Raw genomic sequence first — 57,167 nt, 5'->3', positions numbered from 1 at the left:
GTGGTCAAGACCTTGCTGCCTGGCAAGATCGGCTTTTTCCGAGGTGCTGACAGTGCCAATCGTGGTTGCGCCCGACAGTTTCGCCCAGCGGGTCAGGATTTGTCCCAGCCCGCCCGCTGCAGCATGGATAAGGATGCTTTGCCCGGGTTGAACATGACAGACACGGGCCAATAAAAAATAGGCCGTTAATCCGCGTAACAAAGACCCTGCTATCTGTTCGTCGGTCAGATCGTTGGGGAGTTTTATCAAACGGTTCGCTGCGATATTGCGTTCCGTCCTGTAACTTCCAACGGGAAAACCGGCATAGGCGACCCGCTCCCCGATGTCAAAGCCGCTGACATCCTTGCCGGTTGCACAAACCCTGCCGACGGCTTCAACACCGGGAACGCCCGGCATGACGGGGAATGGATACAGGCCCTTGCGAAAATAGATATCGACGAAATTAACACCAATCAGGCTTTGCCTGATCCGAACCTCATCGGCCTTTGGTGCCGGTAAGTCCATGTCGGTGGTGTATAATGCCGATGGGTCTCCGGTCTGGTCCATTTGAATGACGCGGGTCATGTCTGTCTCCTGAATGTTGTGACAAATTCAGGATTAAGGGTTATTCATCATGTGGGGAATTGCATATATTTGCATGGTAAATGGGTGATAATGCGCAAATGAACTGGGAAGATTTTCGTTATTTTCTGGCGCTTGCCGATGAAGGCAGTTTTTCGGGGGCTGCACGCAAACTGGGGGTGGATCACAGTACCGTTGCCCGGCGTGTGGCCGCACTTGAAACGGCATTCGGTGTGCGCCTGATCGACCGTTTGCCCAAGGCGGTGATGCTGACAGTGGAAGGTCAGGTACTTGCCGAACGGGGGCAGGGGGCACTTGATGCCATGTTTGCCGTTGAACGTGCGGCAGCGGGGGCGGTCGCAGGTGTGTCGGTGCCGCTTTGTATCAGTGCGCCCCCTGCGCTTGCCCGCCATACGATTGGGCCACAATTGAAACAGTTACGCGAAATGCATCCTGATGTTGATGTGATTTTGCAGGGGCAAATACAGTCTGCGGATTTGAACCGCCGTCAGGCAGATATTGCGATAAGATTGTCGCGACCGCGCAAATCCAGTGTGATTACCCGTAAACTTGCAAACATGTCATTCGGGTTTTATGGCGCAAAGGCATATCCCAACGCCGAAACGGACTGGGACTTGATCAGTTGGGACGAAGGCAGTGCATATATTCCGCAATATTTCTGGCTTGAGGAAAGGTTGCGAGGACGGCGTGTTGTCTTGCGTTCAAACGATATGGATGTGCAGGTTGCCGCCGCCCGTTCCGGTCTGGGAATTGCGTTATTGCCCTGTTATATCGGTGATGCTGATCCGCTTCTGATGAAATTTGACGCCCGCGAAAATTTCCCCGCCCGTGAAATCTGGATGCTGGTTCATGCAGATTTGCGTCATGCGCCCCGTGTTCGGAAGGGCATGGATTTTCTGATTAAAACGATAGGTCGCCTGTCCTAGGTTCAGGCCTTCATTGAAAAATTGCGATAGGCAATTTTACCATTGCGGCAGATGACGCCGCAGCTTTCCCGCCGGATGATCCCAGTGCTGGGGAACCTGTTCGATATGAACGGGAAAGGCAATTCGCCGCGCCGGTCCCCAGTCAGTGATTTCAATAGCCGCATCAATGTCTGTGGCCGTTTCTTCGGGAAATGCCGTCAGGCACGCGGTTTGCGCTGTCTGGCATAACAAATGTGCGGTCCCGGCCAGAGAATGCCTTGCCGTGCTGACGATGCCCGATTGCTGGCGACGCAACAGCGCATATATTGCGCTTGCCGCCATCAGATAGCCGGTCGCATGATCGAGCGCCTGTACCGGCAGCGGAACCGGCTTTTGCGCTCCGGTCTGCTTCATACCGAAATCGGCGATGCCACAGCTCATCTGCACAAGGCTGTCAAATCCCCGCCTTTTCGCCCACGGCCCGGTCCAGCCATAGGCGCAAAGCGTAACATCAATCAGGGAAGAATTAATGCGGCGAAGTTCCTTTGTGTCGTAGCCAAGCCCCGACAGGGCATCAGGACGATAGCCATGCAGCAGGATATCTGCCTGACCCAGCAAACCCTCGAACCGGGTCCGGTCACCGGCAGATTTAAGGTCAAGTCCGGCACAGCGTTTGCCAAGGGTAACTTCGGGGATGACGGCACCTTCATCCCAGGCAGGCGGATCAATGCGCAAAACATCGGCACCATAAGCCGCAAGGAATCGCCCGGCAACCGGCCCGGCAAGGACGCGCGTCAAATCCAGCACGCGAATACCGGCAAGCGGCCGTTCTGGCGAAATGATCCGGTCATCGGGCGTGACATTGCCATGTTCCTGCCAATCGATCATCGGTTCTGTCGCCACTGCCTTGCCTTGCGGGTGGGCTTGCCAGTCTTCAAGGCTGCGCATGGTCGCGGCACAGCCACCGGCGGCAAGGATTGCGGCTTCAAGTGCGTCGGCGTCCCAGTTTGCAACGGCTGGGGCAAGGCTTTGCCGGTCGCGATAATTGCCCAGAACCGAAAGTGCGGCCGCCCGGTGATGCGGGGCGTTGGTATGAAGCCTGATCCAGCCATCGCGCGTTCGATAGTCGCCCGCAATCGCATCCCATTGGTCCGGCAGTTTCCAGCCATCGGGGCGGATTGTCATGCCGAACCATTTCGATGCCTGACGACGATTGATTGTGACAGGGGCGACATCCCCGCTGGCAAGGCCGCGATACCGTGCGATCATGGATGCAGCGGCACCGATCGTTGCCACGGCAAGATCGGTAACGGCAAAAAATGACGGCAGTTCATCGGTTCCGGTAACGGTGAATTTGGGCCGGGCCAAAGCATCGGCAATCGGATCAATGAACGGATTGGTCATGGCTTTGCTTTCATTTTAGGGTCCGGCCCTTTTGAGAAAACAATCTTGCGCATCTGAGGGTAAAGGGTCAATCCTGCGGACTGTCTTGCGGATATGTTTCCGCCAACCGATTGAACGTTGTACGCAATATGACCCCACCACGCATGATCGCTGCCGAGATTTATCGCGGCTCCAGCTATGGGCCGAAACATCCGCTGGCAATCCCGCGGGTGTCGCTGGTGGTTGATATGGTCCATGCGCTGGGTTGGGTGAATGATCAGACCTACCTGACGGGGCCGGTGGCGACACCGGATCAACTCGCCCGGTTTCATGACCGCGATTACATCGCCGCCGTTCAGCAGGCCGAACGCGATCAGGCCCTGCCGCCCGATATGATGGCGCGGTTTAATCTTGGCCTGAACGGCAATCCGATTTACCCGGAAATTTTCCGGCGTCCGGCCACGGCTGCCGGATCGTCGATATTGGCGGCCCGTCTGTTGCAGGATGGTGGCATTATCCATCATCCGGCGGGCGGCACCCATCATGGCCTTGCCGCACAGGCATCGGGGTTTTGTTATTTCAATGATCCGGTATTGGGGATTTTGGCGTTTCTCGATGGCGGGCTGGACCGGATTTTATATGTCGATATCGACGCCCATCACGGCGACGGCGTGCAAATCGCCTTTGCTGATGATCCACGGGTTTTGACGGTTTCGGTGCATGAAGACGGTATCTGGCCGAAAACCGGCGATATTGATGATATCGCCGGGGGCATGGCGCGTAATTTGCCGGTGCCACGCGGCATGAATGACGATGAAATGCGCTTTGTCCTGATGGAATATATCCTGCCATTGGCGCAAAAATTCAAACCACAGGCGATTGTTTTGCAATGCGGTTGTGATGCCCTTGCCGAAGACCCGCTATCGCGTCAGATGCTGGGCAATGGTTCGGTCTGGGACGTGGTGCGCGAACTGGCGGAAATGGCACCCCGGTTTCTGGTGTTGGGCGGGGGCGGATATAATCCTTATTCAGTGGCGCGGTGCTGGGCCGGAGTCTGGGGGATTGTAAACAAATTCGAAATACCTGATATGGTACCAGTAGAAGTGGAAAAAATTCTGCGTGTCATAAAATGGGCACATAGCCGTGGCAGACAGCCCGCGCCGGAATTATTGACCACACTGGCCGATCCGTGGCGGGGCGGGTTGATCAGGGCCGAAATCCGGCATCGCGTGCAGTTGCTAAAGGGATTTGGGGTATGAGAGCGGTTTTTCAGGTATTTCTGGCGGTCTGTTTTATCAGTGCTGCGGTGATTGCCGGTTTGAATGCAAAGGCCAATGGATTTGAACGATCGCGTCTTCTGGTCGATGGTCAGGTCTTTAATGTGGAACTGGCACGCAGCCCGGATGAACGGGCACGCGGCCTGATGTTTCGCACCGAAATGGCCAATGATGCCGGGATGCTGTTTGATTTTGGCCGGGCCCAGGAAATTTCGATGTGGATGAAAAACACCTTCATCCCGCTCGATATGATTTTCATTGATCACAGCGGCGAAATCGTCGGCATTGAAAAACGCACCATCCCGAAATCCGAGGCGATCATAGCATCGCCCAAACCGGTGCGCTTTGTGCTGGAACTCAATGGCGGCACCGCCGACCGCATGGGATTTGATGTCGGCACCCGTGTTGAAGGGCTGCCGCGCTAGGTTTTTCGCCCCTTTGGCATTTTTTCGCAATGCAATGGGCCAAAACCAACAACGCGGGCTTGCAGTGTGCAAATTATGGTGCTAAATCCTCCGCCGTGTCGGGGAGTAGCGCAGTCTGGTAGCGTACCTGCTTTGGGAGCAGGGGGTCGCGAGTTCGAATCTCGCCTTCCCGACCATCTTCTTTTTCGTATCTTGCCGGACTGTTGCCAGACCGGCAAACGGGTGTAAAAGAGGATATGGTTTTTGCCATATCATATTCATTTTACAGACGGTCAAAACGAGGGTCCCGATGAAGGTCCGTGTTTACAAACCTGCCAAAAATGCCATGCAGTCCGGTCGTGCCAATTCCGACCAGTGGGTGATGGAATTTGAACCCGGTGCGAAAAAGATTGCCGATCAACTGATGGGCTGGATCGGATCGACCGATACCCGCGATCAGGTCAAAATGTATTTTGACAGCCTTGACGAGGCACAGGCCTTTGCCGTGCGGCACAAACTGGTCGCCGATATCGAACAGCCCAAAACCCGCAAGCTGCAAATCAAGACCTATGCCGATAATTTCGCCTTCAAGCGCGTTGTCTGATTCTGTCTGTTGACGCCCTTGGGCAGTCTCCAAGTGGCCCCTTAGCTCAACTGGATAGAGCAACAGACTTCTAATCTGTAGGTTACTGGTTCAAGTCCAGTAGGGGTCGCCATTTTCCTGCCTTTCTGACGCCATTTTGCGATTGCAAAAAAAAGCCGACAGAAAGGTAATCCCATGCGAAAAATCTCTTTTTACGGCGGGGTTGTTGCCATCCTTGCCCTTGGCGCGTTTGGTGCGGACGATGTGGATCGTGGCACGTTCGGGCCGTTTGTACGGTCGTTAAACGATACGGATTATGGCTATCGGGTGGTGTCTGATCCAACCGGGTCGGCGATTGCGCTGCTGGTGGAACGGTTCGAGGTTCGGGCCGGGGATTGTGGCGGGCCGACAGGCATTGATTGTGGTCGTGACCGGGAACGTTCCGAACTGAGCGAACGGGGCGGGCGGAACCCGGCAGGCAGCACATACTGGTATGGCTGGTCGATTTATTTTCCCGACGATTTCCGTAATGTGTATCCAACCAAAGTGGCGCTGGGCCAGTTTCATCAGGAAGGCGCCAAACCGGCCTGGATGTTTCAGAATGACCGGGGCGGTTATCACCTTGATGATCATGTGACCGGGACAAAACCGCGTTATCGCAAATTGATTGACGAATCTGACCTGCGCGGCACATGGCATCGCATTGAAGTGCAGGCAAAATGGTCGCGCCATGACGATGGATTTTTGAAAATCTGGGTCAATGGCGATCAGAAAGTCGATTATGCCGGTCCGACAATGACGGCCGATAAAATCTATTTCAAATATGGCGTCTACCGGTCCTATGTCTCGCGCTATCAGAAGGACCGCAAGACAGACAAGGTTCCCGCCCAAACGGTTTTATTCGCCAATGTCAGGCGGGCCGATACGCGGCAAGGATTAGGGTCCGCACCCATAAATTAACGCGCCGCAATATACCGCCCCGGCCGGTGGTTCATGGCGATGATCAGGTTCAGGACCGCCGCCCCGACCAGCGATAACAGCACCTTGTCAAAGGGCAGGGTGAAAAAGGCGCAGGCCAGAATGACGGCATCAATGCCAAGCTGGACATAACCGGCGCGCCATCCGTGATGTTCCTGCAAATACAGGGCAAGGATATTGACCCCGCCCAGCCCGGCGCGATGGCGAAACAGCATCAATAACCCCACCCCCATCAGGCCGCCGCCGACAATGGCGGCATAAAGCGGTTCCAGCGACACGAAATCCACCCACATTGGTGTCAGGCGCGAAAAAACCGAGACCAGCCCGACGGCGATAAAGGTTTTGAGCGTAAAGGCCCAGCCCATGCGTTTATAGGCCAACCCGTAAAACGGCAGGTTGATGACAAAGAAAATCACGCCAAAGCCATAACCGGTGGCATGGTGCAACAGCAACGCTGCCCCCGCTGTGCTGCCGGTGATCAGGACCGCCTCGCTGTAAAACGTCACGCCAAGCGCCACAAGGGCCGTGCCCAGCAACAGGGCCAGCACATCCTCATAGGGGCGATGCGCCAGATGGTCTTTGTCTTTGGTCTGCGGTGGCGGGGTGGTTGTTGCAACGGTCATGTGAAAGCCTGTGCGTGTTAGGAAGCAACAAAGCTACGCTTTTCGCATTTGCGAAACAAGAAAGGGGGCGGTCACCGATAAAATTGGGCGGTTTTTGGCGTATGAGGGACCTTTGACGCAAAAGGCCGCCCCGAAAGGGGACGGCCATGCTGCTTTTATGCGCGATGATTGTGATCTCAGGCGATATCCCATGCCGGTGCGAAATCCGGGTCGATCAGGCGGCCATCTACACGGGCGAGTTTGTGAATCTTCGCCATATCATCGGGGATGAGGTCAAAATCAAAAATATCGAAATTGGCTTTGGCGTTTTTGGGCGAACCGGATTTGGGAATCGCCATCACGCTGTCTTGTTGCAACAACCAGCGCAGGGTGATTTGCGCCGGGCTTTTGCCATATGTTTCGGCAATTTCCATCAGGATCGGGTCGTCCATCACCTTGCCACGCGCAATCGGGCAATAGGCGGTCAGCAACATGTCGTTCTGCCGGGTTTTCTCCAGCACTTTGGTTTGGGCCAGATAGGGGTGATATTCTACCTGATTGCATAAAAGCGGGCTGTCGGAACAGGCAATGGCGCGGTCCATCAGCGCGGTCGGAAAATTGGAAATACCGATATGCTTTGCCATGCCAAGGTTTTTGACCTCGTTTAACGCGGCAATGGTTTCTTCCAGCGGCACATCGGGGTTGGGCCAGTGCAGCAGCAACAGATCGACATGATCGTCATCGAGCTTGCGCAGGCTTTCAAGGGCCGATTTTTGCAAATCGCCGCTTTGAAACTGATCATACCAGACCTTGGTCGTCAGGAAATAATCATCCCGATCCAGCTTGCTGGCCTTAAGGCCCCGGCCAACGCCTTCTTCGTTATGATACATCTGGGCGGTATCAAAATGGCGATATCCGATATCGGCGGCCTCGGCCACCATGCGTTCGGCGGTTTTGTCATCAAGTTCATAGGTGCCAAATCCCAGTGCCGGTATGGATGCACCATGCCATTTGCGCATAATCATGATCTGCTTCCCCTTATATTTTTGATGTGCCGATGAATTAGTCCGAATCCGGTCGGGCGCAACCTGTCCGGGCGGGTAGGGATCGGCCCCCAAAACAATGCCCCCTGAATATGGCGAAAAAAAACCGGTCACAAAATGTGTGCGACCGGCTTTTGGAGTTTTCAGGACTTAGAGTGAGGCTGTATCAAGCCCGACCAAACCCTAGCAATTTCAGCATCGAAAACCTTGATATGTGTCAAAGACCGGTGATGGCCGGTTCTTTTTCACGGGTTTCGCCAATCGCGGCATTCAGGTGTAAAAGCGAGTCCCGGATCACCTGCGGGCCAAGATCGCGGGTGATAAATACCAGTTTGGACCGGTGATCATCATCGGGCCATGACGACAGGGTGGCGGGCGGGTGAAAGATATGTTGCACGGCATGAATGGCAACCGGCGCATCTTCACCCACCAGATTAAGAATCCCCTTGATCCGGAGCAGATTCTCACCGCGCATCTGGGTAAAGATTTCCGCCCAGGTGACAAAGGCATCCCAGTGCAGCGGCGCATCAAACGTAATGCAAAAGGACTGAATATGATCGTCATGGCGGTTGACGTCAGAAGGATGCGCATGGTGCGTATGATCGTGACCATGATCATGATGATTATCACCGCTGTGACTGTGGTCATGACCATGACTGTCATCGCCATGCGCGGCATAGGCTTCATCGCGCAACCATTTGCGCACATCCATCGATTTGGTTTCCGGGTCATACAGTCCGGCGTTAAACAGCCGGTCCGGCGCAATATCGCCCATCACGACGCGATAAATCGGCGCTGCCGGATTAAGGGCGCGCAGGCGGGCCTCAAGGGCGGTCAGGGTTGCCGCATCGGCCAGATCGGATTTGGTGATCAGGATGCGGTCGGAAACGGCGGCCTGTTTGACGCATTCGGCATGGCGGTCAAGCTGCCCGGCACCCAGCATGGCATCAACCGTTGTCACCACGCTATCGAGCCGGAATTTGTTGGTCAAAAGCGGGTCGGTCATCAGGGTATGCAGAATCGGGGCCGGGTCGGCAAGGCCGGTGGTTTCAATGATCACCCGGTCAAAGGCCGGGATTTCGCCCCGTGTGCGCCGTAAAAACAGATCGCGCAATCCGCTGATCAGATCGCCGCGCACCGAACAGCAAATACAGCCGGAATTCAGCAAAACCACATCCTCGGACACATTCTGAACCAACAGATGATCCAGCCCGATATCGCCAAATTCATTGATCAGGACAGCGGTTTTTTCCATGCCCTTGCGCGACAAAAGGGCGTTAAGCAAGGTGGTTTTGCCACTGCCGAGAAAACCGGTGATGACCGTGGTGGCAATGCGTTCGGAAATGCTGTCATGCAGGGACATGGGACGTGTCCGTTTCAATATAAAAGGTTATTTGGCATCGCCATAAAGGGCGTCGGCGGAAATTTCGGGTTGCGAGATGATGGTTTCCACCCCGTCGCGCACCGCAAAGTAAAAGCAGTTGCGCCGCCCGGTGTGGCAGGCAACACCTTTTTGATCGACCTGCACCAGAATGGTGTCCTGATCGCAATCATACCGAAAATCGGTCAAGGTCTGAATCTGGCCCGATGTTTCGCCCTTGCGCCATAATTTCCCGCGCGACCGGGAATAATAACAGACCCGCCCGGTGGTCAGGGTTTCAACCACCGCATCGCGGTTCATCCATGCCATCATCAAAACCTCGCCGCTGTCATGTTGCTGGGCAATGGCCGGAATCAGGCCATCGGCATTATAGGTCAACTGATCGGCGATCTGGGTGATCTGGGCGGCTTGGACGGACATGGGTGTGGCTCCGGCGGATGATGGTTGACTTTTATCTGCTGTCCCGGCAAGAAATGATATATTATAACATCACGTCAACAGGAATTGCACCCGCCCAATGGCCAGCAGAGAAGATTTTGCAATGACCGACCTTTTCCCGCAGAAGGGACATGATCACAGCCGTTGCGTTGATAGCGCACTTCGCGAGGCAGAAAAAGTCTGCGATGCGGAAAATGCCCGCTTTACCGACATGCGTCGTCTGGTATTTTCGCTGATCTGGAAATCGCACAAGGCGATTACGGCCTATGAATTGCTCGATGCCATTCAGGCTGGCGGGCAGCGCGTGCAACCGCCAACGGTTTACCGGGCGCTGGAATTTCTGACCCAATTGGGCCTGATCCACCGGATCGAATCGCTCAATGCCTATTTTGGCTGTGACATGCCCCATCACCATCATCTGGGGCAATATTTCATCTGCCGCCAATGTGGTCGCGTGGCCGAGGCAGTGGACGAGGAAATGAGCAACGCCGTGCGCAAGGCCGCCCGGCAGGTGCAATTCCGGATCGAAGCGACCACCATTGAAATCAAGGGGCTGTGCCATGACTGCGCCACTCATTGAGGGGCGGGACCTGTCGCTGTCCTTTGGCGGGGAACGGGTGCTCGATCATGTCAGCCTGTCAATTTCACCGGGCGAAATCATCACCCTGATCGGGCCGAATGGCGCGGGGAAATCAACCCTGGTCAAGGCGCTGTTGGGCTTGCAGGCGGTCGATGACGGTTCGGTCACGCGCAAGGCCGGATTGCGGGTGGGCTATGTGCCACAAAAACTGGCGATTGATGCGGTCCTGCCGATGACGGTGGCACGGTTTCTGACCCTGACGCAACGTGCCAGCCGGGCCGAACGCCTTGCCATCCTGCAACAGGTCGGGGCGGCACATGTGATCGACAGCCAGATGGGCGATTTGTCGGGCGGGGAAAATCAACGGGTGATGCTGGCGCGGGCCCTGTTGCGCAGGCCGCAATTGCTGGTGCTTGATGAACCGACCCAGGGGGTGGATGTCAATGGACAGGCGGAATTGTACCGTTTGATCGAAACCATCCGGGCCGAATTTGGCTGTGCGGTTTTGATGATTTCCCATGATTTGCATCTGGTCATGGCGAAAACCGATCAGGTGGTGTGTTTCAACCGCCATGTCTGTTGTTCGGGGCAACCCGAAACCGTGCGTCAGCACCCCGAATATCAATCCCTGTTCGGGCGGCAGGCCGCCGATGCCATTGGCATTTATCATCATGAACATGATCATCAGCATGATTTGTCCGGCCATGTGATCGGGGCGGCCGGTTGTGGTCACGATCACGGCCATGATCATGCTGCGTCGCCGGTAAAGGAACATATTCATGGATGATTTCCTGATCCGTGCGGTGATGGGCGGCATTTTTCTGGCGCTGATTTGCGGGCCGTTTGGCGCGTTCATCGTCTGGCGGCGCATGGCGTTTTTTGGCGATACACTGGCGCATTCGGCCTTGATGGGCGTTGCCCTTGGTCTGTTGACGGGCATTGATGTGCGTCTGGGGATGATTGTTGCCTGTGTTGTGGTGGCGTTGTTGCTGGCCCTTGGGCAACGGCAAAACCGGCTGGGCAGCGATACGGTTCTGGGGATGCTGGCCCATTCGACTTTGGCCCTTGGCATGGTGGCGCTGGCCTTTGTGCAGGGGGTGGCGGTCGATATCATGGCCTATCTGTTTGGCGATATTCTGGCGATCAATGCTGCTGATTTGTGGTTGCTGGCCCTTGGCGGCGGCGCGGTTCTGATCGCACTTGTCGCCATGTGGCGGCCCTTGCTGGCCCTGACTGTCAGCCCGGAAATCGCCGCTGTCGAAGGGGTGCCGGTCGAAAAATTGCGGCTGGTCTTTATGTTGCTGATGGCGTTGGTGATTGGCATGGCAATCAAGATTGTCGGGGTGTTGCTGATTACGGCCCTTTTGATTGTTCCGGCGGCCAGCGCCCGGTTTTTCTCCCGCACACCCGAACAAATGGCGGTGGGGGCGGCGTTGTTTGGCGTTGCCGCCGTTCTGGCGGGTATCGGCCTGTCCTGGCATATCGACAGCCCGGCCGGGCCCAGCATCGTGGTGGCCGCCGCAGGATTGTTTTTGCTGTCCTGTATTGTCCAGCCGTTCCGCAAAATCCTGAAATCCCGATAACACAAAACGGCGCGGATATTTTCCGCGCCGTTGCTGTTTCAGACCGTCTTCAGGCGGGCAAACCCGGCTTCAAGATCGGCGATCAGATCGTCGGTATCTTCAAGGCCGATATGAAGGCGAATCAGTTGGCCGTCTTCATCCCATTTGGTGGCCGTGCGGATGTTTTTCGGATCGGATGGCAGGATCAGGCTTTCAAATCCGCCCCAGCTAAACCCCATGCCAAACAGGTCCATATGATCGACCATATTGGCAAGCTGCGGCTTTGTCACCGGATGCAGGATGAAGGAAAACAGGCCGCTGGCCCCGATAAAGTCACGTTTCCAGATCGCATGACCCGGATCATCGGGCAGGGCGGGATGCAGCACACGCCTGACCTCGGGCCGTGTTTGCAGCCATGTCGCGATTTTAAGGCCGCTTTCATGATGCTGGCGCAGGCGCACGCCAAGGGTACGCAGGCCGCGCTGCGCAAGATAGCAATCATCGGGGCCGATGGCGTCGCCCGATATGATGACCTGTTTTTTGATGGTCAGAAGGTCTTCTTCGCTGGCGGTAGTAATCGTGCCCATCATGACGTCGGAATGGCCGACGATATATTTCGTGCCCGCCTGTACCGACACATCAACGCCCAGTTCAAACGGGCGGCACAGCATCGGCGAGGCCCAGGTGTTATCGAGCAACACCTTGACATTGCGCGCATGGGCGACCTTGGCAATCGCCGGGATATCCTGCATTTCAAAGGTCAGGGAACCGGGGCTTTCGCACCAGACAAGGGCGGTATTGTCGCGCATAAGGTGCGAAATGTCACCGCCGATGGCCGGATCGTAATATTCCGTTTCAACACCGAACCGTTTCAGGAAACTGTTGCACAGATGGCGCGTCGGGTAATAGGTGCTGTCTGTGACCAGAATATGGTCGCCCGGTTTGACAAAGGCGAGGATCGAATTTGTAATGGCAGCGACACCCGATGAGACGCAAAGCGTACCAAAACCGCCTTCAAGTTCGGCAATCGATTCTTCAAGCAAAAACCGCGTTGGCGTGCCATGCCGCCCATAGGTGACCTTTCCGGGTGCCGATGATCCAGCTTCTTCAAGGTCGGCAAGCGTTTCAAACAAAATGGTCGAGGCATGAAAAACCGGCGGATTGACCACCCCGTGATAGTCGCGGGACCGCCGCCCGGAATGTACCAGCCGGGTTGCCGGTTTCTGGTCTTTTTTGCCTGACATCTCAAATCTCCTCAGCCGCGCACGGATATGCCCTGTTGATTGTTGTATGATGTCACTCAAAGCATTTCAGAATGCGGGGTTCAAGGTCTTTTACCAACAAACTGTTGTTATTCTCGCGACGGGCGACAGATTGGGTTAAGAACACAGCACAGCAATTGACGATCAAGGAGGCAGCGTGATCGATCTTGAGGATTTCCAGACAGCCCGTTCTCGCCTGAACGGTCATATCCGAACCACACCCCTGATGGCGATGGGGCCGGTGTCCGGGGGCACGGGTTTCCCCGGTGCCTTGCCCGGCAATGCCAATGTCCCCGAACTGTTTTTGAAACTTGAAAACATGCAGGTAACCGGGTCGTTCAAGGCGCGCGGGGCGCTCAATGCCGCCTTGTCGCTGGAACCCGAGGCACGGTCGCGCGGGCTGGTCACGGCATCGGGGGGCAATCATGGCATGGGGGTGATTTATGCCGCCCGTGTTCTGGCAGTGCCGGTGCGGATTTATTTGCCGGTCAACACCCCCGGCCCCAAGGTCAGCAAGCTGAAAAAACAGGGGGTGGATGTCGTTCTGACCGGGGCAGTCTGGGATGATGCCAACCGGGCGGCAATGGATTATGCGCGTGAAAGCGGCATGGCCTATATCCATCCCTTTGCCGATCCACGGGTGATTGCCGGGCAGGGCACAATTGCGCTGGAAATGCTCGAACAGCAACCCGGTCTGGAAACGCTGGTGGTGGCGATTGGCGGCGGCGGGCTGATTGCCGGGGTGGCAACGGCGGCACGCATGATCCGCCCGTCCATCCGGATTATCGGGGTCGAACCTGTGGGCGCACCCACCCTGTTTGAAAGCCTCAAGGCGCAGGAAGTTATCTGCCTGCCCAGTGTCAATACCGCGGCGACCAGCCTTGCCCCCCGGCAATCCTCGGCAATCAATGTGGATCTGATCGGCAGTCACGTTGATCGCATCGTTCTGGTCAGTGATGATGAAATGCGGTCCGCTGCGCAATGGATGTGGCAGGAACTGGGACTGGCGGTGGAATTGTCGGCGGCCGCCGGAATGGCGGCGATCATGGCGCGCCGTCTGGGCATTGATGATTCCGGCAAGACCGGGGTGATCATTTGCGGCACCGGGGCGGATGGCCTGACCTGATCCCGGATTATGCGCATCGCGCATTAAAAAAGGACAAGACCTTTCGGCTTTGTCCTTTTTTAAACCAAACGTCACCCCGAAGGGTGACGTGGAATATCTTCGTCGCAAAACCGTCACCGGACCGAAATCCGATGGGTGCGAATTACATCTTGGGCTCGGTCACCTGACGACCCCGGTACATACCGGTTTTCGGGTCGATGTGGTGCGGGCGATGCAGTTCGCCGGTTTCTTTGTCTTCGCGGTACGAGCCCTTGGCGAGCTTGTCATGCGAGCGACGCATGCCCTGACGGGACTTGGTCACTTTACTTTTTGGCACTGCCATGGGTCATCATCCTCTGGCTTGGGTAAACTCAGGCGCGCTTGTTACCGTGCGCGTCCGGGAAAGTCAACGATCAAAGTGTCGGGATCTGTATTTTCATTCCCTTTTGGGGAATTCCGCGTTCCGGCTGTTAAAACCGTTTTCGGGATCAGACCGGTTTCACGCGGATCATCAATAATTTCGGTACGCTGGTCATATACCTCAAACCCGGCCTTTTGATAAGCCCCTAACGCAGAAGAATGATCCAAAGAGCAGGTATTGACCGTCAGGCGGGCGGGCGACAGGCTCCAGGCGGTGTCAACCACCCAGTTCAACAGATATTTGCCATATCCCTTGCCGATAAATTCCGGGATCAGCCCCATATAGGCCAGATCGATCACCCGGTCCGTTTCCATCCGCGCCAGATTAAGTTCGGCATAGCCCGCCGGAACCCCGGCGACATACAGGACATAAACATGGGTTTCCGGGCGGGCCAGAATGGTGCCAAGTTCTTCATCATCCATCAGGCGGCGCGACCACCACATCCACGGTTCGCCAACCGTGTTATAAAGATAATGATAAAACGACAGGGTCGGATTCTCGGCGCGGACAATTGCCACCTTGCCCGGCGGCACAATCGCCGCAGGCCGGTTGGGGGCATCGGTCATTTCCAGAAAAGTCACGACAACGTCAAGTTTCGGGGGCGTTTTCACGCTCATGGGATCAGCCTTTTTACATAAATCCGCCTTGCGGGCGGATCGGATTGGTCGTTTGTCACCGGTGCGGCATCATAACCTTGCGCCAGATAAAACCCGCCAATGGCGGGGGAATGTGCCATCACCCGGCATTCGCTCAGCCCGGCGGCACGCAGGATATCTTCGGCCATCGTCAACAAGGCCGCACCGATTCCCTGTTGCTGGCGCGACGGGGCAACGGCCAGATAATGAACCCATCCGGTGCCATCCCTGTCATATCCGACCATCACCGTCCCCGATACCACAAGGCTTTCAACCGGGCTTGCCAGAACCACACAGCCATGCCCGGATGACAGGCAATCTTGCAGGTCCTTTGCGGCAATGGTGCGGTCATCGGCAAGACCGCATCGTTGCCACAGGCGGATTGCCGCCTTGCATCCGTTTTTATCGTCGGGATGCAGGCGGCGAAAGGTGATGCGCCCTTTCAGGGCGGAAGCGGAACGCGATGACATCCTATGACGGGGCGGTGCCTGTGGCACGCGGGCTGTCGGGGCGCGATGCCCATTCCGCCCATGACCCGTCATAAACCGCGACTTCTTTCTTGCCGATCAGATAGGCCCCCATCGCCAGAACGCAGGCCGTCACACCGGACCCGCAACTGGCAACCACCGGTTTGCCCAGATCAATGCCCGCGGTATCAAAGGCGGCACGCAAATCATCGGCGGGTTTGAATGTGCCATCCGATGCAATCAGGGTTTCAAACGGCAGGTTTTGCGCACCGGGAATATGGCCGGGATCGCCCCACGGTTCGGGGGCACTGGCGTTAAACCGTGCCGATGACCTTGCATCGACAAGCTGTTCGCGCCGGGTGGTGATATTGGCCAGAACCTGATCATATTCGCGGATCAGGAAACTGTTGGCGCGCACGGTAAAATGGCGTTCACGCGGCGGGGTTGGCGCATCGGTGACCGGGTTTCCGTCGGCTATCCATTTCGGCAGGCCCCCATCAAGGACGGCAACATCATTATGTCCGAAATGCCGCAACATCCACCAGGCGCGACACGCCGCCGATGCCATGCCGGTCTGGGCATACACGACAATGCGTACACCGTCACCCAGGCCCAGTTTGCGCACCCGTGCCGAAAATTTGATGGCGTCGGGCATCATATGGGGCAGGGGGGCGCTGTCATCCGCGGCAATATCGTCAATGTCAAAAAACACGGCACCGGGGATATGTTGCGCATGATACAGGGTGCGGGCGTCCTTGTCCTGTCCGGGCATGTACCAGCTGGCGTCAATCACCCTTATGTCGGGGGCGTCAAGATGGTCCGCCAGCCACTGGGTCGATACCAGCGCATCAGGATTGCTATAAGTCATAAAAAGCTCCGGCTGCAATGATGGGACCTGCGATAGATCGAATGTTCCCGAAAGTTGATTTTTAAAAATTCCGGGGTGGGCCCGGATCGGATGAATTTTGTGGGCTCGAAGCCTATTCGTCAAAGACAATATTGATCCGGCGGTTCTGACGGCCTTTTTTCTCGATTTTGGCGACGATGATTTTGCCGATTTCCGATGTCTGGCGCACATGGGTGCCGCCGCACGGCTGATAATCAATGCCCTCGATCGTGATCGTGCGGATCACCCCGCCATCCATCGGCGGACTGACCGACATGGTGCGGACCAGTTCGGGGTTGGCACGCAATTCGGCCTCGCTGATTTCCCCGTCAAAAACGCGGGCATTGCGGGCGATCAGGGCATTGATCTGGTCGGTTAACGCATCCTTGTCGGGCACCGTATCGGGAATGTCGAAATCAAGGCGCGATTTGTGACTTGCGATGTTGCCACCGGTGACCGACCCGTCAATCACCGCACACAGCAAATGCAAACAGGTGTGAAACCGCATGTGGCGATACCGGGTTTCCCAATCCAGCATGGCCTCGATGCTGCTGCCGGTATCGGGCAGGTCATGCCCGTCGGCAATCATATGCAAATACCGGCCAGACTCGCGATCCTTGATTGTGGTGGTCACCGGGATTTCGCGGCCATCGCCGCATCTGAGAACACCACAATCGCCTGCCTGACCGCCGCTGGTGGCATAAAACACCGTCTGGTCCAGTTCCACTCCGCGATCCTGCACCGAGATCACCCGGGCGGCGCAACTTTGTTGATAGGCATCCTCGCGAAACAGCAATCGGGTCACGGTGTCCTCCTGATCTTTTTGATTTTCCGGGAACATCGTGGCGGCAGGGCGGGGGAGGTGTCGAGATGTTTTTTCACCAAAAGGGAATGTTGATATGTCGGGTTTGTCGTAAATTTTACAAAACAATAAAAATATGGTTTAAATTTATACGAAATGTATGGTATTGCGGGTGCCTTGTTTCAGGTGAGGCGACTTTGGCGGCAATGATAAATGTCAGGCTGACCGGCGAGGGTGATTTCGGCCCGGTCGATTTGGAATGCACCATCCCCCCGGCGCGTTTGCCCTATGTCATGGCCGCGTTGTTTGGCGCGCCACCGGGCGGGCGTGGTCCGGTCGCGATGGCCGCAACGGTGGCGGCAGACGATGTTTCTGCCCCGTCGTTTGACGGTGTTGGGGCCGGTCATTCTGCCCTTGCGGCCAAGGGGGCGGTGCGTGTCGCCGATCCGGTGGCCTTTTTTGCCGGGTTTTCAGGCGATTTTGCCGATCTGGTTTTGCGGATGCAACCGCGGGGCTATGCCGAAACCATTCTGATTGCCGCGATCTGGCTGCATTATCGGGATGGCCGCAATGCTTTTGCCCGGTCCGATCTGCACCGGCAAATTCGCCGTCAGGACCATTTGCGCCAACCCCGCAATTTCAGCCGCGATTTTCAAAATGCCGTGGCGCGGGGCTATATCGCGCCGCTGTCTGACGTCGATGACGGGGATTTCGCCGTGGCGCAGGCGGGATATCAGTGGTTTCGCGATAACTGTATAAAATAATACAATAATTCTACAAAGTGTTTGACATTATGTATGCGTGTTGTAGGGTTATCTCAGGGATACGACATATGGGATAACCGGAAACATCAGGCGGGGACATGATGACACGGGAATGGGAAATTCGGGCGCAATGCCGGGTCTGGCGCGGGCGCTATGTCATTCGGGGCGATGTCGGGCGGATTGCCGCCAACATCGCACAACTTCATCACACCCGTTTTCCGGGGATCAAACCCTGCGATGCGCCATTGCGGGTTGCGGCGATGGCGGTTCTGGCCATTCTGGCCGAGGAATGCAGCGAAGACGGCGTAACCGCTGCCGAACTGTCCTTTTTACTGACGACCTCGCTGGAACGCCCGGTGGCACCGGGGCGGATTGCCGCCGAACTTGATGCGCTGGGCGGGCTTGTCTGGCGCGGGGATTGGGCCGGGGAACCGCTTTATGTTCTGGAAAAACGCGGTTTGCAGTTTTGCTGCCCGTCCCATCTGGCCGGAACGGCCGCCAATGAACAGGATGACGGGATCGGGATTGATCCGGCGATCCTGGCCGATGTTGCGCCCCAGACCCGGTATCGGGTGGTGTGATTCCGGTTGACGTTGTGCGGGAAACTTCCTAATGCTGTGCCCATGACACAGATGAACCGCCATAATCAGGGTTATTATCCGCTGCACTCATAAGTGCGGTGTGTGTCGTTGTGTATCAAACAGGACCAAGCCGCCCCAGGGCGGCTTTCTTGTTTTCCGGCAGTCTCCCCGGGGTGGCCCTCACCGGAGACGAAAAATGAACGACCTTTCCCCTATCGATTCCGCCGATCCGGCCGATATCGCCTTTGTTGCGCAATCAGGTGCCCTGCAAACCTTGCTGGCGCGCGGATTCGTTCATCAATGCACCGGCCTTGCCGGGCTTGATGGGCTTTTCAAGGCCGGGTGCGTGCCGGTCTATATCGGTTTTGATGCCACCGCCGACAGTTTGCATGTCGGGCATTTGTTGCCGATCATGACGTTGCGCTGGCTTCAGAAACGGGGGCACAAACCGATCATTCTGGTCGGGGGCGGCACAACGCGGATCGGCGACCCCAGTTTCCGGACCGAGGCACGGCCGATCCTGACGGATGATCAGATCGCCCATAATATTGCGGGCATTCGCAAGGTGTTTGACCGTTTCGTCCGGTTTGGCGACGGCCCTTCGGATGCCGTTCTGGTCAATAATGCCGATTGGCTGGACCGGCTGGGCTATGTTGATTTGTTGCGCGATGTCGGGCGGCATTTTTCGGTCAATCGCATGTTGTCGTTTGACTCGGTGCGCACCCGGCTGGAAAAACAGGAAAATCTCAGTTTTCTTGAATTCAATTACATGATTTTGCAGGCGTTTGATTTTCTGGAATTGTCGCGCCGTTTTGGCTGTCGGGCGCAAATGGGCGGGGCGGATCAATGGGCCAATATCCTCAACGGGGTTGATCTGGTCCGCCGGGTGGACGGGCCGGAGGTCTTTGGCCTGACCGCGCCGCTTTTGACCACCGCATCGGGGGTCAAAATGGGCAAAACCGCCGCCGGGGCGGTGTGGCTGAATGCCGACCGGCTGGCCCCCTTTGATTACTGGCAATTCTGGCGCAATTGCGAGGATGGCGATGTTGGGCGGTTCTTGCGGTTATTTACCGATCTGCCGCTGCGCGATATCGAACAGCTTGAAAACCTGTCGGGGGCCGATATCAACGCGGCCAAGATTGTTCTGGCCGACGAAGCCACACAACTGGCCCATGGCGAAACTGCACTGGATGCGGTGAAGGCCGCGGCCAGTGGTGTCTTTGGAACAAGTGGCAGTCTTGCCGGATTGCCGACGCTTGAATTCTCGGCCCATGCCCTGAAAGACGGCGTTGGTGTCTTGTCCTTGCTTGTGATGGCAGGGTTTGCCGGCTCAAACAGTGAGGCCCGCCGTCTGGTTGAAGCCGGGGCGGTCAGAATTGACGAGAAGAATATTACCGATCCCGAACACAGTATTCTGAACTATGCCTTTGACGATGGCGAGTTGCTGAAATTGTCGGTTGGTCGAAAACGCCATGCCGCGATAAAGCGTGTTGGTTAAAGGGGCGGGCAGGTGTCAAAATAACGACATCTGCCCGTCGGCACTTGGGCGTTTGAACCCGCTGCAATCAAGGTCAAGCGACCGTCCGGTCAACCCGTGTTTGCGCCGGGCCAGGGCAAAGCGTTGTGCGATCAGATCGGCAATCGGGCCAGTGCCACGCATGCGGGTGCCAAATTGCGCGTCGTAAATCTTGCCGCCGCGCATTTGCCGGATCAGGGATATCACCTTGTCCTTGCGGTCAGGATAATGGGTTTCCAGCCATTCCTCAAACAATCCGGCAATTTCCAGCGGCAGGCGCACCACAATATGCGAAACCGATTGCGCCCCGGCATCGGCACAGGCGGCGACAAGATTTTCAATTTCGCTGTCATTCAATCCGGGAATGATCGGGGCGCACAGGGCAATAACCGGAATACCCGCCGTGCTGAGCTTGCGGATCGCTTCAAGCCTGCGATGCGGGGCGGATGCGCGTGGCTCCAACAAATTGGATAACCGGTGGTCAAGGCTGGTGACTGAAATGGCGACCGAGGCACGGTTTTGGGCCGCCATTGGCGCGATGACATCAATATCGCGGGTCACCAGCGCGGATTTGGTGATCAGCGAAAAGGGATGACGGCAATCGGCCAGAACCTCAAGAATGTGCCGGGTCAGGTTTTTGTCCCGTTCAATCGGTTGATAGGGATCGGTATTGGTGCCAATCACGATGGTTGCTGGTTGGTAACTGCGCGCCGCAAGTTGCTGGCGCAAAAGATTTGGCGCATCGGGTTTCCAGAACAGTTTCGTTTCAAAATCCAGCCCCGGCGACAGGCCAAGCCACGCATGGGTGGGGCGGGCGAAACAATAGATGCAACCATGTTCACAACCGCGATAAGGGTTGATCGACCGGTCAAACGGCACATCCGGGCTTTGATTGCGGGTGATGACGCTGCGCGCCCCATCAATGCCAAGGGTGGTCTTGAGGCGCGGCGGATCGGCCTCTTCCACCAGCCCGGACATCCAGCCATCATCACGGGCCTGATGGCTGAATTTCTCGTAACGACCATCCATATTCGATACCGCCCCGCGCCCCTTTTGCCTACGTGCAGGCAAAAGGTCCGGGTCGAAATCCGGATGGCTCCAGCCTTCGCCGGGCAGGGTCCTTCCTGCATGATCGGATGGTGGTTTGAGGGTGTTTTGCATGGGACCAACCTAAAGAACAAAATAAGAACATTCAAGCGAAATAAATTCCCCGTGTCTTCGCCCTTGCCGCCAACCGGCCCCGCCGCACCATGCCCTCGCTTTCGCGGTTGTGGCACCCTGTCATTTCAATGATCACCCTTGATTAATGAGATCAAAAAATCTGGCGTCGCCGACTCGCTTTCAGCAATCAATCCTGATCCATGAAAACAACCGGTAAAGTTGCCGCACTACACCCCTCCGCCCCGGAAAACCGCCATATAACGGCTGTGATGGCCCCCGAATCGCTAACCGGGCAGGACCGATGCACACAAGACGGACTACCCCCGTGGGATTTTGGTGCGGCTCCATCAGGGGTACCTGATATGGCGCCCATACCCCCGTCTGCCTCACAAGCCGCATCCGAAAATGCAGGCTTGGGTCTTCCTTCCACCGCCGGGCTTTCGCCCCGATCACACCGAACCCGCCGCAAGACGGCCCGGCCACAACCCGCCTTTCCCGCAATCACGGGAACCGGACACACTTCGGGCTTCCGCCCGCCGTACCAACACCCCCGGCAAGGCCGACAGCTCCCGCCACGAGATCCGGGCAGGCACGGCCAGCCACAAGGCGCACCTCGGGCATCCGTCAGCCTCACCAACGGACCCACCACCCGCTCCTGCCACCCCCGGCAAGACCGGATGGCTCCCGGCACGATCCGGGCAGGACGCCACCGACAAGACGCAATTCGGGCGTCCTGACAAATGGCCGGGTTAGCGGACCGGCAGAATGCCCCCGTAATGGCTTCTCCATCCGCCGGTCATGATTTTGCGGGTGGTTCGCCCGCCGCCTTGTCTGTCTTTATATCGCTGCATCATCATCGCCTCTTTCCTCTGGCCCAAACGAAAAAACCCGCAAGGCACAAGGCCTTGCGGGTTTCGGTCCGGGCGGATTTATCCCCTTGACTTTTCTGTTATGCCACAGTGAAAAGAACAAATCAAGAACTTTTTTCAAAAAATCTGAAAAACTTTACAGGCGCACCGCTACCCGACCAAAAACGGCTTAAAATCAAAGGGTTGAGTATCATGGGGGCTATGGCAACGGTCAAAATAACCATCGCGACCGCAACGACAACCACACGAAATTTTCCCGCTTGTCGATATGGACCGATACCCGGATTGCCTTTTCCGGGCCATTTTTCGGTGTTTCGCTGTCGCACAAGAGAAAAGACCAACGGGACAAAGGTATTGGCAATGCGGGTGATGGTGACGGGCGGTGCGGGGTTTATCGGATCGGCGCTATGCCGTTATCTGGTGGGGGAATGCGGCTGGCAGGTTTTGAATATCGACAAGCTGACCTATGCCGCTGATCTGCGATCCTTGCGCGATATTGAAACCCACCGCGATTATCAATTTGTGCAGGCCGATATCGGTGACCGTGCGGCGATTCGTGATGCCTTGGCGCGGTTTCAACCCGATGCGGTCATGCATCTGGCGGCTGAAAGCCATGTGGACCGGTCGATTGACGGGCCGGGTGTGTTTGTGCAGACCAATATTGTCGGTACGTATGAATTGCTGATGGCGGTACTGGAATATTGGCGCGGCGTGCCGGGGCCACGCCAGAAGGCGTTCCGGTTTCATCATATTTCGACTGACGAGGTTTATGGGGCGTTGGGGGATGAAGGGTTGTTTGATGAAACCAGTCCCTATCGCCCGACATCGCCCTATTCGGCCAGCAAGGCGGCGTCCGATCATCTGGTGCGGGCGTGGCATCATACCTATGGTTTGCCGGTGATTGTTTCCAACTGCTCCAACAATTACGGGCCGTATCAGTTCCCCGAAAAATTTGTGCCCTTGATGATCCTGAATGCTGTGTCCGGGCAATCCATGCCGGTGTATGGCGATGGCGGCAATGTGCGCGACTGGTTGCATGTCGATGACCATGCACGGGCGTTAAGGCTGATTGTTGAAAAGGGCCGGGCGGGCGAAACCTATAATGTCGGCGGCCATAACGAATCCCGCAATATCGACATGGTCCGCCGGATTTTTGCGGCTGTGCTGGAATGTGCGCCCGATATTCCGGTGCGCCATGCCGATGATCTGATTACCTTTGTGCCGGATCGCCCCGGCCATGACCGGCGTTATGCGATTGATGCGTCAAAAATCAGGGATGAACTGGGCTGGCGGGCGCAATATGATCTTGCCCGCGGTCTGCGTGAAACCGTGGCGTGGTATATGGCCCGGCGCGACTGGTGGCAACCGATACTGGATCGGAAATACGGGTTGGAACGGCTGGGTTCGGCTTGATTTTGCCTGCTTGCCGGATGTTTCAGAACGGGTATAGAGTGCGTCATCTGCCACTTTGTCCGGGGATGTCGTCATGGAATGGACACATGTTTTAAGTTTTGCCTTTGTGACGGCTTTGCTGGTGATGTCACCCGGCCCGAACGGGGTTTTGGTTGCCAAAACGGTGCCAACATCCGGGCGGGCGGCGGGGTTTGCCAATATTGCCGGTTTTGTCGCCGCCTTTTATGTGCATGGTGCCTTGGCGATTTTGGGGATTTCGATGATTCTTGTGCAATCGGCACAGGCTTTCATGATCGTTAAAATCATCGGGGCGGCCTATTTGTGCTGGATCGGCATCAAGGCCCTGCGCGAGGCGTGGCGCGGGGCGGCAGTGATGAAAAAGGTGGAACCGGCCCGGCGCAAACGGACATTGGCAATTGCCTGTGGCGAAGGATTTCTGACCAATGTCCTTAATCCCAAGGTATCGATGTTCTATCTGGCTGCCTTTCCGCAATTCATGCCGGTTGGCGAGGGCGCGGTTCTGAATGCATTCCTGCTGGTTGTGGTGCATTCGGCGATCAATATCGTCTGGTTTTCGGCGATGGTTTTGCTGTTGTCCCGCCTGGGAAATGCGATGCGCAACGGCGTTTTCCAACGCTGGCTCAAAGGGGTGACAGGGGCGATCTTTATTGGATTTGGGATCAGGCTGATTGCCCTGAAACCCTGATTATTTGCGGATGACCAAAACTGCCATGGTTGCGGCAAAGGCGATAAACAGGGCCATGGCAAATCCATGCAGACTGGCGGTTTCCGCCCCATAAGCCAGCAGGGGCAGGATCAGCGATGCCATTACCAGCACGACCGGATTAAAGATTATTTTCTTCATGCCGCCCCCCCATTCATCATAATCAGCACCATCAGGCCAAGGGCAAACAACCCGCTCAGGACAGTCAGGATCACCCCGGTTTTCAATACAACCGATAAAACCGGGCCTTCCTTGCCCGACAATCCCACCGTTGAACAGCCGACCAGAATTTTTGACGGGGCCAACATGCTGCCCAGTGACGCACCGGTCGCCTGTGCTGCCAGAACAAGGGCGGTAGAAATCCCCGATAATTCGGCGGTGTGGCGCTGAAACATGCCAAAGACGACATTGGAATTATTGGTGCTGCCGGTCATGAAGGCACCCAGCGCGCCAATCGCCGGGGCCAGTAACGGATAGGCAATCGCCATTGATCCGGAAAACAGAATGGCCCCGCCCTGCGCTAGGGCATAGGTCATCCCGGCATGATCCATGATCAGGGCAAGACCAATGACCGAAACCATGCCGATACTGGTTGGCAAGCCGCTTTTGACCGTGCGTTGCCAGATGCGTTGTGCCGCCCCATCGCGATATCGTTTGCGTGTTTTGAAAAATATAAAACTGATGGCGGCGGTATAAAGCAACAAGGCACCGGGATGGCCGAAAACGGCCAGTTTGGCGCTGCTTTCTGCGGCGATTTGCCATCCCGTTTGCGTGGTCATCGCCGGTGTTTCCAGAAACAGCGTTACACCGCCCAGAAAATCTGCCACCGGTTTGACAAAGGTTGCCAGTCCGACAACCACCATGAAAACAAGATAAGGCGTTAATCCTTCAATCAGGGGCATGTGATCGGGGTCGGCGTCCTGTTTTTCGGCAATATCGTCGGGGTGGGGTTGCCAGAAACGGGTGACGATAATCGAGGTCGCCAGCCCGGCAATCCCGGCGGTCAGGCCGCCCAGCGTCCAGACGCCGTAATTGGCCATCAGATACTGCACAATTCCCATCACCCCGGCAATGATCACAAGCGGTACAATCCGGCGGCGGACGGTGCGAAACCCGCCATCCAGCCATAACACCGCCGCCCCGCAGGTAAATCCCGACAGGCCCAGCAAAATGGCGGAATAATGCGTCAACATCTCGCCCGGAATGCCGGTGACGCCGATCAGGGCCTCGAACGATGTTGCCATATTGCCAAACAACACCGACCAGCTATGCCCGATCATCGGGGCGGCAACCGCAATTACCGGCGAAAACCCGATGCCCAGCAATAGCGGCGCAATCACCGCAATCGGCACCCCAAACCCGGCAACACCTTGCAGGAAGGTGGCAAAAACATAGCCAAGGATCAGCAATTGCAGGGGACGGTCATCGGTCAGGCGGCGAATGGCCGCGCCAATGGTGGCAATCGCCCCGGCTTCATCGGCCACGAAATACAGGATCAGGGCGGCCCATACGATATAAAGAATATAAAGGGCCAGCATCACACCCTTGGCCTGGGCATGGATCAGGATATCGGTCGAGGCTCCAAAGGCGAAAATCGCAATGACGACCGTGACAAACCACGCCGCCGCCCCGGCGCGCGCCGCCCCCCAATTGGCCTTGATCATCAACAGCAGAATGGTGGCAATCGGCAGGGAAGCCAAAAGGAAATCGGTCATTATGTGCGCCGGAAGCATTCGTGAAAACAAAGGATTGCGGCGAAAAAAGAGATAAAGATCACCGCGCCGCCATGATGGCCGAAGCAGCGATGATAAACAAGAGGATGAAAACCCTCATTCCGTATGGTGGAAAAGGCAAGGGATTCCCGCATCACGGGAATCCCGAAAGCCTGTTTAGGCGCAATCGCGTTTCGATGCGGTTTCCGCAATCAGTTCATCGCGAATATCGGCCGCGATGGCAAAGGATTTCAGGCGGGCCTGATGATCATGGATATTTGCGGTCAGGATCAATTCATCAACCCCGGTCAGTTCCAGAAATTCACGCAGATGTTGGCGTACCGTGTCGCGCCCGCCAATCGCGGCATAGCGCATGGCGTGATCGACCCCGGCTTTTTCAACGCGGTTCCAAAGCGGATCCATGTTTTCAACCGGTTTGGGTAATTGCCCCGGCGTGCCGCGCCGCAGATTGAGAAATTGTTGCTGCATCGAGGTGGCAATGAACTGGCCTTCTTCATCCGTATCTGCGGCAAAGAAACCGATTCCTGCCACCGCATAGGGGGCGTCAAGCTGTCGGGAGGGTTCAAAACGGTCGCGATACAAGGCCAGCGCATCCAGCAGATAATCAGGGGCAAAATGAGAGGCAAAGGCAAATGGCAGGCCCAGCCGGGCGGCGAGATCGGCCGAAAACAGGCTGCTGCCCAGTAACCATATCGGCACTTCGGACCCATAACCCGGCACAGCCCGGATCGGCGGGTTGCCTTCCAGCGGGGCCAGAAAATTCTGCACCTGTAACACATCCTGAATAAACCGGTCTTCGGAGCCGGTCATATCACGGCGCAGGGCAGCGGCGGTGCGTTGATCCGTGCCCGGTGCCCGGCCAATGCCAAGATCAATCCGGCCGGGATACAGGGCATCAAGGGTGCCAAATTGTTCGGCGACGACCAAAGGCGCATGATTGGGCAACATAATGCCACCCGATCCGACCCTGATAGTCTTTGTACCCGCTGCGACATGGGCAATCACGACAGAAGTAGCGGCACTGGCAATGCCGGGCATATTGTGATGTTCGGCCAGCCAGTAACGATAAAAGCCAAGATTTTCGGCATGACGGGCCAGATCAAGCGTATTGCGCAAGGCATTGCCTGGATGTTCACCCTGATTGACAGGGCAAAGATCAAGAACGGAAAAACGGGTCATCAACTGACTTTCGGTTGGGCGCAGCCATTACCGGGCGCGCCAGATTGCACGGTTGAAGGTAATTTAAGCCAAAATCAGCGCCTTGCCAGTCCCTGATAGCCCAAAAGAAAACAGCGGCACCATGAAGTACCGCTGTTTGTCTGATCAGGCAGGCAGGTTTACAGCCAGTCCGGCACCGGCAAACCTTTTTCCTTAAGAAACGCCGGGTTCCATAATTTGCTTTGATAACGGGTGCCAAGGTCACACAGAATGGTAACGATGGTTTTGCCCGGGCCCAGTTCACGGGCGAGGCGGACGGCACCGGCGATGTTGATCCCGGTTGATCCGCCCATGCACAGGCCTTCTTCCTTCAACAGGTCAAAGACGATCGGCAACATTTCATCGTCGGAAATCTGGAAGGGATGGTCGATTTCAAGCCCGTCAAGATTGGCAGTGATGCGGCCCTGACCAATACCTTCGGAAATCGAGCTGCCCTCGGATTTCAGTTCGCCATGTTTGTAATGGCTGAACAAAGCAGCCCCCATCGGGTCGGCCAGACCGATCTGGATGTTTTTATTGCGATCACGCAGTGCCATCGCAACCCCGGCAAGTGTTCCGCCGGTCCCGACCGCACAAATAAAACCATCGACCTTGCCATCGGTCTGATCCCAGATTTCCGGGCCGGTGGTATCGATATGACCCTGCCGGTTGGCGATATTGTCAAACTGGTTGGCCCAGATGGCACCATTGGGTTCGGATTTTGCCAGTTCTTCGGCCAGACGGCGCGATACATGCACATAATTGTTCTGATCGCGATAGGGGACGGCCGGAACCTCGCGCAGATCTGCCCCCAAAAGCCGCAACAGGTCTTTCTTTTCCTGACTTTGCGTTTCCGGGATGACAATCACGGTGCGATAGCCCAACGCATTACCAACAACGGCAAGGCCAATACCGGTATTGCCGGCCGTTCCTTCGACAATGACGCCGCCGGGTTTGAGTACACCGCGTTTTTCGGCATCGCGGATAATGGCAAGGGCCGCGCGGTCCTTGACCGATCCACCGGGATTGGCGTATTCGGCCTTGCCCAGAATGGTGCAGCCGGTCAGTTCCGAAACCTTTTTCAGGCGGATCAGCGGCGTGCGGCCAATGGCCTCGATGGTGCCATTGCGAATGTCCATGACAGACTCCGAATCAGGTGAAAAATATGTTCCCTGTTGATAGGGGTATTTATACACAAAAGTCAACACAGTTTAAAATTAACAACATAATTTACATGTTTAATTTTTGGCTTTTCAACACACCTGCTTCGTTACGCAGGCGATCCCGGTTCAGCATCAGCCATTGCAGGGCAATGATGGTTACGGCATTGCAAATCTCGCCACGGGCCATCATGGCAAAACAGTCGGGGGCGGGGACAGTAAAAACGCGGATATCTTCGCCCTCATCGGCCACACCATGCAGGCCGCCCACAGAGGCGGCATCGACCCGTCCGCAATACAGCGTCACCGTTTCGGTGGAACACCCCGGCGAAACATAATACTGCGATATCGGCATCAAATCACCGATGATCTCGCAACCTGATTCTTCGCGGGTTTCCCGCCGGGCGACATCAAGGGCCGTTTCGCCTTCTTCAATGATGCCGGCAACGATTTCAATCAGCCAGATCGGCATATCAGGCTGACGATCCTGCACCGCCAGCGTACCGGGGCGAAATTGCTCAATCAGCACAACTTCATCACGCAGCGGGTCATAAGGCAGAACCGCTACCGCATGGCCGCGATCCAGAATTTCCCGATGTAAAACCGGGCTAAGGTCACCATCAAATCGTTTGTGCCTAACCTGATAGACATCAAGCTTGAAATAACCGTCCCAACCCCGTTTGCATCCAATTATATCAACATCATCGCGATTCATGCGGATTTCCTGTCTATCTTATGGTCTAGGATCGAACTGGACAAAAATATAATATGACTTTTGCGCAAAACAGTCCTTTTCGTAGCATCTGGTCTTCCCATATAAGAAAAACAGCAACTGGAAGCAAATGCAGTCCAGCATGGATTCCTTATAATGTGCAGTTGCCAGACAAGTTGCGAAATACGGGCTGGGAGATTGGGGTTTGACGCAGTTCACGACCGCGGAAATTGAAAAACTGTACGGACAGTCCCGCGTTGGTGCCGTGGTTCATCGTGACCTTGTGGCTATTTATGTCAATGATTCCTACGCCCGGATGATGGGGCGGCGCGATGCGGCGGATTTCATGCGTGATCCGTTACTGGTGCAATATATCCCATCGGCTTTTCATGACCATGCCAAAGAATTGTCCGGCGCATTTGTCCGGGACGTGTCGTTTCATGGCTGGAAAAAGGTTTACAATATCCGGACGGACGGAACACCGGTCTGGCTGGAAATCAGCGATGAAACCATCAAATGGGAAGACAGCAACGCCATCCTGACGACAGCGCAGATGGTTGAGAATGGTATGACGGCCATGCAGGTCGATCATTTGCTGGGTCGGTCCTTTATCGGGGTGATGGTGCATCGCGATATGAAGGCTCTTTATGTCAACGATGCCTTTGCCCGCCTGATGGGCACCAGAGATGCCAATGATTTTATGCGCAACCCTGAATTGACGCGCTTTATCCCGGTCGAACGGCAGGCCGTGGCGTGGCAGCATGTTGAAGATATCATGCAGGGCCGCCGTGAGGGTGAACGCCACCGGGTATGTGACAATCTGGACAATGGATCGAAGGTATGGCGGGATCTGACCGATGACCGGATTTTATGGCATGACGGCAAACCGGCGATCCTGACAACCGCCCACGATGCCCAGGCCGAGGTCAATATGACCGATGCGTTGGTCCGTGCCAAAAACAGTCTTGAAAATGCAGTATCCGATGTGATCCGCATGGTGCCATCGGCGGTGGCGATGCTCGATGGTGACATGAAGGTGCGCCATTATAACCGTGAATTTAAACGTCTTTTTGCAACCGGATTTCAGGCCGGTGATCAGTCTGTGCCGCAATTTGATGTCGATGTTCTGGCGCAGATTTATCAGGATATGATTGATGCCGGTCATGATCATGCCGATCGCCGGTCTCTGGAAACGCCATCGGGATTGCTGGCGGATGTGCGGACCAACCGGCTTGAAGATGGTGGTATGATGGTGGCGGCCCAGGACGTGACCGATCATAAACGGATCGAGCAGCAACTGGGCGAATTGGCGGCGACAGACCCGTTAACCGGCGCGTTGAACCGGCGCGGGTTTGAAGCCGCTGTGGCGCGGTTGCGCGATGTCCGCCAGATGAAAGGACAATCGTGGAAATTTGGCCTGATCATTCTTGATCTGGATTATTTCAAGGCCGTCAATGACGGCCACGGCCATGCCTGCGGCGATAAATTATTGCAGACGGTGGTGGCGGGGTTGCGCACGGCCTTGCGCGATGATGATCTGGTGGTGCGGATGGGGGGCGAGGAATTTGCCGTGCTGTTGCCATCGGCGACCAGCAAGATCACTGTCGAGATTGCCAACCGTCTGACCCATATGATCCGCGAGATTCGGATTTCCGGGATGAAGGGCAAGGATATTACGATTTCTGCCAGTTTCGGCGTGACTGTTGGTGGGCAGGTGGCCGGTGTCGAAATTGATTTGTCCAAGGCACTGCTGGTTGCTGACAAGGCCCTGTATCGGGCCAAACAGGAAGGCCGCGATCGCGTGGTGACGGACCTTCCGGATTGCTGATCGGGAAATATGACTTGCTGTGCGGGAAAACCCGTAGCCGGGGTGGAAATCATCCCTGATTTGCGGTAATCAGCATGTCATCATATCGTCCTTTCCACCACAGGAGCATCATTGTGGGCCAGATCAGCCATCTGCAACCGACCGCCATTTGGGAAAACTTTCAAAAACTGTGCGACATCCCGCGTCCGTCATTGCAAGAAGAAGCCGTTTTGCAGATGATCGAAAAAATGGCCGATGCACGAGGCCTGTCGCATGCGCGTGACAGTGGCCGTAATCTTGTGGTCCGCAAACCGGCAACACCGGGTTATGAAGACCGCAAAATTACCGTCCTTCAGGCCCATGTCGATATGGTTAGCCAGGCCAATAGCGGCAGTACTCACGATTTTGCCAAAGACCCGATCCGTGCCTATGTCGATGGCGATTGGGTGACAGCCGACAATACTACGCTGGGGGCGGATAACGGCATCGGGGCTGCGGCGATGCTGGGCGTGATGGTTGATGACAGTGTGGAACACGGCCCGCTGGAATTGCTGTTTACGGTTGATGAGGAGCGCGGCCTGACCGGTGCGATGAACCTTGAGGCCGGATGGCTGAAGGGTGAAGTTTTGCTGAATCTCGACACCGAAGATGAATATGAATTGTGCGTCGGCTGTGCCGGGGGTGGGGATCTGGTCGCCAGCCTTGACTATCAACCCGTCGCCATTGAGGCCGGATATGTGGCGCGTGAAATTGCCATTACCGGCCTGAAGGGCGGGCATTCGGGCATTGATATTATTCTGGGCCTTGGCAATGCCAACAAATTGATGGCACGGTTCCTGCGCAGTGTCTTGCGTGATTGCGGGGCGCGGATTGTCAAAATCAATGCGGGTACGGCGCGTAATGCGATCCCGCGTGAATCCTTTGCCTCAATCGTCCTGCCTGCGGACAAGGTTGCGGCATTTGATGCCGCCCTAACGGTCTATGCAGGGGATATTGGCAATGAATATGCAGCGCTGGAGCCGAATTTCGCGATGGCGGCGACGGAACAGGCAACACCGGATCAGGCGATGAGCCATGCGGATAGCATTCGGTTGAACAATGCCATCGTGGCGGCTCCCAACGGGGTGCTGGCGATGAGCACCAGTGTCGAAGGTGTTGTGGAAACCTCGATCAATCTGGCGATTGTCCGGGTAGGGGATGGCAAGGCGCAGGTCACCCTGTCGGCGCGCAGTTCAATTGCCAGCGCGCGTGATGCGGCGCGTGAAATGGCGACATCGGTGTTTGAAAATATCGGCGCGACAGTGAAATGGGGCGATGCCTATCCGGGATGGCAACCAAACATGGACAGCCCGGTTTTGCAGATGATGCGTGATGTTCACAAGGAAATGTTTGGGATCGACCCGGCAATCCGGGTGATCCATGCTGGCCTTGAATGCGGGGTTTTGGGGGCGAAATATCCGCATTGGGATATGATCTCGTTCGGCCCGACCATCAAACGGGCGCACAGCCCCGATGAATGTGCCCATATTCCCAGTGTAGCCCGGTTCTGGGATTATTTGTGTGCTGCGTTAAAGGCAATTCCGAAAAAGGCCGCCTGACATAGCAGATTACTGTGCGGCTGATCGTTTACGCGGTCAGTCGCAATTATTTTGCGCGCACCAGCGATCCCGGGCGATGCTGCCATTACCTGGCACCAGGGCATCGGCATTCACAAAGCCCTTTTCGCCAAGGGCGGTGCGGATTTCGATCCAGAAACTTTCATTCGGACCGACCAGATAAACGGTTTCAAACCGGGCCAGTCGACGGGTGACAGGGTATTCAACACCTGCCCCTTCGCGCATATTTAACAAATCGCGGTCAATATAATATGGTTCGGCCTTGTCGACCAAAAGACCCTGAACCTGATCGCGGATGTCGTGAATATATTGGCTGGCGATTTCGGGAATTTGACGGGTCAAAAGCCCCTGCGCCGGGCCAAAGACTGTCAACAGCATAAAAATAACCACAAAAAGCGGACTAAGATGCAGGAACATGTCCAGTGTTGAGGTCGTACGCCATTCATCGCGCACACGCCGGGCTGGTTTTCCATCATCCAGACGGCGCAGATTGGCGCGAATTTGTTCCGACAGGGCTGATCTGTTCGTGCCAATAAAATCAACAGCCTGCATCAAAACAGCACGAGCCAGCGGTTTGTTGCCGGTTCGCTCAAAGGCGCGGGCCTGATTAAACAGCAGATGGGCATTGGCCTCGGGCGGGAAAATACCGCCGCGCATATTGCCCAGAATGGCCCGCCATGCGGGGACAATGCTGCGCCATCCCCAAAACCCGCGTAACCAGGTACGCCAACTGGCGCGCAGTGCAAGCTTGCGTGCACCCTTTGGCGCAAGAATGGCGTTGATTTTTTCGCTTTTAACCGTATTCAGAAAACCATGAACGACGGTAAATTCCACCTGACGGGGCTGGGCCGAGACGACCGATGTAACAACACAGCGCGCAAATCCGGCCTGATCGGGCGGGGTGCTTTCTTTGGGATGGCGGCGGGCACCGGGATGGATTTTGGCCCTGCGGCTGGCATCGCGTTCCTGCTGGGCCTTATAGGCTGCGGCTGCTTCGGCAAAACGGTCTTCGGGTCGGGGTGATTTGGTTTCTTGTGTTTTTTTTTGGTCTTTGGAGCTATTGGCGGCCCCTTTTGCGTCATTGGGTTTTGATCCCGCAGATGCGCCGGGACGGTATCCGGCCTGTTGTGCTTTTGCCGGTTTCGGGGCCGGCCGGACGCCGGTCAGGATTTCATAGGCCTCGGTGACATCCTTGAAATGATCCTCGGCATTCGGATCATTGTTGCGGTCCGGATGGAATTCAAAGGCCAGCTTGCGATAGGCAAGCTTGATCTCCCGCTCGGTGGCGGTGGCGCTGATTTTTAACAGGCGATAATACGGGCCGAGCGGATCGTTGGTCATCTTTATATCGTGTTGTGTTCGGCCTGATGCCGGAACCGGTTACCTGCCATGCTGGCGGGCAAGGCCATCATAACGATGAATTCTTAACACGTTCTCACTTACCGTAAATTGCAATTTATGATCGCCGGTCAGGGATGTGGCTTTGGGGGAAGGCCAAGTATGATGTATTCGTTCTTTACCTTGCGGGACAGATCGTAAATGATTGGATTATGATAAGAACACCGGATGGCGTCATTGAAACTTAAATTCTGGCAAAAATCTTCCCCGAAAAATCACGGGGACATGATGGCCGACATGGCGGGCCACGGGGCGATGGCATTGCCCGATATTTCCTCGGTGCCTTTCAAATGGCGTCTTAAGGCGCGGTGGGAAGGCTATGACGATCCGGTTGAATATTACATGCTTCAGCAGGAACTGGATGCTTATCGCAACTGGTTGCGCAAGATGCTGGTTTATGCGGCGCGTCCGGTCGAGGAAGAGTTGCCTGATCTTGATCTTGATGACGAAATCGGCAATTGGCCGCCCGAACGCCTGAAACTGTATGCCAAACTGTTTGATCGCGGCATCATGAAGCCCGGCGGGCATGATTATGCGATGGAACTGGCCAAACCGCTGGCACTGGACGAAACCATGAGCTGCCTTGAAATCGGCGCACGCATTGGCGGGGCGGCGCGCTTGCTGGCCGACAAGTTCGGCGTTTGGGTCACAGCCCTTGAACAGGACGGTGAACTGGCACTGATCGGGATGGACCGGTCGGTGACGGCGGGTGTACAGAAAAAAGTGCCGGTGCAGAAATATGACCCGCAAAACCCGGAAATCCGGCAGAAATATTTTAACGTTGTCTATTCGGTCGGCGAGATGTTCCTGATCGAGAAAAAAGATACGTTTTTGCTGCAAATTGCCGAATCCCTGCGCGAGCAGGGGCAATTGTTGCTGACCGATTATGTGATGACAAACAAGAGCAGCGAGCAGTCCGATCTTTATAAAAACTGGCTGGCACATGAAGAAATCATGCCCCATCCGTGGACGGCGGAGCGGTATAAGGATGTTTTGCAGAAGCTGAAATTCGATATCCGAATCTCGAAAGATGAAACGGCCTTGCATCTTTCGCACATCAAATCGGCGTGGGCGGGGCTGGCGCAGGAAATGAAAGGCGGGGAAATAGACCCGGATTTCAACACTTTTCTGGAGCAGGAACTGGAAATGTGGATGCGCCGTGTGAAATTGCTTGAAACTGGCGAGCTTGCCTATTACCGGTTCTATGCAACACACGACTGACGCCGATTTGACGCCTGTTGTGATTTTGTTACAGCAGGGTTGAGTTTAGGTGTTGACAGAGGATGGTCCCCCTTCTATTTTCCGCTCTCCCGAGGGACCCAAGTTTCTAAGGTTTAGTATCATGAAGATCCGAAATTCGCTGAAATCCGCGAAACTGCGGGAAAAAGGCTGCCGTGTCGTGCGCCGCCGTGGCCGCGTATACGTGATCAATAAAAAGAACCCGCGTTTTAAGGCGCGTCAGGGTTAATCCTGTCGTTTCCTTGTTCTCGAGTTTTACAAAACGCCGCATCCGGTTTCCGGTTGCGGCGTTTTGTGTTGCCTGAAATCTGACAGAGTGGCCCGATCAGGGCCGAGAAACGGTATATATTGCCGTCATTTCACTGCGCCCCCGCAACTGAACCTGACTGGCCTGCGTCACCTGTGCCGGGTCGTGCAACAAATCGCGTGTGGTTTGCGACAGCAGGATTTTGGTGCCCAGAACCTTGTTTTCTGCTTCGAGGCGGGCGGCGGTATTGACCGCATCGCCATGAACGGTAAAGGACAATCTGCCGGTCGCTCCGACATTGCCAGCAACCATCGGGCCGGTATTGATGCCGCAGCGGCAATGCAATGTTTGCCCGTCAAACTGTTGTGCGTGAACGATCTTTTGAATGTCGATGGATGTTTCAAGGGCGGCGTCGGCATGGTTTTCCAGATCGCCAAAGGCATTGAATACAGCCAGAACGGCATCCCCCTGAAACTGGGTAATGATCCCGCCATGCCCTTCGATGATTGTCGTTACCTTGTCGAAATAGGCATTGAGGATTGCGATGATCCGGGTGGGTTCAATTTGTTCACACAGGGATGTGAATCCGGCCAGATCAACAAACAAAACGGTCGCGACCCTTTGTCGTGGCGGTAAGATTCCTGAATCCGTACCCGATTCCAGAAGTTCGCGGGCAATTGATGCGGGCAGGAATTTGCCAAACAGCCTGCTGATCCGTTCGCGGTCTCGTAAGGTAATGGTCATATTGTTAAAGGATCGGGCGGCATCGTCATATTCGCGAATATAGCTGCCGGGTAAAACCGGCAAATCATCCATCAAATCGGTTTCAAGCAGGCGGGTTGCACGCGAAAACCGTCGCAGGGGACGTGCGAAATTATGGGCAATGGCAATGGCGACAAGGATCGCAAGAATTAACACGCCAATGCCGACCATATAGGAGAAGGAAAGTTTGTCCTGTTCCGGGCGAAACAAAGATTCATCAAAATGCATGCCGATCATAATCGGCACCATGGATGTTTCGTCAAACTGCCGGGTCATGATCACGTAAAAACGATCGTCCAGTTCCAGCCCGGCCAGGCGGATATTGCCTGCTACATCCGCAAGGGGGGCTTCAAGGATGATATCCTGCCAATCGGCTTGCCGGGCCAGAACCGGATCGCCAATATCGGCAATATGGGGCAAATCCACTGCGCCCTGTACCGTATTGGTAGCGGCATTGGCAGGGTGATCGGGGTTATCCGTGACCGTGTTTTGCCATTCCAAAAGCCCGGGATGGGCGATCACGCGATCCGGGGCAATAATGAAAGGAACGCGAAGGTAGGTGTCCTGACCGCGGATAAGATCGCGCGACAGGTTGGACAGAGACAGATATTGCACGAAAGTACCCAGATAATTTCCGCCGTAAAACAATGGAATTCGTTCCGATACCACGGTTTGCATCAATACCGGGTGCCAACGGGGATATGTCGTGACGCCGGGGCTTGGCCCCAAAGCCAGCAAATGATCCGAAAAAACAACTTCATCCGGATTGATGTTACTTTGGATTGGTGTCATGTCGCGGGCGTTGAAACCGGTAAATCGTCCGTCCGGGGTAATCAGGCCATAGGCGGTGATTTCGATGTCATCCGCACTCAGTACATTTATGGCGCTGTTCCAGTCATCAACCGCATCGGGGTTCAGGGCTCCCTTTGCAACCTGTGTGGCAATCCATTTGTTGCGGTGTTTGATCCGCTCAATACGTTCCTGCATCGTGAGATGAACGGCAGAAAGATCGTCATGGGTGATGGTCAGCCATAATTTGCGGGTATTGTCATAGGCGACATTCAGGCCAAGATAAAGTGTCAGCCCCATGCCCAGTACGCTGGTTAGCAGAAACCCGCCCAGCAACACGGCCATAATTGAAAGTTTGCCCCTGTAGCGCATCATACCCCGCCATGTCCCGCGATGATTTATATTTTATCCCGGAACAGTAGCGGGGAAGGCCAGGCGAAGAAAGGATTTTGCAAGACAATATGTTCGTCAACCGGCAGGTCATTGTGGCGTTATGTCTGTCAGGGAGACGGTGTAGACCGCCGTTTTTTCGCTGCGGCCCCGTAACTGGATCTCCCCGGCGCGTATTACCCGTTCGGGTGCCGACAACAAATCGCGTGTGGTTTCCGAAAGAAGAATTTCGGTTCCCAGAATCTTGTTTTCGGTTTCAAGCCGGGCGGCTGAATTGACGGCATCCCCATGAACTGTAAAGGATAACCGGTCTGTTGCGCCGACATTCCCGGCAATCATGCCGCCGGTATTGATCCCGCAGCGGCAGCGCAATTCCTGCCCGTCGAAACGGGTGGTGCGCACGGATTTCTGGATGTTGATGGCGGTATCAAGGGCTGCGTCGGCATGATCCTGCAATTCGTCAAAGGCATTGAAAACCGCCAGAACGGCATCGCCCTGAAACTGGGTAATGATGCCGCCATGTTCTTCGATGATGTTGGTGATCATGTCGAAATAGGTATTCAGCATGGCGACGATCCGGGGTGGTTGCAATTGTTCGCACAGGGCGGTGAAACCGGCAATATCCACAAACAGGACAGTTGCCTCGCATTGTTGCGGCGGCAAAACCCCGGAATCGGTGCCCGAGGCCAGCAATTGTTTGGCAATCGAGCGTGGCAGAAATTTGCCAAACAGATTGCTGATGCGTTCGCGATCCCGCAAACCGGCGACCATATGGTTAAAAGACCGTGCCGCATCGTCATATTCGCGAATGCGGCTTCCGGGCAGAACGGGAAGGTCTTGCGGCAGATCGTTTTCAAGTTTCCGGGTGGCAGCAGCAAAACGCCGGATCGGGTGGGTGAAATTTCGGGCAATGATGATGGCTACCGCCAGCGACAGCAACATCACAAATCCGCCCAGCACCGACGACAAAACCAGACGGTTCCATTCCTCGTTAAACAGGGATTCTTCAAAATGCATCCCGATCAGTGCCGTCCCGAATGGGGTATCATCGATTTGTTTGGTGACAATCAGCTTGAACTCGTTATCCAGTTCAAGGCCTGAAATCTGTACGTCGCTGTCAGGGCGGGATGTGTTCGTGCCGGTGTAATCAAGGCGTTCGGACCGGCCAAGATTGGCCAGAACCGGATCGCCGATATCATTGATGTTTGGCAGGGGAATCGGACTGCGGGCGATTTCGCTGCCGCTGACCAGTGACGATGCCTTGGTTGATCCCCATTGTTGTAACAGTGGATGCGCCAAAACCCGGTTTCCGGCAACGATGATGAAAGGAATACCGGGTGCATCTTCGCGCCCGCGGCTGAGGCTGCGCGACAGGTTGGACAGGGATAGATACTGGATAAACGTCCCAAGATATCGCCCCTCGTAAAACAGCGGAACCCAGTCGGCAATGACCGGCTGTTGAAAATAGGGGTCCCAGCGTGGAAAGCTGGTGCGATTGGTAATGGGGCCTCGAAGATGCGCCAGTTCGGAAAACAACATGTCATCAATCGGCAAAGTGCGACGCACTATAGACATGTCATCGGTATCATAGCCGATAAATTGCCGTTCACCGGTAATCAGGCCATAGGCCATGACATCAATTTCATCGGCGGCAAGGGCGCGCATGGCATTGTCCCAGCCATATTGAAAGCCAGGGTCCAGCAATCCTTCTGCGACATTATCAGCCACCCAGTTGGCCCGTTGGCCGACACTGTCCATGCGTTGTTGCATGCTGCGCTGCACCGATGTCAGATCGATATCGGCGAGTGTTACCCATAAATTCCGGGTGTTTTCATAGGCGGCGTTCAGTCCGATATAAAGGGCTAGTCCAACCCCGAGGATGCTGGTGGCGGAAAAACCGGCCAGAAGGACGCTAAGAACTGAGAATCTTCTTTTTTCAACCACGTATGGACGCGCCTCAAGATTGATTTTGCAGTGCAATGGCCACCAGATTACCGCCGATCAAACTTGGTGGAAAGGATGATCGAACTTGCGGTGCGTTTTATGCCGGGAAGGGCGCCGATCTGGTCAATGATTGTATCGAGTTGTTCGGCGGTATCGGTGGCAACCTCGGCGATCAGGTCATATTCACCGGATATCGCAAGGCAACGCAGGCAGCACATAATTTTTTGCAACTCCCGCACGACACCGGCGGCTTTTTGTGGTTCCACCTGAATCATGACTTCGGCCAGCAACAAGGGTCGCGATTCGTTGCCCAGCGTCACTGTATAGCTGTGAATGACATCGCTGTTTTCAAGGCGGAAAAGGCGTTCCTGAACCGCACTGCGTGACAGGCCTACTTCGCGGGCCAAGGCGGCAATCGGGGTGCGGGCATTTTGCTGTAACCGGCCAATCAGGCGACGGTCGATATCGTCAAGCTTGCGTTTCATCAGTTTCACCCGGCGATTTGATGGTTTTTACAGATGTTTTGACAGTATCGCCGGGTTGTAACCGGCGGTCCAGTGGCGGAGCATGAATAAGGGTATATTTTTAACAGGCTGGAACGGAATTTCAGGGCGTTCCAGTTAAAATCCGGGAGATAAAAATGAAAAAAATTCTGATTCTGGGAGCCGGGAAAATCGGCCGCATTGCCTCGGTCATGTTGCGCGACAGCGGCGATTACGAGGTTACACTGGCCGATGCCAACGGTCATATGCTTGAACTTTGTGCCAAGGATGGCCCGGCAACATCGGTCAAGGTCGATGTCACCGACGAAACAGCATTGGCCGAAGTTGCCACCGGGCATGATGCGATTTTATCAACCTGTCCGTTTTATCTGAATGTCGGGATTGCGCGCGTTGCCCGTGTGGTGGGGGCATCCTATTTCGATGTGACCGAAGATGTTGAAACCACCCGCGCCATTCGCGAGATTGCAAAGGATGCGACGGGAGCGTTTGTGCCGCAATGTGGATTGGCCCCCGGTTTTATTTCGATTGCCGCCCATGATTTGTTCAAACGGTTTGAAACAGTGCGCAATTTGCGCCTGCGGGTCGGGGCCTTGCCGCAAAATCCGACCAACCGTTTGAAATATAACCTGACCTGGTCAACCGACGGCCTGATCAATGAATATCTTAATCCATGCGAGGCAATCCATAATGGCCGCCGCGTCGAGGTCCTGCCGCTGGAAGGATATGAGCGTTTTACGATTGATGGCACCGAATACGAGGCCTTTAACACTTCGGGCGGGGTTGGAGCGCTGTGCGATATGCTGGAAGGCCGGGTTGAAAATCTGGATTACAAGACGGTGCGCTATCCGGGGCATCAGGAAATCCTGAAAATCCTGATCGAGGATTTGGGGTTGGGTAAACGGCCCGAATTGATGAAAGATATTTTTGAAAAATCCCTGCCTGTCACCAGTCAGGATGTCATAGTGATTTTTGCCGATGCGGTGGGCATCCGTGATGGTCAATTGCGCGAAGAAAGCCTGATCCGCAAGGTACATGGCGCGACAATCGGCGGTATCGACTGGTCGGCTATTCAGGTCACAACATCCGCAGGGCTTTGCACGCTGGTCGATATGGTCCTGACTGGAACCTTGCCGGGCAAGGGATATCTTCAACAGGAACAGGTGCGGCTGGACGATTTCCTTGTTAACCGATTTGGGCGTTATTTCGGCTAGGTCGTGCCGGTTTTCCGTTGGGATTTTGGCATTTTTCCTGAAAACTACCTGATTATGCGCATGCCGGTTGCATTTAAAAAGATGTTCCGAAGTCTATATACCGGATAATGGTGTATTTTCCGGTGGAACTTCTTTTTTGCACAGAGGCTTTATGCGTTTTCGTTCTGCGTTCCATGCCTTTGTGATGATCGGGTTTGTGTGTTTTTTTGCCGTGACTGGCATGGCGCAGGCCGAAACAATGATCCTGTTTCCGGTGCAAACGGCTGATCTGACCGGAATAGAAGACTGTTCTCGTGGGCAAAACGCTTATTGTGACCGGTGTGATGTTGCCAACCATAATAATGTGTCGCTGGTGAATTACACCATACTGCGCCATGCCTTGCAGGCCGGGGGCATGGCGGCACAGATATTGCCGGTCGAATCACCCAATTCCGAACGTAGCCGCATGATGGTGTTTATGGGGCAGGCGACCGTAAAGACGGACTGGAATTTCAATATTGACGGCAATGATCAGGTGTACAAAACGCAAGCTTTCATGATGCCAGGTGATTTCAAAAAAGGGGTTTACGGTCTGGCGGATAATGCAATATTGCAATCGGTTACCCGCCTGGAAGATTTACGCCGGTTACGGGCGGTGATGAATCCTAACTGGCGGCTGGATTGGCAAATCCTTGAACAGTTCGATATGCCAACCCTGTTTTCGGCCAGCACCACCCCTCAGATGTTTCGACTGATTGCGGAAAACCGGGCCGATTTTACCTTGCTGGAATTTTCATCTGCCCCCGATATGGGGCGCGAGGTGGAGGGTATTCGTCTGGTGCCCGTACCGGGGATTACTGTTGCCTTGCCTGGTTCCCAACATTTCATGGTGTCGCGCGCCGTACCCAATGCGCCGGAAATTGTTGCGGCCCTGAATCGCGGCATTACGATTTTGCGCAATAACGGTTTTATCGGAAAATGTTTGCGTCAGGGCGGTATCCTTCATGATGAAACAGCCGATTGGGCGGTTTTGAATCCGGGGGCAGGGCATTAAAATAACCGGGCTGCTGCCATCTTTCCGCTATGATCTGCGGGCATTTCTGTTTATTGCGATTGCGTGGTTTGTTAACGCTTGCGCGGTATGTTTGCCGCCTGTGCAGTAAACGGATGGCTGGATATCCTTGTCTGATCTTGGCGAATTGTTTCGTTCCGCGTTGGGCCTGTTTGAATCGGGTCATTTGACGGAGGCCGAAGATGCCTGCCGGATGTTGGCCCTTGCCTTTCCGCAGGCGGTGGAGCCGATGCATCTGGCAGGTCTTGTTGCCCTGCAACAGGGCCGTCCCGATGTTGCCGCCGAACGCATGGGGCGGGCGGCAATTGTCGATGCCAGCAATGCCGAAATCCAGCATGACCACGCCCAGGCCCTGAAAGCTGCCGGGAAATTGCGCGATGCCGTTGGTGCTTTTCGCCGGGCGATCCGCCTGTGCCCGGATTCACCGGCCCTGTATTGCAATCTTGCCAATACCTATCGGCAGTTGGGCGAATTGGAGCCGGCACGGGAAAATTATCTTGCCGCCCTTGATCTTGCCCCAGGTGTGGCGGAAATTCATGCCAATTATGCGTCTTTCCTGCGCGAGGCCGGGGAAACCCTTGCCGCTGAAAGCGCCTGCCGTCATGCTCTGCGAATCCGTAGCGACCATGTGATGGCGCTGGTGGTGTTGGGCCAGATTTTGCTTGATCAGGGCCGAACCGTTTCGGCCAGTGATCCGCTTTTGCGCGCTCTGGATCTTTCCCCCGGACACAAGGGGGCTTTGACCGCCTATGGCGAGGCGCTGTTTCGTCTTGGCCAGTTTGCCGGGGCGCTGCATTGCCTCAAACAGGTTCTGGCCCTTGATCCCGATGCCCGCGAGGCACGCCGCACCCTTGCCTTGCTGAATTTGCGTACCGGGCGAGGCATCGAAGCGGCAAGTGCGCTTGACCTTTTGTTGCGTCAGACGCCCGATGATCCTGAATTGTTACTGATGATGGGCGAAGCCCTGAGTCTGTCGGGCAGGCATAACGAGGCGATGGAACGTTTCGGGGCGGCGGTCGGGGCCGGGGGCGGAGATAATGCGATTTTCCGTCTGGCCGTTGAATTGGCCGAGGATGGCGATACCGTGTCGGCCCATAATCTGTTGCAAAACACCATCGACGAACGGATCGCGGGGGGGCGCGACGCCACCTTGTTTCGGATGGCGCGGCGTTTGTTCTTTTCCCCGGTGCCTGCCGATATCGAAGCCCAGAATGACGAAGTGGTCCGTGACATTGTGGCGGATGCCTTTGCCAGCGATGATCAGGACGGTCTGATACAATCACGGATCGATCCGTTGACCCTGACGCGTTTTCCGCCGGTCTGGCGGGCGGCCTTGCGCCCCGAAGGGGATGCGCAACTGCGCATGGTGGGTGGTTTGTGGCAAACGATTGCCGCGTCCTATGATGTTGCCCCGGCGAGTTCGGTGGTATCGACCGCCGGGCGCAAGGTGCGGCTGGGGATTGTGTCGGCCAATATGCATGATAACGGTATCGGGCGCTGGATCGCCGGACTGATTGGCGGTCTGGACCGTGATCGTTTTGATGTCACGGTGATTCGTCCGCCCTTGGGCGAGGATGATATTACCGCCAGAATCGACCGCGACGCTGATCTGGTGGTGCGTCTGCCGCTGGATCCGATCCATTCCGCCGGGGTGATTGCCGGGCTGGATCTGGATGTGCTGCATTACACCGATGCGCAATCGGATGCCTATACCATGTTGCTGGCAAGCTGGCGTTTGGCCCCGTTGCAGATTGCCGGGGGCGGACTTGCCGCAACCACGGGCCTTGCCAGCATTGATGTGCATGTTGTTGCCGATGACTGGGAACCTGCCGGGGGTGAAGCCCGATTTACCGAGGAACTGGTGCGTCTGCCCGGCCTGTTTGCACAAGGCCAGCGGCCCGAAATGCCTGATATGTCGCCCGGTGAACTGCGCAAACAATGGCGGATTGATCAGGACCGTAACAGTTATCTGTGTCCGCAGCCCCTTGACGTACTGACGGCGGATTTCGATCCGTTGATTGCCGAGATTTTGCGTCTGGATGAAACGGCGGAATTGTTGCTGATTGCCCCTGCCCGCGATAGCTGGGACGCGGCATGGGGACGGCGGTTTTCCGTCAGCCACGCTGATGTTGCCGGGCGCATGCGCTTTGTCACTGTGCGCAACCGGGCGGATATGTTGTCATTGTTATGTGCGGTGGATGTTGTCTTGGAAAGCCCGTCCTGGAATGATGCAATGCTGGCTTTTGATTGTCTTGGCATGGGGGTGCCTTTGGTAACCCTGCCGGGCAAGGCAGCCCGAACCCGGCGTAGCCATACCTGTTATCGCCAGATTTCGGTTTTTGACTGTGTTGCCTATAATTCCGCCGATTATGTTGAAACCGCTCTGACGCTGGCGACGGACAAACGTCGTCGCGATATTGTCTCGCAGGCGATCCGCAGTCGCGCACACGCCCTGTTTGGCGATCAGAAATCGATGTGGGCCTATATGGATTTTCTGGAATCCAGAACGGGTTGATGCGGCTTTCTTAACTCAGCGCGTCAATATCGGCGTCCGACAGGGCGGCGGGAACGATGGTCAGCGGCAGGCGCAATTGCCCGATAACGTCGCTATTGGTCAGGGCGGTAATCAGCGGGCCGGGACCATCGCTTTGATTGCCAGCGGCCAGAACCAGAATTGAAATTTGTTCTTCTTCAGCCAGCAATGTTAGCAATTCATCCTTGAGACGCCCTTCGCGAATAAACAAAAGCGGCATGGAGCCGGTTTTTTCATGGACATAGGCCGCCAGTTCGTTGATGCGGGCCTCGGCATTTTCGCGGGCTTCTTCCTGCATCAGATCGCCAACCGCCATCCAGTGCTGAAATTCGGCTGGTTCAATCACGCTCAATAACGCCACCCGACCGCCGGTATGTTGCGCCCGACGGCTGGCATAGCGCAGGGCCTTGGTCATTTCGTCGCTGTCGTCCACCACCACCAGAAACGTCCGGCTTGAGGCGGCGCGCAACTCATCATCGGTAAAATCAAGATTCATATAGTCCTGCCTGTGATCCGTTTATCCATCGTTGTCGGATGTTATGCGATCCATGACCAGCAAGGCATCAGAAAACATTAAAATTGTGCCGCAAATAGCCCCTGTGATCCAAGCGTTATTTATTTTGGTGCGAGAATATCAGCATGACGTAACGTCATGGGGGGTATGCGTCAGCTTTTGCGGAAGGCCACACTGGCAAACCAGCCAGCAAAGACCGCGATGATAACGGCAATGATGCCATAAAGCGCGGAATAACGATGAGCAAAATCATAAACTTCGGCACTGACCCCGGTTTTGGAAACAACGAGGGGCGTGGTTTTGACACTGGCGACCCTGCCATCGCGGATCAGATAAACATTGATGGTATAGGTGCCGGTTGGGGTATTGGCCGGAAAATGCAGGTTGGTGCGGAACAGCTGGTTGGACAAAAAGCTGATTTTGGCGGGATGACGGTTGAACAGCCCTGAATTGCGCATATTGCGAATCAGGGCCTCGCGATAAACGCCGTCGCCCCGTTCGGCATCATCCAGTTCGGTGATGAAACGCTGATGATCAACACCAATGCGGTAATTTTCATAGAGGCGGTCATTGGCGATGATATCCATCGACCGGCTTGATGCGGTTGCGTAATAGGCCGGTACATTGCGAAATTTGGCACTTTCGCTGTTAACCCAGATGCCCATTTTGCGTTCCTTGCGTCGCACGACCATATCCTGATCGGGGCCACGCACGGTGACAACAACATCGCCCTGGTTTTGAACCGCACCAAACAGTAAAACATCAGTGCCGGTAAAGCCGGTGGTGATCGCCACCAGATGATTGGATAAATCCACGACCAGCGGATCTGCGCGCACCCGGTCACTGTCAAGGATCAACACACTCAGAATCGCGATGACTCCATAAAACCAGCAATATGGGGCACGATAAAAAGCGATGCGGGATTTTCCCATCACGAATTCCCCATGATGGAATAAAGGTCGCCTGGTGTTGCCACCAGATCAAACAACAGTTTCAGGCAAACCGACAGCACCAGTAACCCCAGCAGGGCCCGCAATTGTTCACCCTTGAGTTTTGATCCGAAACGCGCGCCGAATTGTGCCCCGATAACCCCGCCAACCAGAAGCAGGATGGCAAGGGCGACATCGACCGTCTGGGTCTGGACCGACTGCAAAAAGGTAACATTGGCGGTGACAAATATGATCTGGAATAGTGAAGTGCCTATCACTACCGCCGTTGGCATACCCAGCAGGTAAATCATCGCCGGGACCATAACGAACCCTCCGCCAACCCCCATCAGGGCCGTCAGAATACCAACGAAAAAGCCCACTAGCAGTGGTAATAACGCGCTGATATAAAGACCGGAGCGATAAAACCGCATTTTAAACGGCAGGCCGTGAAAATAACCGTGCTGATGCTTTTTGACTTTTCGCAGATTGCCGCCGCGCCGCCGGGTCCGGAAAATCGCCCGCATAGCTTCGATCAGCATCAATGCGCCGATCACCCCCAGAAAAATCACATAACACAGGGAAATGACCAGATCGATCTGGCCCAACGCACGTAACCAGGCAAACACCCAAACGCCGATTGTCGATCCGATGATGCCGCCAACCAGTAACACCAGACCCATTTTCAGATCGACATTGCCGCGTCGCCAATGGGCAAAAACCCCGGAAACCGAGGATGCAACGATTTGATTGGCAGCGGTTGCCACCGAAACGGCGGGGGGGATTCCATAAAAAATCAAAAGCGGGGTGATCAGAAATCCCCCGCCGACACCAAACAGGCCAGACAAAAAGCCGACTGCACCGCCCAGCCCCAGAATTAAAAAGATGTTGACCGACATTTCGGCGATCGGGAGATATATTTGCATCTGAGCGGCAAAGGCTTACGCGTTTGATTGATTATTAGATGTCACTCTAACATATTGTGCAAATGCAACAATCGCCAATTCGCCAGAATGTCGATTCTGACGGTTATTTATATGAGGTTTTTCGTGTCCATTTTGCCAGACGATCCATTCGATGTTCTTCTTGATGCGCAGGGTATGATGTGTCCGATGCCGGTTTTGAAGGCAAAAAAGGCCCTGCGCGATGTCCGTTCTGGCGGTATCCTGCGAGTTTTGGCAACTGATCCCGGGTCGGTTGCGGATATAAAATCCTTTTGCGAGATGACCGGAAACCGTCTTTTGGCCTCCAATCAGGATGACGGAGTTTTTACCTATGACATTGAAAAGGCCTGACAGCGTGGAATGGCTGCATCGCCGGTTTGAGGATCTGGGGCCGCAGCAGGTTCATGATTTACTGCATTTGCGTCAGCAGGTTTTTGTGATCGAACAAAATTGTATTTTTCCTGAAATCGACGGGCTGGACCCGCAATGTCATCATGTTCTGGGTGTGCTGGACGGAATGATCGTTGCGGCGGCACGTATCGTACCGCCGGGGATTGATCCTGCGCACCGGCAACAGGGGCAATGCCCGGCAATTGGCCGGGTTGTCAGTGCGTCTTCCCGACGGGGATCAGGGTTGGGCAAGTCGGTGATGGAACAGGCCATTCTGGCCTGCGAGTCGATCTTTCCCGGCCAGCCGGTGTTTCTGAACGGGCAGCTTTATCTGCGGTCATTCTATGAAAGTCTGGGCTTTGTCGCCTTTGGCAGGGTGTTCGAGGAAGACGGCATTGCCCATATTGCCATGAAGCGGCCAGCCTGAGTCAACGCAGGCCGACAGTGGCCATGCCGGTAAAGAATTCCAACTGCCATTTCATGTCTTCCTCGCTCAGCGGATATTGATTGCCGCTGCGCGGGTTCAGGGTCTGGCTGGGCGGAACATGCCCCAGCTTGACCTGAATTTTAACTGCCAGATCAGCAGGAAGACCAGCCTTCCATGCCAGCGATACAACGCCTTTGGCCGAATGGGTATTAAGCACCTTTGAAACCGCTTCGGGTGGAATTCCGGCCAGAACGGCAAGGGCCGCCCGTGCAAATTTGACATCATTGGCGGCAATGGCGGTGGCAACTTCCTTGTCGGTCAGTTTACCCTTGGCATGCAGGGCAAGGGCTTTGTCGAAGGCCGGTTCTTCTTCCTCTTCCTTCGGGGTGTCCGCAGTCTCTGCAACCGCTTTGCCCTTTGTCGATTTGCCACCGCTTTTTCGTTCCGGGGCAGGGGATTCGTCGCGTTTGTCAAATTCACCCGATGCAATGCGGCGTTCGACGACATCGCGCACGGCAGCGATCTGGTCTTTTTTCAAATCCTTGCGGTTTTCCAGAACCTTGATCAGGCTTTCGGCCACAAACCGAGCCAGTTTTCCCGCCGCCGTTGGGGGCAGTCGGGGGCGATGGACCAGGGGGCCATGCCAGTCGGGAATGTCGGGTGCACGATCGATCAGCTGATCAAGGGTTTCTTCGCGAATCTGGGCCGATTTATTGCCCAAAAGATGTGAAATGGCATCGGTATCGCTGCTCGCCGCAATGGCATCGGCCAGTTTTTCGCCCACATTGCGCCGACGCGAAATGAAACTGAGCGCCCCCTTGGCCGTGCCGGCCTCGATAATTTCCAGAAGATCAAGTTCATCAAGCACCGGCGAATATTGCAGGATCGGACCGCAGACGACACTTTCGGTATCGCGGGCCAGTTGCTGAATGATCGGTTGCGGGGCGTTGGCGATGTCCTTGAGGGTTTCGGCAATCACCTGACGCACATGCACGGCCTGATCGCGTGCCAGTTTGTCCAGTGCCTGATAGGTCATCTGGCGCAGTTTGTCGGTTTCGTTCGGGGTCAACCCCGCCGCCAGATTGGCAATTTTCTGCGCCAGACTGCCGCGCACGGTTTCATCGCGGTCATCGGTCAGCAGCAGGTCGGCCTGTACCGGGGTGGCCTCGTTTTCGGCGATCTGGCGACGAACTGAACTGTCGGCATCGGTTGCCAGATAATACAGGATTTCCGGTTTGGTATCATGACGGCGTGCCAGTGTTCCGCGTGTTTTGGCATCATCGCTGGCAGCCATGTCGCGCGATTCCTCATAGGAAATCGGCACTTCGGTTCGCCGTGCAAAAACCCGCTGTAGAAACCCTTTCATCGGGTGGATACTCCCTGGTCGTCTATTTCGGCCGGATGGTCAGACCCGGCAGGCGCGGCCACGCCAAAACTGCCTTTGCCACTTTTCTTGACCTGATACATCGTGCTGTCGGCGCGTTGTACAAGGGCATCAAGGCTTTCATCTTCGCCCGACTGATGGACGGCAATACCGACCGAAATGCCAAGCGGTTTGTCCGTACTGCCGGAAAAAGGCTTTAAAATGTCACTGGCGGCAATCAGCAGGCGGGCGCGTTTGACCGCCGTTTCCTCGTCCGCACCATCCAGCCACAGGACAAATTCATCACCGCCCAGTCGGGCAACAAGATCGGTCGGTCGGGTGTTGTCGTTTAACAGGCGGGTAAGGGCAAGGATCGCCTCGTCACCGCGTTGATGCCCGTGGACATCATTGACCAGTTTGAAATTATCCATATCGACATACATCAGGGCTGCCGGACGGTCTTCGCGGCGCAGGCGGGCATAATGACGGGTTAATTCATCAAAAAACGCCCGCCGGTTCAACAGACCGGTCATGCCATCGGTTCGCGACAGGGTGACAATCCTGTCATGGTTGGCGGCCTGTTCAATCGCGATGCCGACCTGATCGGCAACCTCGGTCATGATGGCACGTTCCCCGGCATTGGCAGCGGGATGTTCGCCGTCAAAAATGAAAATAACTGCCCCGTTGATATGTTGGTGATAATGGCATTGCAGGGCCATAACCCTGAAATCACCAAGGGGGCCATCAAAGCTGTCTGTGCCGTCTTTCAGGCTGATAATGGCCTGATCTGCGATCTGGCGCAGGGTGTCTTCGCCGTGATGGGCAATGATTTTCAATTCATGATCGGTTGGATCAAGCTGATATATAGTGCATCCGGTACAGACCAGTGCGCGTGCGCTGGCATCGGCGGCATTTTGCAAGACGGCCCTGGGGTCAATTTCATCGCGCATGGTGCGGACGATATAGGTCATCAGCCGGTCACGATTTCGCGCCGTGGCGATTTCAACTTCGCGGTGGCGCTGTTCGGTAATGTCCTGTGCCAGTCCGCGTGCCCCGACCCAGCGCCCGTCGCGGCTGAAAATCGGGGTGGAGGATACCGACAAACAGGCCGCCGATCCATTCGCACGGCGAAACCAGATCGGCACATCGCGGACGGCCTTCTGGCTGCGGAAAACCACATCGGAATCGCGGTCCGCAGTATCAAGCAAAAATTCCGATGGATCGCACCCGACCAGTGTTTCGGCGCGATAATCGACCGCCCCGCGCGGGGAAACAAAAATGAATTTTCCGGTTTCGTCGGTTTCCCAGGCAAAGGCCGAAGATACTTCGACAATATCGCGATAGCGCTGACGCGAATCAATCAGGGCATCGCGCAAATTGCGATCCATGCTGACATCGCGCGGCAACATCAAAACAAGGTCGTCCTGCATGGGCAGAACGGTGAGTTCAAGGGTGGCGGTGCCACGCTGAACCTCGAAGGTCATCATTTCAACAACCCCGCCCGGTGTTCTCAGCGCACGCCCCACCAGTTCGATGATTTCAGGAAACAGACCTTCGCGAATGCCCTCGGCAAAACCGGTGGCATTTTTATTGGCAAATAATGGCGTGCCACGGGAATCCATAACCATCACGGGGGCTTCTGCCTGTGCCATGACGGCGGGATCAAGTTCGAAACGAACCGGTGTTGTTTCCGGCGTCGGGTTTGACAGGAAGGATTTCATGATTTTGCCCCGGATGTTGCGCCATCCAGCGAGGCGGCGATGGTTTGAGGGTGGCCAAAATGATAGCCCTGCCCGAATTCAATCCCCAGATCGCGGATTGTTTCGAACGTAGCATCGTCATGGATCATTTCGGCGATGGTGCTGATATTCAGTTCACGGCACAGAAGGGCAGTGGCCCGGATAAAGGCCCGGCCTTTCTGATTGGCAAGGGCGGTTTGCATGGCCTTGCCATCAAATTTGATGATGTCCACATCAAGCGCGCTGAGATATTCAAAATTTGCCGCACCGGCCCCAAAATCATCAAGGCAAACCAGATGCCCGCGCCGCCGCAAACGTTGCAGGATGGCGTTGACATCGGGCAGGCTGATGATGCGGGCAGTTTCGGTGACCTCGAACAGCAAACTATTCGGGGCAATCGCATGCTGATCAAGCAGGGCTTCAAGGGCGGTGATAAATTCCGGTTGTTCCAGAGAATGACCTGACAGATTGACCGCAATCTGATAATCGCTCTGGTTGTGGGGTGATTCCAGAAACGCAAGTATTTTGCCGCACATTGCCAGATCAAAATCCGTAATCAGGCCAGTGCCTTCGGCAAAATGAATGATCTGGTCCACGGCAAGGTTACCTGTCGGATCGTTAAACCGTGCCAGTGCTTCGTAATGATGCATTTGCTGGGTGTTCAGATCGACAATCGGTTGCAGGGCAACACCAAATGACCCGCTTTGAATGATTTCGCGAAAGGCGCGCACCGATTTCAGGGTTTCCTGAATCAGGCGAGGCATGCTGGCCGACAGACGTTCGGCGGTCACATCGCTTTCATCATTGGCTTGCAGGCGGTTCAGCGCATAGGCAACCGCACGGGTCAAATTGGTTTCCGTGCCGTTTCCGGCAATGTCGGGTAAATGATGAACAGCACGGGCGATGTCGTAATCCTGCCCGGCAAAAATCTGCCGGTCTTCGGAATGTTTCTGTGTCCCGGCAATTGTCTGATGCGGGTTGGTATCGGAGAGAGTCGGATCGTCCAGATCGGCGCGCAAGGCACTGGCATAGGCGACAATGCGCCGTTCCAGATCGATCATCGGTTCGTGCATGGCGCGATTGCCCCCGGTCAGTGACAGGGTTGTGGTTTCGCGTCCGCGCATGCGGATCAAGCCGGCCAGTTCGCCTGCGGCATCGGTTTCGGCCTTGCTACGCGATGCCGCCAGATTTTCAAGGACAATAAGGGCTTCGTTATGCGTCAGCGGGATTGTGTCAACGGTATGTTTTGCCGATTGATCGGGTAAATGACGGCGACGGGTGATGAAATTGTTCTGATCGGCAGCAACCAGCGTATGTTGCAGGACCATACAATCAATGCCAGACCGGGCACGGGGCCGGATGGCGCGGTGGCGCACCGCCAGATAATAGCGCGTTATCCGGTCCGAAATCAGATAACCGCTAAGCGATACCGGGATAACCGGGCAGGGCGATTCTTGTTCGGATGTGTCGGGCAGGCGCAGGCTGATATCAAGTTCTTCAAGGCGTTTGATGCCGGGGCCTACATGTAGATAGGCGCGTAGCAACGGTCGTTCCTCACGCAATGCCAGACGTTCCAGTGCTTCGCCAACCAGCCGGTCCGGCGGGCAACCCAAAAGACTGTCTGAGGCCCCGGCGGCAAACAGGATGTATCCGTTTTCGTCAATTTCCAGCAGGATATCGGCCCAGCAAAAAGCCATCGCTGCCAGAAGGTGGCGATCACTGTTTTCGGTATGATCTGCGGATATTGAAGTCATGGACAAACCGTCACCCTGCCAAACTGTCTGTGTGCCGGGTGGTTCCCGTCCACAAATACATCGTCTGTTGTTTCAGATAACGATTATGCAGGGGTTTATAAAGGAAAAGACAGAAAAAATACCTGTCAGAGCTGAACAACAGGTCAGGCTGCGTTAATGTTTGCGGCATTCTGGCGGCGGCGGGCATTTTTCTGAACATACATGTTTTCATCGGCCGTCTGCATCAGGGCATCGACCTCGTCACCGGCACGATAAATGCTGTGTCCGAAACTGGCGGCGACCGAAAGGTGAGCCTGCTGCCATGTCAGCGGATGATTCTCGATGGCGTCACTGATTTCATTGATTTTTCGCTGGGCAATTGCCGGATCTGCTCTGGTCAGCAATACGGCAAATTCATCGCCGCCCAGGCGGGCGACAAAATCGTCGGCACGAATATGACGGCGGATCAGTCGGGCCAGATGGCACAACAGGGCATCTCCGGCGGCATGACCATGCTGATCATTGACTGCCTTGAAACCGTCAAGATCGGTAATTAACAAAATACCTGTTTCATTGTGACGGCTGGCCTGAATCAGGACTTCGCGCAGACGACGGGTAAAGCCGCGCCGGTTATAAAGCCCGGTCAGTTCGTCGGATTCGACAAGTGTTTCAAGCTGGTTGATACGAGCCTGTTGATGATCAAGTTTGCGTTGCAGCGTTTCGGCCAGTTCCAGCAGGGTCGAAACAGTTTGCGTTCGCGCAAATTTATTGTGCGCGGACGTTTCCGTTTCGGAAATATCCTGTGATAGCTGTTGCAGATAAAGAAGGTCAGCATCGCTCATCGAAGGGTCTTACGTCCTTTGTACAATGACATTGCCCATTGAAACGCGTAGAAGATCAAACCATAGACATACAGAATTATCATTAACTTTTACAGACCAAGGCGTTACAAGACTCTTAACGTATTCCGGACGGTTTTGTGACGCCGGTTTAATTTGTTTTCAGGAGACTGGCGATGAAAAACGCCTCGAGACCCGCAATTTTGAAAACGGGCCTGCTGCTGGCGCTGATGATGACACTGGCGGCGTGTGGCAGTTTGCAGCGCGACAATATGACGCTTGCAGGGGATATTACCGATCATGGGCGCGAATGCGTGACGTTCCGCGCCGAGGATGGCACCCTTTATGCGTTGGCAAATGGCGCGTCGCGGTTCCGCCCCGGCGACAAGGTGCGTGTTACCGGGCACGAAGCCCTGATGACCACCTGTCCGGAGGCAACGACCCTGATTGTCGATAAAATCGTTCTGCTGACACCGGCACAGGATACAGCGCAATAAGTACTGCGCCATTTACGGCTGCATGACAAAGCAATCCGTGCCGTCAGCCTTAAGCTGACGGCATTTTTGTTCGGCGTCATCCAGACTGGCAAGTCCGCCAAGATGCAAACGGTGCAATTGCCCGCCGATTCCATGTCCGCCGGGGCTGATCTGTTTTTGATAGGTTCTGGCCAGATCGTCATAGCGGACCTTGAAACTGGCCCAATAGGTTTCGGCGGCAATGGCATCGGCGAAAATGCCCAATTGAAGGCTGGCCGGTTTGGGGGGCATTGTCGCTGCTGCCCTTGTGGCATTTACGCCCGTGGAGGTCTGTTTGCGCACCGGCTGGCGATGTCCGTGATCCTGACGATATTGATCCGACAGCGATACCGGTTCATTGGAGACGGTTTGGGATGTCGGGGCGGTTGCAAAAAGCGGGTGGGGTGTCTGGGCCGGGACGATTTGCCGGGCATGTACCGGCAAATCGTCGGGGATTGCGTCCAGCCCGCTTTTGACCGGGGCCGTATCACTTTGCGCCAGTGCCATTTTAACCGTCACGACAATCGCAAGGGCTGTGCAGACCTTGCCTGTCCATCGCGGTCGCAAAGGCGCAGGACGCGGCATCATGGTTATTCTTCCTGCCGCGCCGGATAGGCATGGCGATCACGCAAGATGATGTCATTGCGTCGCAATCGGGCCATCGCCTTGCCAAAAATCGTGCCTTCGGGGTAATTGCCATCGGCAATATCGCCGCAGGGCAGGCCGGTGAGAAGCTCTATCGCCTCGTTGATATGATCAACCGTCCAGATGTTGAATTTACCTTGACGTATGGCCTGTACCACCTCGTCGCGCAGAACAACATTTTCGGCATTGGCGGTTGGAATGATTACGCCCTGATCGCCGGTAAAGCCCTGATCGGCACAGATGCGATAGAAACCCTCGATCTTGTGGGAGACGCCGCCCACGGCCTGCGCTTCGCCAAACTGGTTTAACGACCCGGTGACGCCGATATTCTGTTTGATCGGAACATTGGCGACGGCAGAAATGATGGCACACAATTCCGCCATTGATGCCGAATCCCCTTCGATGCCGCCATAATTTTGTTCAAAAGTGACCGAGCAGGCAAAAGACAGCGGAAATTCCTGCGCAAAGCGGGATTTGAGGAAACCCTCAATCGTCATCACCGATTTTTGTTGTAGTGGACCGGAAAGATCCACCATGCGCTCGATATTCAAAACCCCCAGGCTGCCGACATAACTGCGTGCCGTGATGCGGGATGGCAGGCCGAAAACATGGTCGCCGTAATCAAGTACCGTCAAGGCATTGACCTGCCCGATTACGCTGCCAAAACTGTCAATCAGCACTTCACGGCGTTGCACCCGTTCGTGCGATCTGTCTTCAAGGCGGCTGTTGCGGTGGCGGCGTTCCTCGATGGCGCGTTTGACATCGGCCGCGCGGATGCAATCTCGGCCATCGGCCTTGGCCAGTGATCCGGCTTCGATGGCGACGTCTTCGACCTGTTCGATCTGGGCCGTCAGTTTATCGCGTTCCCCGGCCCAACGTGCTGCCTGTCCCAGCAATTGCCGGATCGCCCCGTTTTCAAGCGGAATTCCGGCGCGGGCCATCGCCGAATCTCGCAACAGGCCAGTATAGATAGCGATGTTTTTGGCAACCGCAGGCATGTCGGCGTCGATATCGGCCTTGACCCGGAAATGGTTGCGGAAATCCACATCCAGCGAAAAGAAGGTATAATAATATTTCGGCGCACCGACGATCACGACCTTGACGTCCAGCGGGATCGGGCGCGGTTCCGGGGAACCGGCAATCGGCGGGCCGGATTTCTGATGTTCTTCGATGCGGATTTCACGGTCGCGCAGGGCAGCTTTCAGGAATGACCAGCTTTCTTCATGTTCGACAAGTGATTCGGCACGCAGAACCAGAACGCCGCCATTGGCGCGATGCAATGCACCTGGCTTGATCAGCGTGAAATGCGGATGCATGCCGCCGCCCATCGGGCGGTACTGAATCTGGCCAAACAGATTATCGTAACTGGGGCTTGGTTCCAGAACGATGTCGGGATGTTCGTCGCGTGAATGGTCAATCAACAGATTGACGGCATAACGGTCTTCGACCGTTTCAGGCATTTTGCCATCGCCGCTGTCGATGGCGGGTTGGTCGCCTGCTTCTTCAAAGGCGTCGATATTATCCAGAATATCTTTTTCCAGCGCCTCGAACCAGGCCTTGAGACCGGGGGCAGTAAATTTGTCACGCAGTTTTTTGATGCGGGGTTTCAGGACAACCTTTGCCGCCGACCGGCGCAGTGCAGTCATGGTATCGCCAATCTGATCTTCCAGATCGCGTGAGGAGATCAGGGTCTTACGTGCTTCTTCGGCAACAATGTCAAAGGCAGCCTCGGCGGCCATGCGGCGTGCCTTGGGCAATTCATCCATTGATACCGGTTCGCCTTCGGCGCTAAGTGCGACAATCATTACGCCTTTTTCGTTTTCCTGAACATCAAGGCCGCGTTCCTGCGCAAAGTCGCGCAAGGCATCGAATTTTTCCTTGACCTGACGTCGCGGTTCTTCGGTCTGGGCCTGTGTTTCGGTCAGGTGAGCCGGAGCGTTAAAGGCCGCCGAAAAGGCTTCGCGCAGATGTGAAATCAGGGTTTCCATCGCTTCGGTCAGGCGGATGCCTTGACCCGCCGGAAGGGCAAAGGGGCGGGGGCGGTGGGTGCGGGAAAAATTGTTCAGATATATCCAGTCCTGCGGGGCCGGGCGTTCATTCATCGCCTTTTTCAGGTAATCAAGCGTCGCCGTCATGCGCCCGGCACGATCAATTCCCAGAACAAAAATATTAAAACCGGGTTCGGACATCGAAAGCCCGAATTTCAGGGCTTCTGCCGCCCGGTAATGGGATGAAAAGGCAAAAAATTCGGAAACCAGATCTTTGCGCGGGCTGCGAATGTTGAAATGCGGGAATCCGCAATCTTCGGCGTCGAGGCGGGAAATCGGCATTTTGTATCTTTCTGCTGCGCAAGGGGGCACGCTAACCGTTAAAAACCGGTCACCTGCCTCCATCTTGGAAGCAAGCCATATCAATGGTCAAGCGATGATATCTGTTTTCGCGCAGACAAAAGTCTGACGGGTTTTTTGTGTGTTTAAATGATACGATATTTTCAGATTTGGTAAAAGTTTGTGTCA

The 57,167-nt window shown here is 55.4% G+C and carries 55 protein-coding genes and 2 tRNA genes (1 of these 57 running past the window's edge); 26 read left to right on the top strand and 31 right to left on the bottom strand.

The window, feature by feature from the left end; genetic code table 11:
- Positions 1–564 carry the 5' portion of a quinone oxidoreductase gene (locus tag Q8O73_RS08895; RefSeq protein WP_305557680.1) on the bottom strand. Its footprint begins 405 nt before the window's first position, so 564 of the gene's 969 nt are visible here — the first part of the coding sequence; the start codon lies at positions 562–564; its stop codon lies beyond the left edge, outside the window.
- A 98-nt stretch (positions 565–662) separates the two neighbouring features.
- Between Q8O73_RS08895 and Q8O73_RS08890 the strand changes: the two genes are divergently transcribed.
- Positions 663–1,508, top strand: coding sequence for a LysR family transcriptional regulator (locus Q8O73_RS08890; RefSeq protein ID WP_305557678.1), 846 nt, complete (start codon positions 663–665; stop codon positions 1,506–1,508).
- A 36-nt stretch (positions 1,509–1,544) separates the two neighbouring features.
- On the opposite strand, the gene Q8O73_RS08885 is transcribed toward Q8O73_RS08890, so the two are convergent.
- Positions 1,545–2,891, bottom strand: a complete 1,347-nt coding sequence (locus Q8O73_RS08885) for a CoA transferase (protein WP_305557676.1) — start codon at positions 2,889–2,891, stop codon at positions 1,545–1,547.
- Positions 2,892–3,019: 128 nt separating this feature from the next.
- Here Q8O73_RS08885 and Q8O73_RS08880 point away from each other — a divergent pair, with 128 nt between their 5' ends.
- The 6 genes from Q8O73_RS08880 (at position 3,020) to Q8O73_RS08855 (ending at position 6,094) form a co-directional block, all read left to right on the top strand.
- Complete coding sequence (locus Q8O73_RS08880) at positions 3,020–4,129, top strand: acetoin utilization protein AcuC (RefSeq protein ID WP_305557674.1); 1,110 nt, start codon at positions 3,020–3,022, stop codon at positions 4,127–4,129.
- Complete coding sequence (locus tag Q8O73_RS08875; protein WP_305557672.1) at positions 4,126–4,572, top strand: DUF192 domain-containing protein; 447 nt, start codon at positions 4,126–4,128, stop codon at positions 4,570–4,572. Before Q8O73_RS08880 ends, Q8O73_RS08875 begins: the two co-directional genes overlap by 4 nt.
- A gap of 99 nt (positions 4,573–4,671) precedes the next feature.
- Positions 4,672–4,748, top strand: a tRNA-Pro gene (locus Q8O73_RS08870).
- Between the two features lie 113 nt (positions 4,749–4,861).
- On the top strand, positions 4,862–5,155 hold the full coding sequence (locus Q8O73_RS08865) for an ETC complex I subunit (protein WP_305557670.1): 294 nt from the start codon (positions 4,862–4,864) through the stop codon (positions 5,153–5,155).
- Between the two features lie 35 nt (positions 5,156–5,190).
- Positions 5,191–5,267 (top strand) — tRNA-Arg (locus Q8O73_RS08860).
- Positions 5,268–5,329: 62 nt separating this feature from the next.
- Positions 5,330–6,094: a polysaccharide lyase gene (locus Q8O73_RS08855; protein ID WP_305557668.1), complete on the top strand. Its 765-nt coding sequence runs from the start codon at positions 5,330–5,332 to the stop codon at positions 6,092–6,094.
- On the opposite strand, the gene Q8O73_RS08850 is transcribed toward Q8O73_RS08855, so the two are convergent.
- From Q8O73_RS08850 to hisI, 4 genes are all read right to left on the bottom strand, one after another.
- Entirely contained in the window at positions 6,091–6,735 is a 645-nt protein-coding gene (locus tag Q8O73_RS08850) for a YitT family protein (RefSeq protein WP_305557666.1), read from the bottom strand. The two genes, Q8O73_RS08855 and Q8O73_RS08850, sit on opposite strands and share 4 nt — an antisense overlap.
- Positions 6,736–6,911: 176 nt before the next feature.
- Positions 6,912–7,739, bottom strand: a complete 828-nt coding sequence (locus Q8O73_RS08845) for an aldo/keto reductase (RefSeq protein WP_305557664.1) — start codon at positions 7,737–7,739, stop codon at positions 6,912–6,914.
- A 235-nt stretch (positions 7,740–7,974) separates the two neighbouring features.
- Positions 7,975–9,120 (bottom strand): GTP-binding protein, encoded by a 1,146-nt coding sequence (locus Q8O73_RS08840; RefSeq protein WP_305557662.1) that lies wholly within the window; start codon positions 9,118–9,120, stop codon positions 7,975–7,977.
- Positions 9,121–9,147: 27 nt separating this feature from the next.
- Positions 9,148–9,558, bottom strand: a complete 411-nt coding sequence (hisI, locus tag Q8O73_RS08835) for a phosphoribosyl-AMP cyclohydrolase (RefSeq protein ID WP_305557660.1) — start codon at positions 9,556–9,558, stop codon at positions 9,148–9,150.
- 121 nt (positions 9,559–9,679) lie between these two features.
- Here hisI and Q8O73_RS08830 point away from each other — a divergent pair, with 121 nt between their 5' ends.
- The 3 genes from Q8O73_RS08830 to Q8O73_RS08820 are packed head-to-tail and all read left to right on the top strand — an operon-like array spanning position 9,680 to position 11,739.
- Entirely contained in the window at positions 9,680–10,156 is a 477-nt protein-coding gene (locus Q8O73_RS08830) for a Fur family transcriptional regulator (RefSeq protein ID WP_305557658.1), read from the top strand.
- Complete coding sequence (gene znuC / locus Q8O73_RS08825; protein ID WP_305557656.1) at positions 10,137–10,943, top strand: zinc ABC transporter ATP-binding protein ZnuC; 807 nt, start codon at positions 10,137–10,139, stop codon at positions 10,941–10,943. Before Q8O73_RS08830 ends, znuC begins: the two co-directional genes overlap by 20 nt.
- On the top strand, positions 10,936–11,739 hold the full coding sequence (locus Q8O73_RS08820; protein ID WP_305557654.1) for an iron chelate uptake ABC transporter family permease subunit: 804 nt from the start codon (positions 10,936–10,938) through the stop codon (positions 11,737–11,739). Before znuC ends, Q8O73_RS08820 begins: the two co-directional genes overlap by 8 nt.
- A 38-nt stretch (positions 11,740–11,777) precedes the next feature.
- On the opposite strand, the gene metC is transcribed toward Q8O73_RS08820, so the two are convergent.
- On the bottom strand, positions 11,778–12,962 hold the full coding sequence (gene metC / locus Q8O73_RS08815; protein ID WP_305557652.1) for a cystathionine beta-lyase: 1,185 nt from the start codon (positions 12,960–12,962) through the stop codon (positions 11,778–11,780).
- Positions 12,963–13,137: 175 nt separating this feature from the next.
- Here metC and Q8O73_RS08810 point away from each other — a divergent pair, with 175 nt between their 5' ends.
- A complete protein-coding gene (locus Q8O73_RS08810; RefSeq protein ID WP_305557650.1) occupies positions 13,138–14,106 on the top strand; it encodes a threonine/serine dehydratase in 969 nt (322 codons plus the stop codon).
- Positions 14,107–14,248: 142 nt separating this feature from the next.
- Here the strand turns inward: Q8O73_RS08810 and rpmF are convergent, their stop codons facing one another.
- The 5 genes from rpmF to Q8O73_RS08785 all read right to left on the bottom strand — a co-directional run bounded on the left by rpmF (position 14,249) and on the right by Q8O73_RS08785 (position 17,299).
- Positions 14,249–14,428 (bottom strand): 50S ribosomal protein L32, encoded by a 180-nt coding sequence (gene rpmF / locus Q8O73_RS08805; protein ID WP_305557648.1) that lies wholly within the window; start codon positions 14,426–14,428, stop codon positions 14,249–14,251.
- A gap of 41 nt (positions 14,429–14,469) precedes the next feature.
- The gene (locus tag Q8O73_RS08800) at positions 14,470–15,123 is read right to left on the bottom strand and encodes a GNAT family N-acetyltransferase (protein WP_305557646.1); all 654 of its coding nucleotides are present in this window, start codon (positions 15,121–15,123) and stop codon (positions 14,470–14,472) included.
- Positions 15,120–15,611, bottom strand: a complete 492-nt coding sequence (locus tag Q8O73_RS08795) for a GNAT family N-acetyltransferase (RefSeq protein ID WP_305557644.1) — start codon at positions 15,609–15,611, stop codon at positions 15,120–15,122. Before Q8O73_RS08795 ends, Q8O73_RS08800 begins: the two co-directional genes overlap by 4 nt.
- A gap of 1 nt (position 15,612) precedes the next feature.
- A complete protein-coding gene (gene sseA / locus Q8O73_RS08790) occupies positions 15,613–16,476 on the bottom strand; it encodes a 3-mercaptopyruvate sulfurtransferase (protein ID WP_305557642.1) in 864 nt (287 codons plus the stop codon).
- A 112-nt stretch (positions 16,477–16,588) separates the two neighbouring features.
- The gene (locus tag Q8O73_RS08785) at positions 16,589–17,299 is read right to left on the bottom strand and encodes an alanyl-tRNA editing protein (protein WP_305557640.1); all 711 of its coding nucleotides are present in this window, start codon (positions 17,297–17,299) and stop codon (positions 16,589–16,591) included.
- Between the two features lie 203 nt (positions 17,300–17,502).
- Here Q8O73_RS08785 and Q8O73_RS08780 point away from each other — a divergent pair, with 203 nt between their 5' ends.
- The 3 genes from Q8O73_RS08780 to tyrS all read left to right on the top strand — a co-directional run bounded on the left by Q8O73_RS08780 (position 17,503) and on the right by tyrS (position 20,139).
- Entirely contained in the window at positions 17,503–18,060 is a 558-nt protein-coding gene (locus Q8O73_RS08780) for a hypothetical protein (protein ID WP_305557638.1), read from the top strand.
- Between the two features lie 98 nt (positions 18,061–18,158).
- The gene (locus tag Q8O73_RS08775) at positions 18,159–18,641 is read left to right on the top strand and encodes a hypothetical protein (RefSeq protein WP_305557636.1); all 483 of its coding nucleotides are present in this window, start codon (positions 18,159–18,161) and stop codon (positions 18,639–18,641) included.
- 196 nt (positions 18,642–18,837) lie between these two features.
- Positions 18,838–20,139 carry a tyrosine--tRNA ligase gene (gene tyrS, locus Q8O73_RS08770; RefSeq protein ID WP_305557634.1) on the top strand — a complete coding sequence of 434 codons (1,302 nt, stop codon included), beginning with the start codon at positions 18,838–18,840 and terminating at the stop codon, positions 20,137–20,139.
- A 15-nt stretch (positions 20,140–20,154) separates the two neighbouring features.
- On the opposite strand, the gene Q8O73_RS08765 is transcribed toward tyrS, so the two are convergent.
- Complete coding sequence (locus Q8O73_RS08765) at positions 20,155–21,318, bottom strand: PA0069 family radical SAM protein (protein WP_305557632.1); 1,164 nt, start codon at positions 21,316–21,318, stop codon at positions 20,155–20,157.
- A gap of 1,229 nt (positions 21,319–22,547) precedes the next feature.
- Between Q8O73_RS08765 and rfbB the strand changes: the two genes are divergently transcribed.
- Positions 22,548–23,600, top strand: coding sequence for a dTDP-glucose 4,6-dehydratase (gene rfbB, locus Q8O73_RS08760; RefSeq protein WP_305557927.1), 1,053 nt, complete (start codon positions 22,548–22,550; stop codon positions 23,598–23,600).
- A gap of 73 nt (positions 23,601–23,673) precedes the next feature.
- Positions 23,674–24,306, top strand: coding sequence for a LysE family translocator (locus Q8O73_RS08755; RefSeq protein WP_305557630.1), 633 nt, complete (start codon positions 23,674–23,676; stop codon positions 24,304–24,306).
- On the opposite strand, the gene Q8O73_RS08750 is transcribed toward Q8O73_RS08755, so the two are convergent.
- The 5 genes from Q8O73_RS08750 to Q8O73_RS08730 form a co-directional block, all read right to left on the bottom strand.
- Positions 24,307–24,465 carry a hypothetical protein gene (locus tag Q8O73_RS08750; RefSeq protein WP_305557628.1) on the bottom strand — a complete coding sequence of 53 codons (159 nt, stop codon included), beginning with the start codon at positions 24,463–24,465 and terminating at the stop codon, positions 24,307–24,309.
- Positions 24,462–26,039 (bottom strand): L-lactate permease, encoded by a 1,578-nt coding sequence (locus tag Q8O73_RS08745; protein ID WP_305557626.1) that lies wholly within the window; start codon positions 26,037–26,039, stop codon positions 24,462–24,464. Before Q8O73_RS08745 ends, Q8O73_RS08750 begins: the two co-directional genes overlap by 4 nt.
- Positions 26,040–26,213: 174 nt before the next feature.
- A complete protein-coding gene (locus Q8O73_RS08740) occupies positions 26,214–27,236 on the bottom strand; it encodes an LLM class flavin-dependent oxidoreductase (protein ID WP_305557624.1) in 1,023 nt (340 codons plus the stop codon).
- Between the two features lie 158 nt (positions 27,237–27,394).
- Positions 27,395–28,393 (bottom strand): cysteine synthase A, encoded by a 999-nt coding sequence (locus tag Q8O73_RS08735; protein ID WP_305557622.1) that lies wholly within the window; start codon positions 28,391–28,393, stop codon positions 27,395–27,397.
- Positions 28,394–28,484: 91 nt separating this feature from the next.
- A complete protein-coding gene (locus Q8O73_RS08730) occupies positions 28,485–29,129 on the bottom strand; it encodes an NUDIX domain-containing protein (RefSeq protein WP_305557620.1) in 645 nt (214 codons plus the stop codon).
- A 202-nt stretch (positions 29,130–29,331) separates the two neighbouring features.
- Here Q8O73_RS08730 and Q8O73_RS08725 point away from each other — a divergent pair, with 202 nt between their 5' ends.
- Positions 29,332–30,954, top strand: coding sequence for a diguanylate cyclase (locus tag Q8O73_RS08725; protein WP_305557618.1), 1,623 nt, complete (start codon positions 29,332–29,334; stop codon positions 30,952–30,954).
- A gap of 113 nt (positions 30,955–31,067) precedes the next feature.
- Complete coding sequence (locus tag Q8O73_RS08720; protein WP_305557616.1) at positions 31,068–32,531, top strand: aminoacyl-histidine dipeptidase; 1,464 nt, start codon at positions 31,068–31,070, stop codon at positions 32,529–32,531.
- A 36-nt stretch (positions 32,532–32,567) separates the two neighbouring features.
- On the opposite strand, the gene Q8O73_RS08715 is transcribed toward Q8O73_RS08720, so the two are convergent.
- Complete coding sequence (locus Q8O73_RS08715) at positions 32,568–33,890, bottom strand: DnaJ domain-containing protein (RefSeq protein ID WP_305557614.1); 1,323 nt, start codon at positions 33,888–33,890, stop codon at positions 32,568–32,570.
- Between the two features lie 225 nt (positions 33,891–34,115).
- Here Q8O73_RS08715 and Q8O73_RS08710 point away from each other — a divergent pair, with 225 nt between their 5' ends.
- Together Q8O73_RS08710 and ykgO are read left to right on the top strand one after the other, a co-directional pair.
- Entirely contained in the window at positions 34,116–35,168 is a 1,053-nt protein-coding gene (locus tag Q8O73_RS08710; RefSeq protein WP_305557612.1) for a cyclopropane-fatty-acyl-phospholipid synthase family protein, read from the top strand.
- 121 nt (positions 35,169–35,289) lie between these two features.
- On the top strand, positions 35,290–35,415 hold the full coding sequence (gene ykgO, locus Q8O73_RS08705) for a type B 50S ribosomal protein L36 (protein ID WP_028880259.1): 126 nt from the start codon (positions 35,290–35,292) through the stop codon (positions 35,413–35,415).
- 96 nt (positions 35,416–35,511) lie between these two features.
- On the opposite strand, the gene Q8O73_RS08700 is transcribed toward ykgO, so the two are convergent.
- From Q8O73_RS08700 to Q8O73_RS08690, 3 genes are all read right to left on the bottom strand, one after another.
- Positions 35,512–37,359 (bottom strand): adenylate/guanylate cyclase domain-containing protein, encoded by a 1,848-nt coding sequence (locus Q8O73_RS08700; protein WP_305557609.1) that lies wholly within the window; start codon positions 37,357–37,359, stop codon positions 35,512–35,514.
- Positions 37,360–37,464: 105 nt separating this feature from the next.
- The gene (locus Q8O73_RS08695) at positions 37,465–39,318 is read right to left on the bottom strand and encodes an adenylate/guanylate cyclase domain-containing protein (RefSeq protein ID WP_305557607.1); all 1,854 of its coding nucleotides are present in this window, start codon (positions 39,316–39,318) and stop codon (positions 37,465–37,467) included.
- Positions 39,319–39,365: 47 nt separating this feature from the next.
- Positions 39,366–39,803: an Lrp/AsnC family transcriptional regulator gene (locus Q8O73_RS08690; RefSeq protein WP_305557605.1), complete on the bottom strand. Its 438-nt coding sequence runs from the start codon at positions 39,801–39,803 to the stop codon at positions 39,366–39,368.
- Between the two features lie 155 nt (positions 39,804–39,958).
- On the opposite strand from Q8O73_RS08690, the gene Q8O73_RS08685 reads away from it, so the two are divergent.
- The 3 genes from Q8O73_RS08685 (at position 39,959) to Q8O73_RS08675 (ending at position 44,598) form a co-directional block, all read left to right on the top strand.
- Positions 39,959–41,032 (top strand): saccharopine dehydrogenase family protein, encoded by a 1,074-nt coding sequence (locus Q8O73_RS08685; protein WP_305557603.1) that lies wholly within the window; start codon positions 39,959–39,961, stop codon positions 41,030–41,032.
- 151 nt (positions 41,033–41,183) lie between these two features.
- The gene (locus tag Q8O73_RS08680; RefSeq protein WP_305557601.1) at positions 41,184–42,065 is read left to right on the top strand and encodes a hypothetical protein; all 882 of its coding nucleotides are present in this window, start codon (positions 41,184–41,186) and stop codon (positions 42,063–42,065) included.
- Between the two features lie 127 nt (positions 42,066–42,192).
- Positions 42,193–44,598, top strand: coding sequence for a tetratricopeptide repeat protein (locus Q8O73_RS08675; RefSeq protein ID WP_305557599.1), 2,406 nt, complete (start codon positions 42,193–42,195; stop codon positions 44,596–44,598).
- Between the two features lie 10 nt (positions 44,599–44,608).
- Here Q8O73_RS08675 and Q8O73_RS08670 read toward each other — a convergent pair whose 3' ends face one another.
- From Q8O73_RS08670 to Q8O73_RS08660, 3 genes are all read right to left on the bottom strand, one after another.
- Positions 44,609–45,112: a universal stress protein gene (locus Q8O73_RS08670; RefSeq protein ID WP_305557597.1), complete on the bottom strand. Its 504-nt coding sequence runs from the start codon at positions 45,110–45,112 to the stop codon at positions 44,609–44,611.
- A 170-nt stretch (positions 45,113–45,282) separates the two neighbouring features.
- Positions 45,283–46,062 (bottom strand): TIGR02186 family protein, encoded by a 780-nt coding sequence (locus tag Q8O73_RS08665; RefSeq protein ID WP_305557595.1) that lies wholly within the window; start codon positions 46,060–46,062, stop codon positions 45,283–45,285.
- A complete protein-coding gene (locus Q8O73_RS08660) occupies positions 46,062–46,982 on the bottom strand; it encodes a sulfite exporter TauE/SafE family protein (RefSeq protein WP_305557594.1) in 921 nt (306 codons plus the stop codon). The genes Q8O73_RS08665 and Q8O73_RS08660 overlap by 1 nt, the downstream gene beginning before the upstream one ends.
- 123 nt (positions 46,983–47,105) lie before the next feature.
- Here Q8O73_RS08660 and Q8O73_RS08655 point away from each other — a divergent pair, with 123 nt between their 5' ends.
- Entirely contained in the window at positions 47,106–47,351 is a 246-nt protein-coding gene (locus Q8O73_RS08655; RefSeq protein ID WP_371135063.1) for a sulfurtransferase TusA family protein, read from the top strand.
- A complete protein-coding gene (locus Q8O73_RS08650; protein WP_305557591.1) occupies positions 47,332–47,817 on the top strand; it encodes a GNAT family N-acetyltransferase in 486 nt (161 codons plus the stop codon). The genes Q8O73_RS08655 and Q8O73_RS08650 overlap by 20 nt, the downstream gene beginning before the upstream one ends.
- 1 nt (position 47,818) lies before the next feature.
- Here the strand turns inward: Q8O73_RS08650 and Q8O73_RS08645 are convergent, their stop codons facing one another.
- From Q8O73_RS08645 to Q8O73_RS08630, 4 genes are all read right to left on the bottom strand, one after another.
- Complete coding sequence (locus tag Q8O73_RS08645) at positions 47,819–49,183, bottom strand: DUF2336 domain-containing protein (protein WP_305557590.1); 1,365 nt, start codon at positions 49,181–49,183, stop codon at positions 47,819–47,821.
- Complete coding sequence (locus Q8O73_RS08640) at positions 49,180–50,901, bottom strand: diguanylate cyclase domain-containing protein (protein ID WP_305557589.1); 1,722 nt, start codon at positions 50,899–50,901, stop codon at positions 49,180–49,182. Before Q8O73_RS08640 ends, Q8O73_RS08645 begins: the two co-directional genes overlap by 4 nt.
- The gene (locus Q8O73_RS08635; RefSeq protein ID WP_305557588.1) at positions 50,898–52,673 is read right to left on the bottom strand and encodes an EAL domain-containing protein; all 1,776 of its coding nucleotides are present in this window, start codon (positions 52,671–52,673) and stop codon (positions 50,898–50,900) included. Before Q8O73_RS08635 ends, Q8O73_RS08640 begins: the two co-directional genes overlap by 4 nt.
- Positions 52,674–52,816: 143 nt before the next feature.
- A complete protein-coding gene (locus tag Q8O73_RS08630; RefSeq protein WP_305557587.1) occupies positions 52,817–53,494 on the bottom strand; it encodes a GGDEF domain-containing protein in 678 nt (225 codons plus the stop codon).
- Between the two features lie 173 nt (positions 53,495–53,667).
- Here Q8O73_RS08630 and Q8O73_RS08625 point away from each other — a divergent pair, with 173 nt between their 5' ends.
- Positions 53,668–53,988 (top strand): DUF5818 domain-containing protein, encoded by a 321-nt coding sequence (locus Q8O73_RS08625; protein ID WP_305557585.1) that lies wholly within the window; start codon positions 53,668–53,670, stop codon positions 53,986–53,988.
- 12 nt (positions 53,989–54,000) lie between these two features.
- On the opposite strand, the gene Q8O73_RS08620 is transcribed toward Q8O73_RS08625, so the two are convergent.
- Together Q8O73_RS08620 and Q8O73_RS08615 are read right to left on the bottom strand one after the other, a co-directional pair.
- Positions 54,001–54,594, bottom strand: coding sequence for an SPOR domain-containing protein (locus Q8O73_RS08620; protein WP_305557583.1), 594 nt, complete (start codon positions 54,592–54,594; stop codon positions 54,001–54,003).
- A 2-nt stretch (positions 54,595–54,596) separates the two neighbouring features.
- Positions 54,597–56,981: a Lon protease family protein gene (locus Q8O73_RS08615; protein ID WP_305557581.1), complete on the bottom strand. Its 2,385-nt coding sequence runs from the start codon at positions 56,979–56,981 to the stop codon at positions 54,597–54,599.
- Positions 56,982–57,167: the final 186 nt, after the last annotated feature.

Source organism: Thalassospira sp., from assembly GCF_030690045.1.
GTDB lineage: Bacteria > Pseudomonadota > Alphaproteobacteria > Rhodospirillales > Thalassospiraceae > Thalassospira.
This window is presented reverse-complemented; position numbering and strand designations above follow the sequence as displayed.

Excerpts from the sequence above, each read along its gene's own strand:
- Q8O73_RS08765 (WP_305557632.1), bottom strand. The coding sequence starts at position 21,318 with ATGCAAAACACCCTCAAACCACCATCCGATCATGCAGGAAGGACCCTG.
- Q8O73_RS08715 (WP_305557614.1), bottom strand. The coding sequence starts at position 33,890 with ATGACCAACGATCCGCTCGGCCCGTATTATCGCCTGTTAAAAATCAGC.
- Q8O73_RS08820 (WP_305557654.1), top strand. The coding sequence starts at position 10,936 with ATGGATGATTTCCTGATCCGTGCGGTGATGGGCGGCATTTTTCTGGCG.
- Q8O73_RS08615 (WP_305557581.1), bottom strand. The coding sequence starts at position 56,981 with ATGCCGATTTCCCGCCTCGACGCCGAAGATTGCGGATTCCCGCATTTC.
- Q8O73_RS08650 (WP_305557591.1), top strand. The coding sequence starts at position 47,332 with ATGACATTGAAAAGGCCTGACAGCGTGGAATGGCTGCATCGCCGGTTT.
- Q8O73_RS08780 (WP_305557638.1), top strand. The coding sequence starts at position 17,503 with ATGATAAATGTCAGGCTGACCGGCGAGGGTGATTTCGGCCCGGTCGAT.
- Q8O73_RS08755 (WP_305557630.1), top strand. The coding sequence starts at position 23,674 with ATGGAATGGACACATGTTTTAAGTTTTGCCTTTGTGACGGCTTTGCTG.
- Q8O73_RS08645 (WP_305557590.1), bottom strand. The coding sequence starts at position 49,183 with ATGAAAGGGTTTCTACAGCGGGTTTTTGCACGGCGAACCGAAGTGCCG.
- Q8O73_RS08685 (WP_305557603.1), top strand. The coding sequence starts at position 39,959 with ATGAAAAAAATTCTGATTCTGGGAGCCGGGAAAATCGGCCGCATTGCC.
- znuC (WP_305557656.1), top strand. The coding sequence starts at position 10,137 with ATGACTGCGCCACTCATTGAGGGGCGGGACCTGTCGCTGTCCTTTGGC.
- Q8O73_RS08680 (WP_305557601.1), top strand. The coding sequence starts at position 41,184 with ATGCGTTTTCGTTCTGCGTTCCATGCCTTTGTGATGATCGGGTTTGTG.
- rfbB (WP_305557927.1), top strand. The coding sequence starts at position 22,548 with ATGCGGGTGATGGTGACGGGCGGTGCGGGGTTTATCGGATCGGCGCTA.
- Q8O73_RS08840 (WP_305557662.1), bottom strand. The coding sequence starts at position 9,120 with ATGTCCCTGCATGACAGCATTTCCGAACGCATTGCCACCACGGTCATC.
- Q8O73_RS08865 (WP_305557670.1), top strand. The coding sequence starts at position 4,862 with ATGAAGGTCCGTGTTTACAAACCTGCCAAAAATGCCATGCAGTCCGGT.
- hisI (WP_305557660.1), bottom strand. The coding sequence starts at position 9,558 with ATGTCCGTCCAAGCCGCCCAGATCACCCAGATCGCCGATCAGTTGACC.
- Q8O73_RS08775 (WP_305557636.1), top strand. The coding sequence starts at position 18,159 with ATGATGACACGGGAATGGGAAATTCGGGCGCAATGCCGGGTCTGGCGC.
- Q8O73_RS08635 (WP_305557588.1), bottom strand. The coding sequence starts at position 52,673 with ATGACTTCAATATCCGCAGATCATACCGAAAACAGTGATCGCCACCTT.
- Q8O73_RS08885 (WP_305557676.1), bottom strand. The coding sequence starts at position 2,891 with ATGACCAATCCGTTCATTGATCCGATTGCCGATGCTTTGGCCCGGCCC.
- Q8O73_RS08800 (WP_305557646.1), bottom strand. The coding sequence starts at position 15,123 with ATGAGCGTGAAAACGCCCCCGAAACTTGACGTTGTCGTGACTTTTCTG.
- Q8O73_RS08750 (WP_305557628.1), bottom strand. The coding sequence starts at position 24,465 with ATGAAGAAAATAATCTTTAATCCGGTCGTGCTGGTAATGGCATCGCTG.
- Q8O73_RS08700 (WP_305557609.1), bottom strand. The coding sequence starts at position 37,359 with ATGATGCGCTACAGGGGCAAACTTTCAATTATGGCCGTGTTGCTGGGC.
- Q8O73_RS08665 (WP_305557595.1), bottom strand. The coding sequence starts at position 46,062 with ATGGGAAAATCCCGCATCGCTTTTTATCGTGCCCCATATTGCTGGTTT.
- Q8O73_RS08880 (WP_305557674.1), top strand. The coding sequence starts at position 3,020 with ATGACCCCACCACGCATGATCGCTGCCGAGATTTATCGCGGCTCCAGC.
- Q8O73_RS08630 (WP_305557587.1), bottom strand. The coding sequence starts at position 53,494 with ATGAGCGATGCTGACCTTCTTTATCTGCAACAGCTATCACAGGATATT.
- Q8O73_RS08830 (WP_305557658.1), top strand. The coding sequence starts at position 9,680 with ATGACCGACCTTTTCCCGCAGAAGGGACATGATCACAGCCGTTGCGTT.
- Q8O73_RS08620 (WP_305557583.1), bottom strand. The coding sequence starts at position 54,594 with ATGATGCCGCGTCCTGCGCCTTTGCGACCGCGATGGACAGGCAAGGTC.
- sseA (WP_305557642.1), bottom strand. The coding sequence starts at position 16,476 with ATGACTTATAGCAATCCTGATGCGCTGGTATCGACCCAGTGGCTGGCG.
- Q8O73_RS08670 (WP_305557597.1), bottom strand. The coding sequence starts at position 45,112 with ATGAATCTTGATTTTACCGATGATGAGTTGCGCGCCGCCTCAAGCCGG.
- Q8O73_RS08745 (WP_305557626.1), bottom strand. The coding sequence starts at position 26,039 with ATGACCGATTTCCTTTTGGCTTCCCTGCCGATTGCCACCATTCTGCTG.
- Q8O73_RS08875 (WP_305557672.1), top strand. The coding sequence starts at position 4,126 with ATGAGAGCGGTTTTTCAGGTATTTCTGGCGGTCTGTTTTATCAGTGCT.
- Q8O73_RS08640 (WP_305557589.1), bottom strand. The coding sequence starts at position 50,901 with ATGAAATCCTTCCTGTCAAACCCGACGCCGGAAACAACACCGGTTCGT.
- rpmF (WP_305557648.1), bottom strand. The coding sequence starts at position 14,428 with ATGGCAGTGCCAAAAAGTAAAGTGACCAAGTCCCGTCAGGGCATGCGT.
- Q8O73_RS08740 (WP_305557624.1), bottom strand. The coding sequence starts at position 27,236 with ATGACCCGTTTTTCCGTTCTTGATCTTTGCCCTGTCAATCAGGGTGAA.
- Q8O73_RS08795 (WP_305557644.1), bottom strand. The coding sequence starts at position 15,611 with ATGTCATCGCGTTCCGCTTCCGCCCTGAAAGGGCGCATCACCTTTCGC.
- Q8O73_RS08690 (WP_305557605.1), bottom strand. The coding sequence starts at position 39,803 with ATGAAACGCAAGCTTGACGATATCGACCGTCGCCTGATTGGCCGGTTA.
- Q8O73_RS08850 (WP_305557666.1), bottom strand. The coding sequence starts at position 6,735 with ATGACCGTTGCAACAACCACCCCGCCACCGCAGACCAAAGACAAAGAC.
- Q8O73_RS08735 (WP_305557622.1), bottom strand. The coding sequence starts at position 28,393 with ATGGACATTCGCAATGGCACCATCGAGGCCATTGGCCGCACGCCGCTG.
- metC (WP_305557652.1), bottom strand. The coding sequence starts at position 12,962 with ATGTCAGGCAAAAAAGACCAGAAACCGGCAACCCGGCTGGTACATTCC.
- Q8O73_RS08845 (WP_305557664.1), bottom strand. The coding sequence starts at position 7,739 with ATGATTATGCGCAAATGGCATGGTGCATCCATACCGGCACTGGGATTT.
- Q8O73_RS08890 (WP_305557678.1), top strand. The coding sequence starts at position 663 with ATGAACTGGGAAGATTTTCGTTATTTTCTGGCGCTTGCCGATGAAGGC.
- Q8O73_RS08730 (WP_305557620.1), bottom strand. The coding sequence starts at position 29,129 with ATGAATCGCGATGATGTTGATATAATTGGATGCAAACGGGGTTGGGAC.
- Q8O73_RS08625 (WP_305557585.1), top strand. The coding sequence starts at position 53,668 with ATGAAAAACGCCTCGAGACCCGCAATTTTGAAAACGGGCCTGCTGCTG.
- Q8O73_RS08710 (WP_305557612.1), top strand. The coding sequence starts at position 34,116 with ATGGCGTCATTGAAACTTAAATTCTGGCAAAAATCTTCCCCGAAAAAT.
- tyrS (WP_305557634.1), top strand. The coding sequence starts at position 18,838 with ATGAACGACCTTTCCCCTATCGATTCCGCCGATCCGGCCGATATCGCC.
- Q8O73_RS08855 (WP_305557668.1), top strand. The coding sequence starts at position 5,330 with ATGCGAAAAATCTCTTTTTACGGCGGGGTTGTTGCCATCCTTGCCCTT.
- Q8O73_RS08660 (WP_305557594.1), bottom strand. The coding sequence starts at position 46,982 with ATGCAAATATATCTCCCGATCGCCGAAATGTCGGTCAACATCTTTTTA.
- ykgO (WP_028880259.1), top strand. The coding sequence starts at position 35,290 with ATGAAGATCCGAAATTCGCTGAAATCCGCGAAACTGCGGGAAAAAGGC.